At 64.8% G+C, this 57,671-nt stretch carries 49 protein-coding genes and 1 pseudogene (2 of these 50 only partly in view); 14 read left to right on the forward strand and 36 right to left on the reverse strand.

The annotated features are described in order from the left end of the window. From moaC to lexA, 3 genes are all read left to right on the forward strand, one after another. Nucleotides 1-430, forward strand: partial view of a cyclic pyranopterin monophosphate synthase MoaC gene (gene moaC / locus HGK27_RS12760; RefSeq protein ID WP_206241029.1) — the 3' portion only. The gene continues 53 nt to the left of window position 1, outside the view; 430 of the gene's 483 nt are visible here — the last part of the coding sequence; its start codon lies off the left edge, out of view; its stop codon occupies nt 428-430. Next, on the forward strand, nt 430-1,629 hold the full coding sequence (locus HGK27_RS12765; RefSeq protein WP_206241031.1) for a molybdopterin molybdotransferase MoeA: 1,200 nt from the start codon (nt 430-432) through the stop codon (nt 1,627-1,629). The genes moaC and HGK27_RS12765 overlap by 1 nt, the downstream gene beginning before the upstream one ends. A gap of 68 nt (nt 1,630-1,697) precedes the next feature. Further along, nucleotides 1,698-2,426, forward strand: a complete 729-nt coding sequence (gene lexA, locus HGK27_RS12770; RefSeq protein ID WP_206241032.1) for a transcriptional repressor LexA — start codon at nt 1,698-1,700, stop codon at nt 2,424-2,426. A gap of 336 nt (nt 2,427-2,762) precedes the next feature. Here lexA and HGK27_RS12775 read toward each other — a convergent pair whose 3' ends face one another. Further along, on the reverse strand, nt 2,763-4,871 hold the full coding sequence (locus tag HGK27_RS12775) for a ComEC/Rec2 family competence protein (protein WP_241127112.1): 2,109 nt from the start codon (nt 4,869-4,871) through the stop codon (nt 2,763-2,765). A 142-nt stretch (nt 4,872-5,013) separates the two neighbouring features. Here HGK27_RS12775 and gltX point away from each other — a divergent pair, with 142 nt between their 5' ends. The 3 genes from gltX (at nt 5,014) to HGK27_RS12790 (ending at nt 8,424) form a co-directional block, all read left to right on the forward strand. Beyond that, a complete protein-coding gene (gltX, locus tag HGK27_RS12780) occupies nt 5,014-6,507 on the forward strand; it encodes a glutamate--tRNA ligase (protein ID WP_206241036.1) in 1,494 nt (497 codons plus the stop codon). Between the two features lie 11 nt (nt 6,508-6,518). Further along, on the forward strand, nt 6,519-7,802 hold the full coding sequence (gene gltA, locus HGK27_RS12785) for a citrate synthase (protein WP_206241038.1): 1,284 nt from the start codon (nt 6,519-6,521) through the stop codon (nt 7,800-7,802). Nucleotides 7,803-8,037: 235 nt separating this feature from the next. Beyond that, complete coding sequence (locus tag HGK27_RS12790) at nt 8,038-8,424, forward strand: hypothetical protein (protein WP_206241039.1); 387 nt, start codon at nt 8,038-8,040, stop codon at nt 8,422-8,424. 99 nt (nt 8,425-8,523) lie between these two features. Here the strand turns inward: HGK27_RS12790 and HGK27_RS12795 are convergent, their stop codons facing one another. The 4 genes from HGK27_RS12795 to HGK27_RS12810 all read right to left on the reverse strand — a co-directional run bounded on the left by HGK27_RS12795 (nt 8,524) and on the right by HGK27_RS12810 (nt 12,468). Continuing rightward, on the reverse strand, nt 8,524-9,903 hold the full coding sequence (locus HGK27_RS12795) for a sensor histidine kinase (RefSeq protein ID WP_206241040.1): 1,380 nt from the start codon (nt 9,901-9,903) through the stop codon (nt 8,524-8,526). Nucleotides 9,904-9,907: 4 nt separating this feature from the next. Further along, nucleotides 9,908-10,786, reverse strand: coding sequence for a hypothetical protein (locus tag HGK27_RS12800; RefSeq protein WP_206241041.1), 879 nt, complete (start codon nt 10,784-10,786; stop codon nt 9,908-9,910). Nucleotides 10,787-10,810: 24 nt separating this feature from the next. Beyond that, nucleotides 10,811-12,031, reverse strand: a complete 1,221-nt coding sequence (locus HGK27_RS12805) for a hypothetical protein (protein WP_206241042.1) — start codon at nt 12,029-12,031, stop codon at nt 10,811-10,813. Between the two features lie 134 nt (nt 12,032-12,165). Beyond that, nucleotides 12,166-12,468: an Hpt domain-containing protein gene (locus tag HGK27_RS12810; RefSeq protein ID WP_206241043.1), complete on the reverse strand. Its 303-nt coding sequence runs from the start codon at nt 12,466-12,468 to the stop codon at nt 12,166-12,168. A gap of 120 nt (nt 12,469-12,588) precedes the next feature. On the opposite strand from HGK27_RS12810, the gene HGK27_RS12815 reads away from it, so the two are divergent. Beyond that, nucleotides 12,589-14,967, forward strand: a complete 2,379-nt coding sequence (locus tag HGK27_RS12815) for a coiled-coil domain-containing protein (protein WP_206241044.1) — start codon at nt 12,589-12,591, stop codon at nt 14,965-14,967. A 179-nt stretch (nt 14,968-15,146) separates the two neighbouring features. Here HGK27_RS12815 and HGK27_RS12820 read toward each other — a convergent pair whose 3' ends face one another. The 19 genes and pseudogenes from HGK27_RS12820 to HGK27_RS12910 form a co-directional block, all read right to left on the reverse strand. Then, nucleotides 15,147-15,437 carry a DUF1467 family protein gene (locus HGK27_RS12820; RefSeq protein WP_206241046.1) on the reverse strand — a complete coding sequence of 97 codons (291 nt, stop codon included), beginning with the start codon at nt 15,435-15,437 and terminating at the stop codon, nt 15,147-15,149. 6 nt (nt 15,438-15,443) lie between these two features. Next, nucleotides 15,444-17,093 carry a ribonuclease J gene (locus tag HGK27_RS12825; RefSeq protein ID WP_206243143.1) on the reverse strand — a complete coding sequence of 550 codons (1,650 nt, stop codon included), beginning with the start codon at nt 17,091-17,093 and terminating at the stop codon, nt 15,444-15,446. 62 nt (nt 17,094-17,155) lie between these two features. Beyond that, on the reverse strand, nt 17,156-17,935 hold the full coding sequence (locus HGK27_RS12830; protein ID WP_206241047.1) for a type III pantothenate kinase: 780 nt from the start codon (nt 17,933-17,935) through the stop codon (nt 17,156-17,158). A gap of 48 nt (nt 17,936-17,983) precedes the next feature. Beyond that, entirely contained in the window at nt 17,984-18,694 is a 711-nt protein-coding gene (locus tag HGK27_RS12835; protein ID WP_206241049.1) for a biotin--[acetyl-CoA-carboxylase] ligase, read from the reverse strand. Nucleotides 18,695-18,705: 11 nt separating this feature from the next. After that, nucleotides 18,706-20,163: an NADH-quinone oxidoreductase subunit NuoN gene (gene nuoN / locus HGK27_RS12840; protein WP_206241051.1), complete on the reverse strand. Its 1,458-nt coding sequence runs from the start codon at nt 20,161-20,163 to the stop codon at nt 18,706-18,708. Continuing rightward, nucleotides 20,163-21,698 (reverse strand): NADH-quinone oxidoreductase subunit M, encoded by a 1,536-nt coding sequence (locus HGK27_RS12845; RefSeq protein ID WP_206241053.1) that lies wholly within the window; start codon nt 21,696-21,698, stop codon nt 20,163-20,165. The genes nuoN and HGK27_RS12845 overlap by 1 nt, the downstream gene beginning before the upstream one ends. 27 nt (nt 21,699-21,725) lie before the next feature. Further along, nucleotides 21,726-23,780 carry an NADH-quinone oxidoreductase subunit L gene (nuoL, locus tag HGK27_RS12850; RefSeq protein WP_206241055.1) on the reverse strand — a complete coding sequence of 685 codons (2,055 nt, stop codon included), beginning with the start codon at nt 23,778-23,780 and terminating at the stop codon, nt 21,726-21,728. Between the two features lie 6 nt (nt 23,781-23,786). Continuing rightward, nucleotides 23,787-24,092: an NADH-quinone oxidoreductase subunit NuoK gene (gene nuoK / locus HGK27_RS12855; RefSeq protein ID WP_068089098.1), complete on the reverse strand. Its 306-nt coding sequence runs from the start codon at nt 24,090-24,092 to the stop codon at nt 23,787-23,789. 10 nt (nt 24,093-24,102) lie between these two features. Beyond that, nucleotides 24,103-24,720, reverse strand: coding sequence for an NADH-quinone oxidoreductase subunit J (locus HGK27_RS12860; protein ID WP_206241056.1), 618 nt, complete (start codon nt 24,718-24,720; stop codon nt 24,103-24,105). Nucleotides 24,721-24,731: 11 nt separating this feature from the next. Next, nucleotides 24,732-25,217, reverse strand: coding sequence for an NADH-quinone oxidoreductase subunit NuoI (nuoI, locus tag HGK27_RS12865; RefSeq protein ID WP_068089104.1), 486 nt, complete (start codon nt 25,215-25,217; stop codon nt 24,732-24,734). Beyond that, nucleotides 25,214-26,233 carry an NADH-quinone oxidoreductase subunit NuoH gene (gene nuoH, locus HGK27_RS12870; protein WP_407674638.1) on the reverse strand — a complete coding sequence of 340 codons (1,020 nt, stop codon included), beginning with the start codon at nt 26,231-26,233 and terminating at the stop codon, nt 25,214-25,216. Before nuoH ends, nuoI begins: the two co-directional genes overlap by 4 nt. A gap of 41 nt (nt 26,234-26,274) precedes the next feature. Continuing rightward, a complete protein-coding gene (gene nuoG, locus HGK27_RS12875; protein WP_206241058.1) occupies nt 26,275-28,290 on the reverse strand; it encodes an NADH-quinone oxidoreductase subunit NuoG in 2,016 nt (671 codons plus the stop codon). Beyond that, nucleotides 28,290-29,585: an NADH-quinone oxidoreductase subunit NuoF gene (gene nuoF, locus HGK27_RS12880; protein WP_206241059.1), complete on the reverse strand. Its 1,296-nt coding sequence runs from the start codon at nt 29,583-29,585 to the stop codon at nt 28,290-28,292. The genes nuoG and nuoF overlap by 1 nt, the downstream gene beginning before the upstream one ends. 3 nt (nt 29,586-29,588) lie before the next feature. Beyond that, nucleotides 29,589-30,257 (reverse strand): NADH-quinone oxidoreductase subunit NuoE, encoded by a 669-nt coding sequence (nuoE, locus tag HGK27_RS12885; protein WP_206241060.1) that lies wholly within the window; start codon nt 30,255-30,257, stop codon nt 29,589-29,591. Continuing rightward, the gene (locus HGK27_RS12890) at nt 30,257-30,607 is read right to left on the reverse strand and encodes a nuclear transport factor 2 family protein (RefSeq protein WP_068089119.1); all 351 of its coding nucleotides are present in this window, start codon (nt 30,605-30,607) and stop codon (nt 30,257-30,259) included. The genes nuoE and HGK27_RS12890 overlap by 1 nt, the downstream gene beginning before the upstream one ends. After that, on the reverse strand, nt 30,604-31,818 hold the full coding sequence (locus HGK27_RS12895) for an NADH-quinone oxidoreductase subunit D (protein ID WP_206241062.1): 1,215 nt from the start codon (nt 31,816-31,818) through the stop codon (nt 30,604-30,606). The genes HGK27_RS12890 and HGK27_RS12895 overlap by 4 nt, the downstream gene beginning before the upstream one ends. A gap of 14 nt (nt 31,819-31,832) precedes the next feature. Beyond that, nucleotides 31,833-32,444, reverse strand: a pseudogene (locus tag HGK27_RS12900) (NADH-quinone oxidoreductase subunit C); the annotation flags it as partial. A 12-nt stretch (nt 32,445-32,456) separates the two neighbouring features. Further along, entirely contained in the window at nt 32,457-33,011 is a 555-nt protein-coding gene (locus HGK27_RS12905) for a NuoB/complex I 20 kDa subunit family protein (RefSeq protein ID WP_068089213.1), read from the reverse strand. 26 nt (nt 33,012-33,037) lie between these two features. After that, a complete protein-coding gene (locus tag HGK27_RS12910; RefSeq protein WP_068089128.1) occupies nt 33,038-33,412 on the reverse strand; it encodes an NADH-quinone oxidoreductase subunit A in 375 nt (124 codons plus the stop codon). A 261-nt stretch (nt 33,413-33,673) separates the two neighbouring features. Here HGK27_RS12910 and HGK27_RS12915 point away from each other — a divergent pair, with 261 nt between their 5' ends. After that, the gene (locus HGK27_RS12915) at nt 33,674-34,861 is read left to right on the forward strand and encodes an acetyl-CoA C-acyltransferase (RefSeq protein WP_206241065.1); all 1,188 of its coding nucleotides are present in this window, start codon (nt 33,674-33,676) and stop codon (nt 34,859-34,861) included. Nucleotides 34,862-35,131: 270 nt separating this feature from the next. Here HGK27_RS12915 and HGK27_RS12920 read toward each other — a convergent pair whose 3' ends face one another. From HGK27_RS12920 to HGK27_RS12950, 7 genes are all read right to left on the reverse strand, one after another. Then, nucleotides 35,132-35,620, reverse strand: coding sequence for an SH3 domain-containing protein (locus HGK27_RS12920; protein WP_206241067.1), 489 nt, complete (start codon nt 35,618-35,620; stop codon nt 35,132-35,134). Between the two features lie 95 nt (nt 35,621-35,715). Continuing rightward, a complete protein-coding gene (locus HGK27_RS12925; RefSeq protein ID WP_206241069.1) occupies nt 35,716-37,122 on the reverse strand; it encodes an NAD(P)H-dependent flavin oxidoreductase in 1,407 nt (468 codons plus the stop codon). An 11-nt stretch (nt 37,123-37,133) separates the two neighbouring features. Beyond that, nucleotides 37,134-37,913, reverse strand: a complete 780-nt coding sequence (locus HGK27_RS12930; protein ID WP_206241070.1) for a class I SAM-dependent methyltransferase — start codon at nt 37,911-37,913, stop codon at nt 37,134-37,136. Then, complete coding sequence (gene bla / locus HGK27_RS12935) at nt 37,913-38,803, reverse strand: class A beta-lactamase (protein ID WP_206241071.1); 891 nt, start codon at nt 38,801-38,803, stop codon at nt 37,913-37,915. The genes HGK27_RS12930 and bla overlap by 1 nt, the downstream gene beginning before the upstream one ends. Beyond that, nucleotides 38,803-39,930, reverse strand: a complete 1,128-nt coding sequence (gene prfB / locus HGK27_RS12940) for a peptide chain release factor 2 (RefSeq protein ID WP_206241073.1) — start codon at nt 39,928-39,930, stop codon at nt 38,803-38,805. Before prfB ends, bla begins: the two co-directional genes overlap by 1 nt. 334 nt (nt 39,931-40,264) lie before the next feature. Then, entirely contained in the window at nt 40,265-42,856 is a 2,592-nt protein-coding gene (locus HGK27_RS12945; protein WP_407674615.1) for a penicillin-binding protein 1A, read from the reverse strand. A 98-nt stretch (nt 42,857-42,954) separates the two neighbouring features. Further along, nucleotides 42,955-43,983, reverse strand: coding sequence for an N-acetylmuramoyl-L-alanine amidase family protein (locus HGK27_RS12950; RefSeq protein WP_241127115.1), 1,029 nt, complete (start codon nt 43,981-43,983; stop codon nt 42,955-42,957). Between the two features lie 751 nt (nt 43,984-44,734). Between HGK27_RS12950 and HGK27_RS12955 the strand changes: the two genes are divergently transcribed. From HGK27_RS12955 to HGK27_RS12980, 6 genes are all read left to right on the forward strand, one after another. Next, nucleotides 44,735-47,452, forward strand: coding sequence for an Rne/Rng family ribonuclease (locus tag HGK27_RS12955; RefSeq protein WP_206241074.1), 2,718 nt, complete (start codon nt 44,735-44,737; stop codon nt 47,450-47,452). Between the two features lie 225 nt (nt 47,453-47,677). Next, a complete protein-coding gene (locus HGK27_RS12960; RefSeq protein WP_068089147.1) occupies nt 47,678-48,460 on the forward strand; it encodes a succinate dehydrogenase iron-sulfur subunit in 783 nt (260 codons plus the stop codon). Then, complete coding sequence (locus tag HGK27_RS12965) at nt 48,388-48,930, forward strand: PaaI family thioesterase (protein WP_322099033.1); 543 nt, start codon at nt 48,388-48,390, stop codon at nt 48,928-48,930. Before HGK27_RS12960 ends, HGK27_RS12965 begins: the two co-directional genes overlap by 73 nt. Before the next feature lie 8 nt (nt 48,931-48,938). Next, a complete protein-coding gene (gene zapE, locus HGK27_RS12970; protein WP_206241075.1) occupies nt 48,939-50,066 on the forward strand; it encodes a cell division protein ZapE in 1,128 nt (375 codons plus the stop codon). A gap of 300 nt (nt 50,067-50,366) precedes the next feature. After that, nucleotides 50,367-50,687 carry a heavy metal-binding domain-containing protein gene (locus HGK27_RS12975; RefSeq protein ID WP_206241076.1) on the forward strand — a complete coding sequence of 107 codons (321 nt, stop codon included), beginning with the start codon at nt 50,367-50,369 and terminating at the stop codon, nt 50,685-50,687. A 13-nt stretch (nt 50,688-50,700) separates the two neighbouring features. Continuing rightward, complete coding sequence (locus tag HGK27_RS12980) at nt 50,701-50,970, forward strand: hypothetical protein (RefSeq protein ID WP_206241077.1); 270 nt, start codon at nt 50,701-50,703, stop codon at nt 50,968-50,970. Here HGK27_RS12980 and HGK27_RS12985 read toward each other — a convergent pair. The 5 genes in view from HGK27_RS12985 to HGK27_RS13005 are tightly spaced (at most 51 nt apart) and all read right to left on the reverse strand, a layout consistent with a single transcriptional unit that may run on beyond the window. Then, nucleotides 50,967-52,862 carry an XrtA/PEP-CTERM system amidotransferase gene (locus HGK27_RS12985; protein WP_206241078.1) on the reverse strand — a complete coding sequence of 632 codons (1,896 nt, stop codon included), beginning with the start codon at nt 52,860-52,862 and terminating at the stop codon, nt 50,967-50,969. The genes HGK27_RS12980 and HGK27_RS12985 overlap by 4 nt on opposite strands. A gap of 51 nt (nt 52,863-52,913) precedes the next feature. Beyond that, entirely contained in the window at nt 52,914-54,482 is a 1,569-nt protein-coding gene (gene xrtA / locus HGK27_RS12990) for an exosortase A (RefSeq protein ID WP_206241079.1), read from the reverse strand. After that, a complete protein-coding gene (locus HGK27_RS12995) occupies nt 54,472-55,704 on the reverse strand; it encodes a TIGR03087 family PEP-CTERM/XrtA system glycosyltransferase (RefSeq protein WP_206241080.1) in 1,233 nt (410 codons plus the stop codon). Before HGK27_RS12995 ends, xrtA begins: the two co-directional genes overlap by 11 nt. Next, entirely contained in the window at nt 55,701-56,774 is a 1,074-nt protein-coding gene (locus HGK27_RS13000) for a FemAB family XrtA/PEP-CTERM system-associated protein (protein ID WP_206241082.1), read from the reverse strand. The genes HGK27_RS12995 and HGK27_RS13000 overlap by 4 nt, the downstream gene beginning before the upstream one ends. Beyond that, nucleotides 56,771-57,671: the 3' portion of an XrtA system polysaccharide deacetylase gene (locus tag HGK27_RS13005; RefSeq protein WP_241127117.1), read on the reverse strand. 17 nt of this gene lie beyond the right edge of the window; the window shows 901 of its 918 coding nt (coding positions 18-918); its start codon lies beyond the right edge, outside the window; the stop codon is at nt 56,771-56,773. The genes HGK27_RS13000 and HGK27_RS13005 overlap by 4 nt, the downstream gene beginning before the upstream one ends.

Raw genomic sequence — 57,671 nt, forward strand, 5'->3', positions numbered from 1 at the left:
GGGCGGCAAGGCCGAGACCAGACGCCTCGCCATCGCCGAGGGCCGCATCCTGATGGGCCCGCAGGCGCTGGAGGCGATCCGCGATGGCGCCATCCCCAAAGGCGATGTGCTGGCCGCCGCGCGCATCGCCGGGATCATGGCCGCCAAGAAGGTCGGCGATCTGATCCCGCTGTGCCATCCGCTGGCACTTGATTCCGTCAGCGTTGACTTCGTTCTTGAAGACAATGGGTTACGCTGCACCGCCAGCGCCAGCCTCACCGGCAAGACTGGCGTGGAGATGGAAGCGCTGACCGCCGTCTCCGTCGCGCTGCTGACGGTCTATGATATGGCCAAGGCAGTGGACAAGGCGATGGAGATCACCGGCATCCGCCTGATCGAAAAACACGGCGGCAAATCGGGCAGCTGGTACGCGCCCGGCAGGCCAGCCTGATGCCGCCGCTCCCGCTGGCAGAGGCGCAGCAGCGACTGCTCTCCACCATCACCCCGCTGCCTGTTGAAACCCTGCCCATCGAACAGGCCGCTCGGCGCTGGCTGGCGGAGCCTTTGGCAGCGCGCCGCACTCAGCCCGCCGCCGACCTCTCCGCGATGGATGGCTATGCCATGCGCGCGCAGGACTTGCCCGGCCCATGGCGCGTGGTGGGCGAGAGCGCGGCAGGCCACCCATGGCCTCACCCCGTCCAGCCCGGCGAGGCGATCCGCATCGCCACCGGCGCGCTGATGCCCGCAGGCGCCGATGCCATGGTGCTTCAGGAAGATGTCACACGCGATGGCGACCACCTGACCCTGACCGGCGATACTCCCAACCCTCCGGGCCGCCACATCCGCCGCACAGGGCTGGATTTCACGCAGGGCACGCCTTTGCTGCCCGCCGGAACCCGCCTCGGCCCGGCCCAGATCGCTCTGGCCATTTCGGGCGGCCATGGCAGCGTGAGCGTGCGCCGCCTGCCCCGCGTCACCATCATCGACAGTGGCGACGAACTGGTTTCCCCCGGCACAGATCCCCTGCCGCACCAAATCCCCGCCAGCAATGGCGCGATGCTGGCCGCGATGGTCGGCGCCGTGGGCGCGGAGGTGACGCGCATCGGCCCGGTGCTAGACGATTTATCCGCGCTGGTCGCCGCTCTGCAGGCCGCTGGCGAGGCCGATCTGATCGTCACCTCGGGCGGCGCTTCGGTGGGGGATCACGATCTGATCCGCCCGGCGCTGGAAGCATGGGGGGCGCAGCTGGCCTTCTGGCGCGTGGCGATGCGCCCCGGCAAGCCACTGATGCATGCGCGGCGAGGCGCGTGCCATATTCTTGGCCTGCCGGGCAATCCGGTCTCCGGGCTGGTGTGCGGGCAGTTTTTCCTGCTGCCGATGCTGCGTGCCATGATGGGCGCCAGCACGGTTCTGCCCCGCCGCGTCAGCGCCCGGCTGACAGCCCCTGTGCCCGCAGGCGGCAAACGCCAGGAATTTCTGCGTGGGCTTTGGGATGGCGAAACCGTCACCCCCAACCCGATGCGTGACAGCAGCGCTCTGGCAGCAATGGCGGCCAGCAATTGCCTGATCGACCGGCCCATCGATGCCGATGCCGCCGAAATGGGCGCAACCGTGGGAATTTATCTGCTGGACACGCATTCCCTTGCTTGACGGCTCCAACATTGTTGCATAAATGTTCTTTGTTCGTTCGGAAACGGAACGGCAGGAAGGACATCCGCATGCTCACCCGCAAGCAGCACGAATTGCTCCGCTTTATCCAGGTCCGGCTGGAGGAGGATGGCGTCTCCCCCTCGTTCGAGGAAATGAAGGAAGCGCTCGACCTCAAGTCGAAATCGGGTGTCCACAGGCTGATTTCGGCGCTGGAAGAACGCGGCTTTATCCGCCGCCTGCCCAACCGCGCCCGCGCCCTTGAAGTGCTGCGCCAGCCCGAGGATGTAGTCAGCAGCACGCGGACCGCGCCAGCCCCCCGCGCGCCTGCCGCTCCAGTGGCGCCCACCCGCCCTGCCGCGCTGACCTCCTCTGGTCTGACTGGCGCCCCGGTCGCCGCGCTGCGTGCGGACAATGATGTGATCGAGATTCCGCTGCATGGCCGCATCGCTGCAGGCGTGCCGATCGAGGCGCTGGAAGGCCAGTCGACCTTGCCGGTGCCCGCTGCCCTGCTCGGCTCGGGCGATCATTACGCGTTGGAAGTTTCGGGCGATTCCATGGTCGAGGCCGGCATTCTCGATGGCGATCTCGCCCTGATCCGCAGCACCGAGAGCGCCCGTGACGGCGAAATCGTGGTGGCACTGGTACGCGGCGGGGAAGCGACGCTGAAATATCTGCGCCGCGAAGGTGGCATGATCCGGCTCGATCCGGCCAATGCCACCTATCAGTCGCAATATTATCGCCCTGACGAAGTGCAGGTGCAAGGCAAGCTGGCAGGGCTGCTGCGCCGCTATCACTGATAGTTCAGGAGGGGGCAGAACGGTTCTGCTCCCTCTCTGCTTTGCGCATGGGCGTCATAGGCGCATGGCCTGGAGCATGTTCAAGCTGACTGCATAAGGTCAACGGTTCGGAACATGCGACAGCAAAGGATCAGAGCGTTTCGCTGTCGGTGAAAACGCGCTGGTGCCAGTTGAGGCAAGATCGGCCTTCGCGGCGATGTTTATGATGATTGCGGCGGATTGCGCAGTCCATCGCCAAGATGGCCTCATTTCAACACCGCGCCACCTCACCAGAGCAGTCTCCGACACCCAATCGGCATTCCTCCCGCAGGCCCGCTTTGACTGCATCTGGCAACATCAGGGTTCTGGCACCTCGCGGGGCGCATGGTGCGGGGCACGCCACCAGGGGTGGTCGCCGGCAGATTGCTCCACGGTGGTCACCCGGCGGTGTTCCAGATCCAGCGACAGGCCGCCGCTGCGCAGCAGCAAGCTACGGTCAGCCTTGAGCAATCTGGGGTGGCACGGGCCATAGAGTTTGTCCGGCGCCACCACGATATCGCTTTGAGCGCAGGCCTGCGCCAGTTCGGCAGGCTTGGGTTCGCCCTTGCCCCGCGCGATCAGCAGACGCCAGCGCCTTCCCCCCCGGTCGAGATCCAGCGCGCAAAAGCCTTCTGAACAGCGTGCACCGGGCCATGTCGTCAGCGGGGTGACCGTGCCGGTCAACCCTGCAGCCTCCAGCATGGACTCGCCCATGCGGCCTCCCTTGCCTTCGCGCAGGATCAGCAGGGCTCGGCCCTGGACGCCGGTGATGCCAATGTTCTTGCCGTCCCCGGTGATCAGCACATCGGGCGGATGCAGCCAGGCCAGTGAAACGATCGCCGCTAAAGCGAGCAACAACCCCCACAACCGCCCCCGCCCGTGCCACAAGGCCAGCCACAGCATGCCGCTTACAAACAGCAGAAACCGCCCCCCATCCATGGCGGGCATCATCGTCACCGAGGCCGGGCGCTGCGCCGTCCACCGGGCAATCGCCAGCAGCAGGTCGAGCGATTCCCCGCAAACCCACCATGCCGGGCCACCCATCCCCACCAGATCCAGCGCCAGCCCCAGCGCGATGGCAGGCATGGACACAAAGGTGGTCAGCGGAATGGCCACCAGATTGGCCATTGAGCCGTAAATCCCCGCCCGATGGAAATGGAACAGCGCAATGGGCATCAACGCCAGATCGATGACCATCCCCGACAGCAGGATCATCGCCAGATGGCGGAGCATGCGCAGCCACCAGCCTTCCTCACGCGGGGCCAGAAAGGCGCGGACCGGAGCGCAATCATGCAGCACCACCAGCGCCAGCACCGAACCGAAGCTCATCTGAAAGCTGGGCCCGATCACCGCCTCGGGCCAGAGCAGCATGGTGCAGATCGACCCCACCGCCAGCAGGCGCACCGTAAAGGGCTGCCTGCCCAGCGCCAGCCCGATCATCACCAGCAAGGCCCCCAGCACCGAGCGCACGGTCGGCACCTGGGCGCCGGTCAGCAACGTGTAGAAAATGCCTGCCGCTCCGCCACAGCCGCTCGCCAGCAGCGGCAGGCGCACCCGCAAGGCCAGCCATGGGAACAGCGCCAACAGCCGGATCGCCAGCACATAAACCCCGGCGATCACCGCGCTCACATGCAAGCCGCTGACCGACAGCAAATGCGTCAGGCCCGAGTCGCGCATCGCCTGCTCATCGGCGACGGGGATACCGCCACGATCTCCACTGGCAAACGCCGCCGCGATGCCGCCCGCCGGGCCTGACAGGCGGGATCGCACATGATCGGCCAGAGCATGGCGCGCCCGGGCCAGCCACGAATCGCCCGGCGCCGGCGTCACCACCGTCACCGGGCCGATCACCGTGCCCGTGGCCGCCACACCGTCGAACCAGGCCGAGCGTGCCGCATCATAGCCTCCGGGCAGGTCCGGAGCGGCCGGCGGCATCAGCCTTGCTCGCAACCGCACAACCGCGCCTTCGGTCAGGCCGGGACGATCGGCGCTGTCCGGCATGGAGAGTCGCGCCAGAATCGGGCAGCCGCTGCCCGGCTCGGCAAAGGCCAGTTCCAGCCGCAAACGATGGTCGGCAGGCTGGGCATAGCGGTCCATCACGCGGGCGGTGATCACCGGGGCCATCGGCTGCACAATGGCGGGCGTGCCCACCAGTGCCGATTTGGCCCAGATCAGCCCGCAACCCGCCGCCACAGCCAGCCCCATCCCCGCCAAAGCACCGCGCAGATGGCCATGGGAAACAGCGGGCAGCAACCATGCCAAAGCTGCCAACCCTATACCAAAGGCTGATAGGCCCAACCAAAGCCAGCCATTGGCAAGCGTGAACCACAGGCCTATGCCACCGCCAACCCCCACGGCCAGCCATGGCCAGCGATCCGCACCGGCATCGTTCAGAAAATGTTCTGCCCGCAAGGCAAGGCTGGACAAGATCGCGCCGCTGGTCCTATGGCCGTGTTGCAATGCAGCGGCGCCCCACAGGCGCCGTAAGCGCGGGGCGCGAAAAGTGTGCCCAGTGGTGATGCCGAAACGGCTGGCCATAGTTGGGCAGAGTGACAGGAAGGACGAGTGAATGGCAAGTGTTGACGTGAACGGTGATGGCGTGGCCAAGGATGGCGCGACTGTCACTTCTTCCGTCGAAAACCGGCCTGTCGTCACCCGTTTTGCGCCCTCGCCCACCGGTTATCTGCATATCGGCGGCGCTCGCACCGCCCTTTTCAACTGGCTCTATGCGCGTGCCAATGGGGGGAAATACCTCTTGCGCATCGAGGACACCGACCGCGCCCGCTCGACCGAGCCCGCGATCGAGGCGATCTTCGATGGTCTGAACTGGCTGGGTCTGGGCGGCGATGAGGCCCCCGTTTTCCAGTTTGCGCGTTCGGATCGCCATGCGCAGGTCGCCGCGCGGCTGCTCGATTCGGGCCATGCCTATCGCTGCTATCTCACGCAGGAAGAACTCGCCGCCCGCCGCGAGGCCGCTGCTGCCGAAAAGCGCCCGTTCCGCGTCGTCTCCGAATGGCGCGATGCCACGCCGGACCAGTGGCCCGAGGGCAAGGCCTATGTGGTGCGCGTCAAGGCCCCGCGTGAGGGCGAAGTGACCATCTCCGACCGCGTGCAGGGCGATGTCACCGTCGCCAATGCCGAGCTCGATGATTTCGTCATCCTGCGCTCGGACGGCACGCCGACCTATATGCTCGCCGTGGTGGTGGACGACCATGACATGGGCGTGACCCATGTGATCCGCGGCGACGACCATCTCAACAACGCCTTCCGCCAGCTGGTGATCATCCGCGCGATGCATGCCATCGAGGGCGGTTGGGAAGATCCGATCTACGCCCATATCCCGCTGATCCACGGTTCGGATGGCGCCAAGCTTTCCAAGCGTCACGGCGCGCTGGGCGTCGACGCCTATCGCGATGACATGGGCCTGCTGCCCGAAGCGGTGTTCAACTATCTGCTGCGTCTGGGCTGGGGCCATGGCGATGAGGAAATCATCAGCCGCGAGCAAGCGGTGGAATGGTTCGACATTGCCAATGTCAACAAGGGTGCCTCGCGCTTCGACATGAAGAAGCTGGAGAACCTCAACGGCCATTACATCCGCGAGGCGGACGATGCCCGCCTGGCCGCGCTGGTCGCCCCGCTGGTGACCGGCGACAATGTGGACATGGATCTGCTCACCCGCGCCATGCCGGTGCTCAAGGTGCGCGCCAAGGATCTGAACGAGCTGGCGCAGGGCGCCGGTTTCCTCTTCGCCCAGCGCCCCCTGCCCCTCGATGCCAAGGCCGAAAGCCTGCTGACCGAGGAGGCCCGCGCGCTGCTGGCCCAGATCCACGCGACATTCGCGGCCGAGCCCGAATGGGCCATCGAGCCGCTGGAGGCCAGCCTGAAGGCAATGGCCGCCGACCTCAATCTGGGGCTTGGCAAGCTGGCTCAGCCGCTGCGTGCGGCGCTGACGGGCCAGGGCACCTCGCCCGGGATTTTCGACGTTTTGGTTTTGCTCGATCGTGACGAGAGCCTGGCCCGCATTGCGGCACAGGCCCAACCCGCCACGGCAGGGCACAGTTAAGGAGAACTGTTGTGGCTGATCTCGCCAAAATCAATCTTGGCGGCAAGGAGGTTGAAGCTCCTGTGCTGAAGGGCTCCGTGGGGCCGGATGTGATCGACATCCGCAAGCTCTACGGCCAGACCGGCGCCTTCACCTATGACCCGGGCTTCACCTCGACCGCCAGCTGCGAAAGCGCGCTGACCTACATCGATGGTGACGAAGGCGTGCTGCTGCATCGCGGCTACCCCATTGGCCAGCTGGCGGAAAACAGCTCCTTTATGGAGACCTGCTATCTGCTGCTGAACGGCGAGCTGCCCAACAAGGATGAACTGGCCGGGTTCAACCACACGATCAGCCGCCACACCATGGTGCATGAGCAGCTGACCAGCTTCTTCAGCGGCTTCCGTCGCGACGCTCACCCGATGGCGGTGATGGTCGGCGTGATGGGCGCGCTGTCGGCCTTCTACCCCGACTCGACCGACATCGCCGATCCCGAGCAGCGCAAGATCAGCGCCCATCGACTGATCGCCAAGGTGCCCACCATCGCGGCGATGGCCTACAAGTACTCGATCGGCCAGCCCTTCGTGTACCCCGACAACAAGCTGTCCTACGCGGGCAACTTCCTGAAGATGACCTTCGGCGTCCCCGCCGAGGAGTATGAAGTCGTCCCCGCCGTCGAAAAGGCGATGGACCGCATCTTCATCCTGCACGCCGACCACGAGCAGAATGCCTCGACCTCGACCGTGCGTCTGGCCGGTTCCTCGGGCGCCAACCCGTTTGCCTGCATCGCGGCCGGCATCGCCTGCCTGTGGGGCCCGGCGCATGGCGGCGCCAATGAAGCGGCGCTCAACATGCTGCGCGAGATCGGCACGCCCGACAAGATCAACCACTACATCGAGCGCGCCAAGGACAAGAACGATCCGTTCCGTCTGATGGGCTTCGGTCACCGCGTGTACAAGAACTACGATCCGCGCGCGACCGTGATGCAGAAGACCGTGCGCGAAGTGTTCGATGCCCTGAAGGTCAACGATCCGCTGTTCGAGACCGCGCTGCGTCTGGAGGAAATCGCCCTTTCCGATCCGTATTTCGCGGAAAAGAAGCTGTTCCCCAACGTGGACTTCTACTCGGGCATCATCCTCTCGGCCATCGGCTTCCCCACCACCATGTTCACCGTGCTGTTCGCCCTGGCGCGCACCGTGGGCTGGGTGGCCCAGTGGAACGAAATGATCTCCGATCCAGGCCAGAAGATCGGCCGCCCGCGTCAGCTCTACACCGGCCCGACGCAGCGCGATTACGTGGACATCAGCAAGCGCTGATTGCTACGCATTCTGCCAAATGAAGGCGCGAGGGGGAAACCTCTCGCGCTTTTGTTTTGTGGGCCGGGGGAAGAGGCCTCTGGCGGGCAAAAGGCCCCAAGCGTGCGCTTATCGCACGCGGAAGAACAGGCTGCTCCGATTTCAGCAGCTGTCGTTGACGGCCAGGTTGATCCCATTAAACCATTGCGCCATGGGAAAAGCGCCAGATCGTGGGATACAAAGGCGTAGCCTCGTCTTGAGGGCAATCTATGCCCTTTGCCTGACCGGCGCGACCTGCAATCATTGGGCCGCGATTGTTCAACATGGTTTTCTCTGGGATTACGGCGGGCTCCCGCGAGCCAGCGCCACCTTCTGGACAATGCTGGCTGTGATCGATCCGGCTGCTGCCGTCCTTCTCTTCAAACGGCCCAATATGGGTGTTGCGGCGACCGCAACCATCATCATTGTGGATGTGATCCACAATATGTGGATCATGGCGCGCTATTTTCCACCATTGCTCCAACGGCTTGCGGAAACACCGCAGGTGATTGCGCAAATCGCCTTCATGATCTTTGTCGCGATCACGGCACCTTTTGCCTGGAGGCCAAAGGGCGACTTTCAAGGCCGCCAACCGCACAGGTAGAGAGCCTGAGCGCACGGATCGGGAGCCACTGCCGTTGCGTCGGAAGACGGTATGGGAGCGCGAGGGTGTAACACCCTCGCATTGTCCTTCTTGAACCCTTCAACTCCCCGCCGGAACATCCAGCAGGAAGCAGGCCCCCTCGCCCTTGGCGCTGACGACCGACAGTTCGCCCCCCATCGCCCGCGCCAGCCTGCGCGAGATGTACAGCCCCAGCCCCGATCCGCCGTCTCCGCTGCGGCCAAGGCGTTCGAACTTCTCGAAGATGCGCGGCTGGTCTTCAGGCGAAAGCCCCGGTCCCTGATCGGCGATGGCCACGCGAGCAAAGCCTTCATCGCGCGAGAGATCGACAATGATCGTCGATTTTTCAGGGCTGTAGCGGATGGCATTGCCAATCAGGTTGAGCAGGATCTGCAAAACCCGGCGGAATTCGGCCACCGCGGGCAGGCGCACGTCCAGCGCGGGGGCGCTGATCGTGATGCCCTTTTCGCGCGCCCGCATCGAGAGGATACCGGCAGCGCGGCGCGCGGCATCGGCCAGATCGATCGTGTCGGTGATGGTCGAGAAACCCTCGGCCTCGATCACGTCGAGATCGGCCAGATCGTCCACAAGGCCCATCAGATGCTCGCCCGCCGCGGCAATATCGGCGGCGTAGCGAGTGTAATCCTCGGACAGCGGCCCGGCGAGGCGGGTGCGGATCGTCTCGGCATTGGCGATGATGCGGGCGATGGGCTGGCGCAGCACCGGCGCCAGATCGCTGCCGATCACCGAGCGCTCGACAGGCTGAGCGACTGCGGCCACAGGCCGATGTGCCGGGGCGGGCGTGTCGGAGGTGAGGCAGAGGTCGAAACCGCCCGGTTCGGCGCCGCGCCCGGTGGCGGCGCTCAGGCCGGTGGGGATCAGCGTGGCGCGCCAGCGCCGGGTGGAGCCGGGCAGATCCACGCCGGCCCCATCCAGCAGGCGCCAGTGCAGAGGCTGGCGGTGCGTGTTGCCGGGGATGGTCACCACATCGGTCCAGGGATGGCCGGTGGCGGCGCGCAGGCGCGCGGCGGCCTCGGCCAGATCGCCGCCGTCGCAGGTGACGGCCAGCACATTCTGGCGCGCATCGAGGCGGACGGTCATTTCGGCGAGCGCACGGTCGATCTCGGCGCGGCGGCGCAGGGTGAGATCGGCGTTTTCCGCAGGCAGCGGCGAGCTTTGCCAATGGCGCAGCACGATGTCACAACCCTCGCCGGGGCGGGGCTGCACCTCGACCCAGGCGCGGATCACATCATGGCCGTCCTGAGCGGTGATGGCACGCGCCAGTTTCAGGCCGAAACGGCGCGCCTTGGCCACCACCTCGCGCAGTTCGGGGATGGCGATGGCGCCGGGCAAGCTGCCGCCGCAGCGCAGTTGCAGGCCCGCCAGAGGCTCATCAGCAGCGGTGAAATGATCATGCGCATCGCTATGCGCGCGGGCGAGAACGCTTTCGGACATATCCATGGATTTAGCCCTCCCCCGGCGATGATGTCAGCAGGGCGGCAGCGCGATCGGGCGTGATGCGGCCCAGCCCCTCGGGCAGGGTCGCGCCGGGATGCAGGGCGAGCAGCACCGCTTCGATGCCGCTGGTGTTCACCCCCCCGGCGCGCAGCCCCAGCACGAGGCGGGCCTTATGGCGCGAGAGCAGCGAGAGCAGCGCCTGAGCCCGGCTCTGCCCGCTGGCATGGGCCAGAGCGCTGGCAAACAGCGCCACGCCGGCATGCGAGAGGTCCAGCGCGGCCAGCACGCCCGGCCCCATCGCCCCGATCAGGCGGGAGAGCAGGCCAAGGCGGGTGGCAGCCTCATTGTAATCGGTGCGCAGGGCGGCGTGATGGTCCGGCGTGGTGTCAGCGGCCAGCAGCGCGCCGTGAAGCAGTTCGGCGGGCCATTCGCGCAGCGGCCATTGCATGCGGCGCTGCTGCTGGACGAAGCGCGCCTGCGAGGCCAGCACCTGCATCGCCAGCGCCGAAGTCTCGGCATCGGCGGAGGCGATCAAGGCCTGAAGCAGCGGCGAAAGCACCGGATCGATCCCCTGCACTTCCTGCAGGCGCCGCGTCACATGGGTTTCCAGCGCCAGAGCATGGGCCATGGGCACAAGGCCCGGCACCTCCACCAGAGCGGCAGTGTCATGATCCTGCGCCTCCTCTGGCGCCAGTTGCGCGGCGGCATCGGCGATCATGCCGCGCAGGGCAGCCAGCACATCATCGGCGAAGAATTCGCGGTCGTCATGGACCAGAAGGTGGCGCAGCACCGGCCCCACGCCCGAGGCAAGGCCATCGCCGCGCGCCAATTCCGCGCGCAGTCCCGCCTCGACGGGGTCTTCCTGTTCTGTCGGCGCGGGTCGCATGGGTTCCGGCCTAGCGCAACAAGGTTAAGCTGATGTTAGCTGTGACGCGCGATGCACGGCATTCAGCGCCAGCCCCAGATAGAGCAGCGCCAGCGCCATGATCGCGCTATCCAGCCATCCGACCATCGAGGCAGCCCCCAGCAGCACCGCCAGCAGCGCACGGTCGCTGACCCATGCCGCACGTTCCGGCGGCATCAGGGCGGAGGCCAGACGCAGCAGGCCCAGCAGCATCACCGGCTCGAAAGCGCGATAGGCCAGCTCCTGCCCCATGCGCGGGCTTTCGTTCCACAGCAGCAGCAGCGCCAGCGTCAGATCCAGCACGCCGCCATAGACGCGCATCGGCGCCAGTCGCGGCCGCGCCAGACGCAGCGAGCGCCGCTCGACCCGCCCGAACAGTGACGCCGAAAGAAACAGCACCCAAGCCCCTGCCGCCAGCACGCAGCCCGTGGCGGTGAAGCCAAACCACCCCGTCACCAGCGCCAGAGCACACAGCACCAGACCCGCGAGCGCCACCACCGTGCCGCCACTGCCCGCATGGAGCAGCGCCGGGCCCAGCAGCCGCACCCCGCGCCGCGCGACCCGCCCGGAAAGGCCCTGAGCCCCGCCGTCATGGGTGTGCAGGCGGAACCAGCCCTCCTCCACGGCATGGGCCTGCTCATCGTTGCGGACCAGCTGCCAATGGCCGGGCTCCAGCGCCGAAGCGGGCAGCACGCGTTGACCCACGCCCGATTGCAGCGCCACGCGCTGAAGGATCGAGAAAGGATCGGCATCGTCGGGCACGCCGGCCAGACGTTCGATCAGGCGGCCCGGCACGCGCAGCGCGCCGGCCGAGGCGTGGTTGATGTCCAGCCTTTCGAAACCGGCGGCGAGGCCGATCTCGATGGGCTGCGACAGCACGCAGGCCCCATCCTCGATCAGCGGCAGCATCAGTTCGGGCAGCACCAGCAGCCCCTCGGCAAAGGCGATCACATCGTCCGCCACCGAGACCAGACCCAGCATGCCGCGCACGCCGGGCACCGCATGAAACGAGGCCCCGGCATCCTCCGCCGCTTGGCGCAGCACGGGCATCTCGGGCTCATGGGGATGGGTGGCGCAGATGATCCGCTCGCAGCCCAGCGCCAGGGCAAGGCCCAGCTGATGCCGCGCCAGCGAAAGCCCGCCCACGCGCAGGGCGCCCACGGCCACAGGCGTGCTCTGGGTTGCTGCCGCAGCCGTGCCATGATCCGGCCCTGTCGGTTCAACCAATGATAGCAGGGCGATACGCAGCCGGGCTCTCCGCAAAAACGTCCCGGAAGGAGGGATCAGGGGTGTGTAAAGGAGGGCGGGCTGACTGCCAAGGAAGATTGGCAGCCAGATTGCCGAACGGCCCTCAAACCCGATCAGGCTTCGGCGAAATCCTGCGCGAAGGCCTGCAATTTGCGGATCACCACCGGCTCGCCCGGGGCGGCATGCAGCGCTTCCTCGGCCAGGGAGATCAGCGGCCAGGCCTGAAAGCTGGAACCAAGCCCGCGCAGACGCAGCGCGGCGATTTCCCAATTGGCATCGCAGCGGGCGCGGCGCAGCAGGTCGATCTGGCGAGTCAGACTGTCCAGAAACGCGCTGCGCAATTCCAGAAACAGCGCCTGATCGTCGCCAGCGGCAGCGGCGATGGTCGCGTCGAGTGCTCCAGCTTCATAGGCCATAAGGGGGAAACATACAGGGGTAAGATGAAGAGCAGTTTAACGGCGCCTCTTTCGTGCTATCGTCCCACAATGGCATCGAGACAGGACAACGCAGCCGCTGCGGCGGAAGGCGGGGCAGCTTTGGGGGATCAGCTCGGCACGGAGGAGAGCCCGGCGCGTGAAACCGCGCATCTCTCAGCGCTGAGCGATGATGCTTTCGATATGCCCGCCCCGGCCGCAAGCTGGCAGGATGAGGTGGAGCAGAGCGATTCGCCTGTCCCCCCTCGCCGCCCGGTGCTGCCGATTCTGGCGCTGGTGCTGCTGGCAGTCTGGACCGGTGCCTTTGTCTGGATCAACCGGGGCGAGGCCAATCTGCTGCCGGCCACCACGGTGATGCTGATCGCCCTGTGGAGCGGCCCTGCCGTGCTGCTGGCGATGCTGGCCTATGCCTTGCAGATGGGCGGCACACGCTCGGCCCTGCGCATGGGCGATGCGGCGCGGACCTTGCGCAGCGAATCCCTGGCGCTGGAAGAGCGGCTCGCCGCCATGAACCGCGAGCTGAGCCTGGCGCGCGATTTTATCGCCGCCCAGTCACGCGATCTCGATTCGCTCGGCCGCCAGACGGTGGAGCGCCTGACCCAGCATGGCGATCATCTGGCCGGTCTGGTGCGCGACAATGCCGCGGGGCTGGAGGTGATCAACACCGTCAGCGACGCCGCCATGGGCAATATGGAACGCCTGCGCGAGCATCTGCCGGTGATCAGCAATTCCACCAAGGATCTGGCAAACAACATCGCCAACACCGGGCGGGTGGCTCAGGCCCATCTGCAGGACATGATCTATGGCCTCAACCGCCTGAATGATTTCGGCGCCGCCAGCGAGCGGCAGGTGCTGAGTCTGCGCGAGGGCGTCGAGCAGACCATGGCCGAGCTGGACGGGCGCGTCAGCCAGCTTCTGGGATCGATCGACGACCAGTTCGAGGCGCTGGACAAGCGCTCGCAAGGCTTCGCCATGGATCTGGAGAAGCATGAGGAAGAGGCGCGCGACACGCTGCGCCGCCGTTCCACCGCGCTGAATGAGGAAATCGCCGCAACCCGTGTGCAATTGGACAATGAGGAGGCCGAAAGCCTGACCTCGCTGCGGGCGCGTCTGTCCGGCTTGCGCGATGAAACCTCCACGGTGGCGCGTGCCTTGCGTGAGAGCGAGGCCAGCGCCTTGACCGAATGGCAGGGCGTGATCGAGCGCATCGAGGGCCAGCTGCGCGATATGGACGGCCAGATCGAGAAGCGTACGCGCGACCAGATGACTCAGGCGCAGGCGCTGGGCGAGACCGCCCGCGTCGCCACCGCGCGCTACGAGGCGCTGGATGCCCGCCTGACAGTGATCGGCGAAGGCAGCCGCGCCTCGATGGACACGATGAGCGAGCGCATGGATGCCATGGAGCGCCGCCTTGTCGAGGCCGACAGCAGTGTCGCCGCCTTGACCGAGGCCAGCGTGCGCCTGCTGGAGCTGATCCAGGCCAGTGCGCGCTATACGTCGCAAGAACTGCCGGCCTCGCTGGGGCAGAGCGAATCGCGTCTGGCCGATTACGGGGGCCGCGTGGCCGCGCTTACCGAAAACATGGCCAAGGCCCGCGCTTCGGGCGAGGCGCTGGCCGAGCATGTCACCAGCGCCGAAGCCCGCATCGCGAATGCCACCCATGCGCTGGGCACGCTGCATGATGGGCTGGATGACCGCGTGGCCGCCCATGGCGAGGCTCTGGCCGCCTTGCGGGCCGCTCTGGTGGTGATGGACCGCGACAGCGAGAAGCTGGCCGCTCGCGCTCAGGGTGAACTGGCGACCGCCATCAAGGCCCTGGGTGAGGCTGCGCGTCAGGCCGTGACCGCCATCGAGGAGGAAGGCGCCGAGCGTGTCGCCACGCTGGCCAGCAAGCTGGGTGCTGACAGCGCCGCCTCCATCGAGCGCGCCATGCGCAACCAGAGCGCCGAAATCGCCGGTCAGCTGGAGCAATCCGCCGCCCATGCCGCAGGCCTCGCCAAGGAGGCTGCGGTGCAGCTGAAGGTGCAGATGGGTCAGGTCGATGAGCTGGCAGGCCGGCTGGAGCGCCGTGTCAGCGATGCCCGCGCCCGCGCCGAGGAGCAGGTGGACAATGATTTCGCCCGCCGCGTGGCTTCGATCACCGAGACGCTGAACTCCAGCGCCATCGATATCGCCAAGGCACTGGACACCGAAATCGGCGAGACGGCATGGGCCGCCTATCTGCGCGGCGAGCGTGGCATCTTCACCCGCCGCGCCGTGCGCCTGCTCGACAATGCCGAGGCCAAATCGGTGTTGTCGACCTATGAGAACGACCCGCATTTTGCGGTCGAGGTCAACCGCTACATCCATGATTTCGAGGGGCTGCTGCGCCAGTTGCTGTCCACGCGTGATGGTCATGCGCTGGGCGTGACGCTGCTGTCCTCGGATGTGGGCAAGCTCTATGTGGCGCTGGCTCAGGCGATCGAGCGCCTGCGGAATTAACGGCTGAGAGACTGAGGCGGCGTTCACCACGCCGCCCGGTGCTGTCGGCGAAGCACGGCGTGTAATAAGCCAAACCGGGCAAAGCGCAGGGATTGGCGCGCAACCGGATTGCTCTTCAGTGAAAAGAGGCCGCTCGAAGCATCGCTTCGGCCTGCCCTGCCTCCCCCTATATCGGAGGCTTAGTAACCAGCGCCTTTCAGCGAGGCTGGCGGATGGATCACGCTGACATCGTCAATCGTGACCCATCCATAGTGCAGATTGGCATAGAACAGGCCGAACACCACCGCCGAGAGCAGCGTGGCCCGCAGAGCCACCCGCTTGGGGCGGAAGTTGGCGGGGGCGCTGGTCGCCTGCCCCTTCACCAGCTCCTCGCCCTGTTCCTCATGCGTGCGGATGCCGAAAGGCATCACCAGAAACGCCGACATCACCCAGAACAGCAGGTAAATCGCAAGAATCGACGTCCAGCGCATGGCAGATCAACCCTCCAGCAGCATCACCTTGACCTGAGGCTTCTTGCCGCACCAGCGCAGCGCGGCACGGCGCGCGGCCAGACGGGCTGCCTCGGTGATGGCATCGCGATCTCGGGCATCGCCGCCCTTCAGCTTGCTGATGGCCTTCACCACATCGCCGATGGCTTCCTCAACGAACTGGTCGTAATCCTCGACCAGCGGCAGGCCGATGCCTTCCACGCGGACGCGCCCGCTCTTGGCGCCAATCTGCCCGGCCAGCGCCACCACCACGATGCCCGCATGCGCCAGACGGCGGCGCATCACCACCGCCTCGCCGTCAGCAGGCCCGATGATGTCACCATCCAGCACCAGACGGCCATGGCGCACTTCGTCAAATTTGCCCGGCTTGCCCGGCGCCAGACGCACCAGATCGCCGTTCACCTGATTGACGATATGCTTGATGCCCTTGGCTTTGCCGACGCGGCCCTGCTCGCGCATATGGCGCACCTCGCCATGCACGGGCACCAGAATTTCGGGGCGCAGCCAGCCATAGAGCGCTTCCAGCTCGGGGCGCCCGGGGTGGCCGGAGACATGGATCAGGCACTGGCGATCGGTGACGATGGAGATACCCTTGGCCGCCAGCTGGTTCTGGATCTTGCCGATGGGGATCTCATTGCCGGGGATCTGGCGGCTGGAGAACAGCACCACATCGCCCTTGTCCAGCTTGATCGGGTGATTGTCGTCGGCGATGCGGGCCAAGGCCGCACGCGGCTCGCCCTGACCGCCAGTGGCGACGATCAGCACCTCACCGCGCGGCAAGTCCATGGCGTGATCGGCATCGATCAGATCGGGCAGATCATTGAGGTAACCGCAGGCCTTGGCGCTGGCGATGATCCGGTCCAGCGAGCGGCCCGAGGCGCAGAGCTGGCGATTGGTGGCCTTGGCCACCTTGCCCAGTGTCTTCAAACGCGCCACGTTGGAGGCGAAGGTGGTCACCACCACACGCTTGCCCTTGTGGCGGGCCACTTCCTCCATCAGCCCGCGCGCCACCTCGCCCTCGCTGCCCGAAGGTTCGGGGTTGAAGACATTGGTGCTGTCGCAGACCACCGCCAGCACGCCCTCGTCGCCAATGGCGGTAAGCTGCTCGGGGGTGGCGGGCTGGCCGATCAGCGGCTCCTTGTCGAGCTTCCAGTCGCCGGTGTGGAAAATCTTGCCATAGGGCGTGTCGATCAGCAGGGCATTGCCCTCGGCAATCGAGTGCGCCAACGGCACATAGCGGATGCCGAAAGGCCCCAGCGCGAAACGGTCGAGGTGATCGATCACGATCAGCTCGACCGTATCGGTCAGCCCGGCCTCGTCCAGCTTGGCGGCGACCAGCTTGGCGGTGAAGGGCGTCGCATAGAGCGGCACACCCAGATCCGCGGCGAAATAGGGCACCGCGCCGATATGATCCTCATGCGCATGCGTCAGCACCACGCCGAGCAGATCCTTGCGGCGCTCCTCGATGAAATCCAGATCGGCGAAGACCAGATCGATGCCCGGATATTCATTGCCGCTGAAGGTCATCCCCAGATCGACCATCAGCCATTTGCCGTCGCACCCATAGAGGTTGACGTTCATGCCGATTTCGCCGGATCCCCCCAGCGCGCAAAATAGCAGTTCGTCACCCGGTTTCAGCGTTCTGTCCTTTCAAGCCGCGCATCATATCATGGAGGCGCCTGCCTCTGCGCGTAATATATTTAACGTGTGGCGGCTCGCTGGGCCAGAAGCGCCAGCCCGTCAAGCGTAAGGTCCGGGTCAACCGCGTCGAACAGCCCCGGATGGCCGTTGAACAACACCGCCAAACCGCCTGTCGCCACCACCTTGGCGGGGCGGCCGATCTGGTGGCGCATGCGGGTGATCAGCCCCTCCATCATCGAGACATAGCCCCAATAGATGCCGATCAGCATCTGATCCTCGGTGTTGGTGCCGATCACATTGTCCGTCGCGGGGTGAGCGATGGCGATGCGTGGCAGCTTGGCGGTGTTGCCCACCAGCGCGTCCAGCGACAGGTTGAGCCCCGGCGCGATAATCCCGCCCTTATAGGCCCCGTTGAAATCCACCGCATCAATGGTGGTGGCCGTGCCGAAATCGACGATGATCAGATCGCCGGGATATTTGGCATGCGCGCCAATGGCATTGACGGCGCGATCCGCACCCAGCGACTTGGGCTGGTCGACATCGATATCGATCCCGTAGCTGGCGGCCCCCTGCCCGGCGATCAGCGGCTCGACATTGAAATATTTGGTGCAGAGCACCTCCAGATTGTGAAGCGCGCGCGGCACCACGGTGGAGATGATGATGGTTTCCACCACGGCGCGCATATGCCCTTCGATCGAGAGCAGCTGCATCAGCCAGACGGCATATTCGTCAGCGGTGCGGCGCGGATCGGTGGCGATGCGCCAGCGCGCCTTGATCGTCAGCCCGTCGAACAGGGCGAAGACGACATTGGTGTTGCCGACATCGACGGCGAGCAGCATGGCAATCCCCTCAAGCGATTGTGTCGACTGGTTTTGTGTTACCCCAAGTCAGGCGAGGTTGATATCGCCCGCATGGATCATGCGCGTGGTGCCGTCTGCCAGCGAGAGACGCAAGGCCCCTTGCTCATCGAGCCCGGCAAAAAACCCATGCAGCGTGCTGCCCGAGGGTTCTGACACGGACAATGGCGTGCCAACAGGATGCGCCGCTGCCTGCCAGCGGCTGATCAGCGGGCCGAGGCCATAGCTGCGCCACAGCGCCACTTGCGCGGCAAAGGCGGAGGTCAGCCTTTCGGCAAAGGCATCGACATCGGGCGCGGGCACCAGATCGGCCAGAGCGCAGGTGGCGCGATCCGGCAGGCTGGGCGACTGCGCCAGATTGACGCCGATGCCGACAACCACAGCATCGCCGATCCGCTCCAGCAGGATACCGGCCAGCTTGGCGCCATCGACCAGCAGATCGTTGGGCCATTTCAGCATGGCACGATGGGGGGCCGGAACATAGGGCGCGACAGCCTCATGCACCGCCAGACCGGCAACCAGCGCCAGCGAGCCGGCATGGGCATCGGTCTGAGTCAGACGCACCACGCCCGAGCCCATGAAATTGCCCGCGCCATCGTTCCAGATGCGCCCCAAACGACCTCGCCCGGCGTTTTGGCGCCGGGCGACAAGCCAGAAACCGTCGCCCAGCGGCTCGCCCGCCGCCAACCTTGCAAGAAGGTCGGCGTTGGTCGAGCCGGTGACGGCAACGGTTTCGATCAAAAGATCGGGTCTCAGTGGATCAGGCTGGCGATGGCGGTATCAGCCAGACGGCCCAGCGGACCGGTCAGCAGATAGCCCAGCGGCGAAAGGAACACGCAGCCGATGGCGACCAGAGCGGTGTAGACCAGATCACACTTGCCACCGATCTTGCCCGAGGGCTCGTCGAAGAACATCACCTTGACGACCTTCAGATAGTAGAAGGCGCCGATGACGCTGGCAGCGATACCGATGGCGGCCAGCGGAACATAGCCCGCCTTCACCACGGCCATGAAGACCACGAACTTGCCCCAGAAGCCGAACAGCGGCGGAATGCCCGCAAGGCTGAACATCGCCATGGCCAGAGCCGCGGCCAGACCCGGCTTCACGCGCGAGAGACCGGCCAGATCGGCGATCTTCTCGATCTGGTTGCCGTCTTCATCCGTCAGCATCAGCACCGAGACGAAGCTGACCAGCGAGGTGATCACATAGATCGCCAGATAGACCAGCATGGCCGAGCCACCCTGTGCCGTGCCCGTCGCCAGACCCAGCAGCATGAAGCCGACGTTGTTGATCGACGAGTAAGCCAGCAGGCGCTTGATGTTGCCCTGCCCGATGGCGCCCAGCGCGCCGACCACGATCGAGGCGATGGCGGCGAACATGACGATTTGCTGCCATGCGTCCGACTGCGTGCCGAAAGCACCCAGAGCGACACGAATGGTCAGGGCCAGAGCGGCCGCCTTGGGGGCGGTGGCGAAGAAGGTGGTGACGGGGGTCGGGGCGCCTTCATAAACGTCGGGCGTCCACATGTGGAACGGCACGGCGCTGATCTTGAAGGCGAGGCCAGCCAGCACGAAGACGATGCCGAACAGCGCGCCGGTGGTCATGCCATGGCCCAGAGCGGCGTGAATGGCGTCGAACTGGGTCGAACCGGTGAAGCCATAGGTCAGGCTGATGCCGAAGAGCAGAATGCCCGAGGCCAGCGAGCCCAGCACGAAATACTTCAGGCCCGCTTCCGCCGAACGCTCATCGGTGCGCAGCATAGCTGCCAACACGTAGGAGGCCAGCGAGTTCATTTCCAGACCGATATACAGCGTGAGCATGTCGGTGGCCGAGACCATGATCCCCATGCCCAGCGCCGCGAACAGCACCAGGATCGGGAATTCGGCGCGGTAGGTTCCCGCCTTCTCGAAGAACTTGGGGGCCACGACCAGCGTGACGGCGGCGCTCAGATAGATCAGGATCTTGGCGTAAGAGGCAAAGCCATCCTTCGAGAACTGGCCCGAGAAGGCCGAAACCTCGGCGCCGTGGCTGCCCAGAGTCAGGGCGGGCACAGCCAGCACGCCGACAGCAGCCAGCGTGAGGATCGCGGCCAGCGAGATGGTGCGGGCGGCCTTGTCACCGCCCCATGCCGAGACGAGCAGCAGCAGCAGCCCGACGACGCTGAGGACTTCCTCGCTCAGCACGAGGCCCAGGGATGTGAGAAGATTCATTATTCAGCACTCCCCTGAGCGTGCGCTTCTTCCGCCTTGGCCTCGGGATGGCCGGCGGTGACCTGCGCGTCGCCCTTGGGCTTGGCCTGGGCGAGGCGCGCGTCGAGATGGGCGACATCGGCATGCACCGGCGCCATGAAGGTTTCGGGATAGACACCCATCCACAGCGTCAGCGCGGCGAGCGGGGCCAGCAGCAGCCACTCACGCGCGTCGATGTCGGGCATGGCGGCGGCATCAGCGTTCTTCTGCTCACCGAAAGCCACGCGGCGGTAGAGATACAGCATGTAAGCCGCACCCAGAATGATGCCGGTGGTGGAGATCAGCGCGATCCAGCTCGAAGCCTGGTAGATACCGGCCAGGGACAGGAACTCACCGACGAAGTTGGCGGTGCCGGGCAGGCCGACCGACGCCATGGTGAAGAACATGAAGAACAGCGAATACTTCGGCATGTTGATCGACAGGCCGCCGTAGCGGTTGATCTCGCGGGTGTGCAGGCGGTCATAGATGACGCCCACGCAGAGGAACAGCGCGCCCGAGACCAGACCATGCGCCAGCATGACCGCGATCGAACCTTCCAGACCCTGCTGGTTGAAGGCGAAGAGACCAACGGTCACGATGGCCATATGCGCCACCGACGAATAGGCGATCAGCTTCTTCATATCGGTCTGCACCAGAGCGACCAGCGAGGTATAGACCACCGCAACGATCGACAGGCCCCAGATCAACGGCGCGAAATAGGCCGAGGCTTCGGGGAACATGGGCAGGCTGAAGCGGATGAAACCGTAACCACCCATCTTCAGCAGCACGCCAGCCAGAATGACCGAACCGGCGGTCGGCGCCTGAACGTGGGCGTCGGGCAGCCAGGTGTGGACCGGCCACATCGGCATCTTCACCGCGAAGCTGGCGAAGAAGGCGAGCCACAGCCACTTCTGAGCAGCAACGGGGAAGTTGTAGGCCATCAGGGTGGGCACATCGGTGGTGCCGGCCTCATTCACCATCCACATCATCGCAATCAGCATCAACACAGAGCCGAGCAGCGTGTAGAGGAAGAACTTGTAGCTGGCGTAGATGCGATCCGCACCGCCCCAGATGCCGATGATGAGGTACATCGGGATCAGGCCGGCTTCGAACATGATGTAGAACAGGAAGATGTCCTGCGCGGTGAACACGCCGATCATCAACGTTTCGATCAGCAGGAAGGCGGCCATATATTCCGGCACGCGCTTTTCAATCGCGTGCCAGCTGGCGCCGATGCAGATCGGCATCAGCAGCACCGACAGGCCGATCAGAGTCAGCGCGATACCGTCAATACCCAGCGCCCATTTGAAGCCCGCGAAGAGCGGAACGCTCTCCTGGAACTGCCACTGCGCGCCGCCCACTTCGAAGTGGGTCCAGAGAATGATGCCGAGGACAAAGTCCACCAGCGTGCCCGCCAGCGCGATCCAGCGCGCGCCCTTCGCATCAGCGAAGAGACATGCGATGGCCGCGACCAGCGGAACCGCCAGCATCAGCGAAAGGATTGGAAAACCGTTCATTGTTTGCGTGCCCTGTCGCTGATGCCTTTAATGTTTCAACACCCAGGTGACCGCAGCCACAAGGCCGACCAGCATCCACAGCGCATAGCTGGTGAGGAAGCCGGACTGCACCTTGCGTGCGCCCACCGAACCCTTGGCCACGACCCAGGCCGCGCCATCGGGGCCGAGCCCGTCGATGACAGCCTTGTCGCTCTTCCAGAAGATCTTGCCCAGGGCGAAGGCCGTGCGCACGAACAGGAAGTCATAGAGTTCGTCGAAGAACCACTTGTTGTAGACGAAGGTGTGCAGCGGCTTGAACGCCTTGACGAAGGCCGCGGGGATGCTGGGAACCTTGAGATAGCAGACCCATGCGGTAATCGCGCCGATCAGCATCACGATGAAGGGAGCCAGCTTGATCGAGGCGGGCAGATGCTCTGCCGCTTCAGCCAGTTCCGTGTTGAACACCAGCGCACCGCGCCAGAATTCGGGGGCTCCTTCGATGCCGGTGAAGGCATGGTGGAAGATGGCGCCCGCGAAGACCGCACCGAAGCTGAGGATCGCCAGCGGGATCATCATGACCAGCGGGCTTTCATGCGGGTGATAACCGGCGGTGCCGTCATCATCATGCTTGTGGCCGTGAGCATAGTCGTGGTGATCGTGGCCATGCGCGTGATCGTCGTGACCATGCCCATGAGCATCGTGAACAGCGTGCTGGATATGCTCCGACTGGTTCCAGCGCGGCTTGCCGAAGAAGGTGAGGAACACCAGACGCCACGAGTAGAAGCTGGTCAGCAGGGCCGCGATGATGCCCATCCAGGCCGCGAAGTGACCAAGACCAGTGCCCTTGGCATAGGCGGCCTCGATGATCGCGTCCTTCGAGTAGAAGCCGGCGAAACCGCCGATTTCCTCAAGGCCGACGCCGGTGATGGCCAGCGTGCCCGCCATCATTGCCGCGAAGGTCCAGGGGATCTTCTTCCACAGGCCACCATAGTAACGCATGTCCTGCTCGTGATGCATGGCATGGATCACCGAACCGGCGCCCAGGAACAGCAGAGCCTTGAAGAAGGCGTGCGTGAAGAGGTGGAACATGGCCGGGCCAAAAGCGCCCACGCCAGCGGCGAAGAACATGTAACCCAGCTGCGAGCAGGTCGAGTAGGCGATGACGCGCTTGATATCCCACTGCGTCGTGCCGATGGTGGCAGCGAAGAAGCAGGTGGCAGCGCCCACGAAGGTGACGACATGCAGCGCGGTCTCGCTCTCGACGAAGAGCGGCGAGAGGCGGCACACCATGAACACGCCGGCGGTCACCATGGTGGCCGCGTGGATCAGCGCCGACACAGGGGTCGGGCCTTCCATGGCGTCGGGAAGCCAGGTGTGCAGGCCGAGCTGGGCCGACTTGCCCATCGCGCCGATGAACAGCAGCAGGCAGAGCACGGTCAGCGTGTCGACACGGTAGCCGAGGAAACCGATGGTCGAACCGGCATAGTCATGCGCATGAGCCAGGATTTCGGGGATCGACACCGTCTTGAAGACGAGGAAGACGCCGAAGATGCCCATCATGAAGCCAAGGTCGCCCACGCGGTTGACCACGAAAGCCTTGATGGCGGCAGCGCCGGCCGAAGGCTTGCGGAACCAGAAGCCGATCAGCAGATACGAGGCCAGACCCACGCCTTCCCAGCCGAAGAACATCTGGACCAGATTGTTGGCCGTGACGAGCATCAGCATCGCGAAGGTGAACAGCGAGAGATAGGCGAAGAAGCGCGGCTGATCCGGCTCTTCATCCATGTAACCCCAGCTGTAGAGGTGGACCAGGCTCGACACGCTGGTGATGACCACCAGCATGACGGCGGTCAGCGTATCGACGCGCAGTTCCCAGTTGAACTGCAGACCGCCCGACTGAACCCAGTTCAGGACCGGAGTCACCGAGGGTTCAGCATGGCCGCCCAAAAAGGAAAGAAAGATCGGCCAGGACAGGAAGCAGGACAGGAACAGACCGCCGGTCGTGATGACCTTGGCCGGGATCTTGCCCAGCGCCTTGTTGCCAAGGCCCGCGATCGCCGCCGCCAGAAGCGGGACGAAAACGATGAAGAGGATAGGATGCACGAAGATTTACCCCTTCATCCGGTTGACGTCGTCCACGGCGATGGTGCCGCGGCCACGGAAGTAGATCACGAGGATCGCAAGACCGATCGCCGCCTCGCCCGCCGCAACGGTGAGCACGAACATCGCGAAGATCTGGCCCACGAGATCGTGGAGGAAGGCGCTGAAGGCCACCAGATTGATGTTCACCGACAGAAGGATCAGTTCGATCGCCATCAGGATGATGATGATGTTCTTGCGGTTGAGGAAGATCCCCAGCACGCCCAGCACGAAAAGCACCGAGCTGACGAAGACGTAATGTCCGATCGTAATCACAGTCGTCTCCTTACAGCTCGACGCCCTGCCCGCTCGCGGGCTTGAGGTTGACAGTCGCGTCCTCGGGACGGCGGGCGACCTGCTTCGAGATGTTCTGGGTGCGCACGTCACCACGCTTGCGGTGAGTCAGCACAATCGCGCCGATCATGGAGACCAGCAGGATCACGCCCGAAGCTTCGAACAGGAAGATGTAGCGCGAATAGAGCAGCGCACCGATGGCGGCGGTGTTCGACAGACCGGCGGGGGTGGCCCCCTGCCCGTCAGCCACGCCCAGCACCAGAGCGCCGGACTTGACCGCGCCCGTGCCGATCAGCAGCTCGGCGACCAGCGCCAGAGCGATCAGCAGGCCGAGCGGCGCATTCTGCACGAAACCGGCCCGCAGCGTGGCGAAGTCGATGTCGAGCATCATGACCACGAAGAGGAACAGCACCGCGACGGCGCCCACGTAAACGATAACCAGCAGCATGGCGATGAATTCAGCGCCGACCAGAACCATCAGGCCCGCGGCGTTGAAGAAAGCCAGGATCAGCCACAGCACCGAATGGACCGGGTTGCGCGCGAGGATCGTCGCGAGGCCCGAGACGATCACCAGCGTGGCAAACAGATAAAAAGCAAGAAGTTGGATCATGGCGCGGCCCCTTAACGATAGGGCGCATCGGCTTCAAGGTTCGCGGCAATCGCCCGCTCCCACTTGTCGCCGTTGGCCAGAAGTTTCGCCTTGTCATAGAGCAGTTCTTCGCGCGATTCCGTCGCGTACTCGAAGTTCGGCCCCTCGACCACGGCATCGACCGGGCAGGCTTCCTGACAGAAGCCGCAGAAGATGCACTTGGTCATGTCAATATCGTAGCGCGTGGTACGGCGGCTGCCGTCATCGCGCGGCTGCGATTCAATGGTGATCGCCTGAGCGGGGCACACGGCCTCGCACAGCTTGCACGCGATGCAGCGCTCTTCCCCGTTGGGGTAGCGGCGCAGCGCATGCTCACCACGGAAACGCGGCGAAAGCGGGTTCTTCTCGAAAGGATAGTTGATGGTCGCCTTGGGCTTGAAGAAATACTTCAAGGTCAAGGTGTGAGCCTTCACGAACTCCCAGAGGGTGAAGCTCTTGACGAGCTGAGCGACTGTCATGCGAAGTGCCCCGTTGCCATCAGCCAACCGCTGACGAGGAAGACGAAGAAAAGCGAAACCGGCAGGAAGACCTTCCAGCCCAGACGCATCAGCTGGTCATAGCGATAGCGCGGGACGGTGGCCTTGACCCAGCTGAACACGAAGAAGCCGAAAGCGATCTTGAGCAGCAGCCAGATGATGCCGGGCACGGCGTAAAGCAGGGGAATTTCCAGCGGCGGCAGGTAACCGCCCCAGAACAGCGTGGCGTTCAGCGCGCACATCAGCAGCACGTTGCCATATTCGCCGAGCCAGAACAGCGCGAAGGCCATCGAGGAATATTCGGTCTGGTAACCGGCGACGAGTTCCGATTCCGCTTCGGCCAGATCGAAAGGCGCGCGCTGGGTTTCGGCCATGCCCGAAATCAGGAACATCACCCACATCGGGAACAGCAGCGGGTTGAACGCGAAGCCGTTGAAGAAGCCGAAGACATGGCCCTTCTGCGCCTGAACGATGGCGTCCATATTGAAGGACCCCGCCCACAGCACCACGCAGATCAGGATGAAGCCGATCGAGACTTCATAGGAGATCATCTGGGCCGAAGCGCGCATCGCCGAGAAGAAGGGATACTTCGAGTTCGACGCCCAACCGGCCATGATCGTGCCGTAAACACCCAGCGAGGAAATCGCGAGGATGTAGAGCAGGCCGACATTGATGTTGGCCAGAATGGCGTTGGAATTGAAGGGGATAACGGCCCAGGCCAGCAGCGCCACCGTGAAGGTGACGATCGGGCCGATCAGGAACAGGCCCTTGTTGGCCGCCGAAGGAATGATGGTTTCCTGCAGGAACACCTTCAGACCGTCCGCGAAGGACTGCAGCAGGCCGAGCGGGCCGACCACGTTGGGACCACGGCGCAGCGCCATGGCGGCCCAGATCTTGCGGTCGACGTAAATCACCATGGCGACCGAGAGCATCACCGGCAGACAGATGGCCAGAATGCAGACGACGGTGGCGATCAGGAAGGCCAGATCATGGCCCATCCCCCAGCTTTCGAAAAGCTGGGTCGGGGGTCGGAAAAAGCTCATTCTGCGGCCTCCGCCTGGATCTCGCCGTGCAGCAGTTCAGCCGAGCAACGCTGAAGCGTCTCGCTGGCCCGCGCGATCGGGTTGGTCAGATAGAAATCGGCGATCGGATAGGCGATCTCGCCGGCAGCTTCACCGCCACCAGCAGGCAGAGCGCCGTAATCGACCAGACCTTCTTCACCGAAAGCGGCATATTCGGCAACCAGCGTCGAGCGCAGCTCGGCAAAGCTGTCGAAGCCCACATTCACGCCGAAAGCGTCAGCCAGAGCGCGCAGGATCGTCCAATCCTCACGGGCCTGACCCGGAGCGAAGACGGCGCGCTCGCCATACTGCACCCGGCCCTCGGTGTTGACATAGGTGCCGTCCTTCTCGGTGAAGGCGGCGCCGGGCAGGATGATGTCGGCGGCGTGAGCGCCCTTGTCACCGTGATGGCCGATGTAGACGACCATGCTGTTGGCAAACTTGCTGTAATCCACCTCATCGGCGCCCAGCGAGAAGACCAGCTTCGGCGCGGCGGCGACCAGATCGGCGATACCGCCCTTCTGAGCGTAACCCAGCATCAGGCCGGCCATGCGGCTGGCGGCCATATGCAGAACGTTGAAGCCGTTCCACACCGAACCGTCTTCCAGCGTGCGCACCAGATTGAACTTGGCGACCAGCGACAGAGCCGCGCCCAGCGCGTTCTTGGCCAGAGCCGCCCCGCCCAGGATCACAGCCGGACGCTGGGCAGCACCCAGTGCATCGGCCACATGCTGAGGCAGATTGTTCAGGATCGCGGCATCGGCGCCCAGGAATTCGGCCGGATAGGTCGTTTCCCATGCGGGGCCGATGATGAAGACCTTCGCGCCCTTCTTCACCGCCTTGCGCAGGCGGACGTTGAGCAGCGGAGCCTCGTTGCGGATCTGGCTGCCGACGATCAGGATCGCGTCAGCGCTCTCGATGCCGGTGAAGGTGGTGTTGAAGTTCACCGCCGCCAGATTGGAGCAATCATAGGCGAGCCCCGTCTGTCGGCCTTCCAGCAGATGCGAACCCAGCGCGTTCACCAGCTTCTTGGCGGCGAACATGGTCTCGGCATCGAGCAGGTCACCAGCAATCGCGGCCACCGAATGACCGGGATTGATGCTGGCAACAGCGTGCAGCGCCTCTTCCCAGCTCGCCACGGTCAGCTTGCCGTCGCGGCGGATCCAGGGGCGATCGAGGCGGCGCTTGGTCAGGCCTTCAACCTGATAGCGGCCCTTGTCGCTCAGCCATTCCTCGTTCACGTCGTCATTGTTGCGCGGCAGAACGCGCAGCACTTCGCGACCGCGCGCATCGATGCGGATGTTGGCGCCGGTGGCGTCCGACACGTCGATGCCCAGCGTCTTCTTCAGTTCCCAGGGACGGGCTTCGAAGGCGTAGGGGCGCGAGGTGAGCGCGCCAACCGGGCACAGATCGATGACATTGGCCGAAAGCTCATGCGTCGCGGCCTTTTCCAGATAGGTCGTGATCTGCATGTTTTCGCCGCGATAGAGCGCGCCGATCTCATCCACACCAGCGATTTCCTCGCTGAAACGGACGCAGCGCGTGCACTGGATGCAGCGCGTCATCACCGTCTTGATCAGCGGGCCCATATACTTCTCGGTCACCGCGCGCTTGTGCTCGTGGTAACGCGAGTGGCCGCGGCCATAGGCTACGGATTGGTCCTGAAGGTCGCATTCGCCGCCCTGATCGCAGATCGGGCAGTCGAGCGGGTGGTTGATGAGGAGGAACTCCATCACCCCTTCCCGCGCCTTCTTGACCATCTCGCTGTCGGTGCGGATCACCTGACCTTCTGCGGCGGGCAGCGCGCAGCTGGCCTGCGGCTTGGGCGGTCCGGGCTTCACTTCCACCAGGCACATGCGGCAGTTGCCGGCGATGCTCAGGCGCTCGTGATAGCAGAAGCGGGGGATTTCCTTGCCGGCCAGCTCGCAGGCCTGCAGGACGGTGGCGCCCGCAGGAACTTCGAGTTCGACGCCGTCGACTGTGACCTTGGGCATTACTCGGCTGCCTCTTGCAGCGCACCGCCCTTGGCGGCGATGCGACGTTCCATCTCGGGGCGGAAGTGCTTGATCAGGCCCTGGATCGGCCATGCGGCCGCGTCACCCAGAGCGCAGATGGTGTGGCCTTCGACCTGCTTGGTCACGTTGAACAGCATGTCGATTTCCTCGACCGCCGCGTCACCCGTGCGCATGCGCTCCATCACGCGCCACATCCAGCCCGTGCCTTCGCGGCAGGGAGTGCACTGGCCGCAGCTCTCATGCTTGTAGAAGTAGCTGATGCGGCTGATGGCGCGCACGATGTCGGTGGACTTGTCCATCACGATCACGGCAGCGGTGCCCAGACCCGAACCGACAGCCTTGAGGCCATCGAAGTCCATCGGGCAGTCCATGATCTCGGCAGCCGGCACCAGCGGCACCGACGAACCGCCGGGGATCACCGCCAGCAGATTGTCCCAACCGCCGCGAATGCCGCCGCAGTGCTTTTCGATCAGCTCGCGGAAGGAGATGCTCATCTCTTCCTCGACCACGCAAGGACGGTCGACGTGCCCGCTGATCTGGAAGAGCTTGGTGCCCTTGTTGTTTTCGCGACCGAAGCTGGCGAACCAACCGGCGCCACGGCGCAGGATGGTGGGCGCCACGGCGATCGATTCCACATTGTTCACCGTGGTCGGGCAGCCATAGAGGCCGGCACCGGCAGGGAACGGGGGCTTCAGACGGGGCTGGCCCTTCTTGCCCTCGATGCTCTCGATCATCGCGGTTTCTTCGCCGCAGATGTAGGCGCCCGCGCCGCGATGGACGAAGACGTCGTAATCATAGCCCGAACCGCAGGCGTTCTTGCCGATCAGGCCCGCGTCATAGGCTTCGGCCACGGCGGCGAACATGGTTTCGGCTTCGCGGATGTATTCGCCGCGAATGTAGATGTAGGCCGCGCGGGCCCCCATCGCGAAACCGGCGACCAGCGCGCCTTCGATCAGCTTGTGCGGATCGTGGCGCAGGATCTCGCGATCCTTGCACGAGCCGGGCTCGGATTCGTCGGCGTTGATGACCAGGAAGCTGGGACGACCGTCGCGGCTTTCCTTGGGCATGAAGCTCCACTTCATGCCGGTGGGGAAGCCGGCGCCACCGCGCCCGCGCAGCCCCGAATCCTTCATCTCCTGGATGATGCCGTCACGGCCCTTTTCCAGCAGCGCCTTGGTGTTGTCCCAGTCGCCACGCTTGCGGGCAGCGTCCAGATTCCACGGCTGATAGCCGTAGAGGTTGGTGAAAATGCGATCCTTGTCCTGAAGGGCCATGACTTACCACTCCCCTCGGTAATCGTGGTTGTCGCCAACCATCGCGGTCAGGTTCGAAAGCGCGTTCGCGGGCTCCACCGTGTGGCGGCCCGGCTCCTGCGTGCCGGCCTTGGGCGTTTCGCCGCGTGCCAGCGCGTCGAGCACCTTGTCCAGACGCTCGGTGGTCAGATCCTCGTAATTGTCGTCGTTGATCTGAACCATCGGTGCCGATGCGCAATTGCCCATGCATTCCACCTCGGTGAAGCTCCAGAGACCGTCATCGCTGACATGCCCGGCCTTCATGCCACGCTTGTGACAGGCGGTGATCAGATCGTCCGAGCCGCGCAGCATGCAGGGCGTCGTACCGCAGACCTGCACGTGATAGCGGCCCACGGGGACCAGATTGTACATGGTGTAGAAGGTGGCAACCTCGACCACGCGGATGATCGGCATGTCGAGATAGCTCGCGACATATTCCATCACCGGGATCGGCAGCCAGCCCTGCGTGTTGGTGTCGGCGCCGACCTGACGCTGGGCCAGATCGAGCAGCGGCATCACCGCCGAGCGCTGGCGCCCTTCGGGATAGCGCGACACAACAACCTTGGCCTGAGCGGCATTCGCTTCAGTCCAGGCGAAATTCCCCCAGCGCGCGCGCAGCTCGGGGGTATCGGGTTCAAGATGACGATCAGCCATTAGCGGATGAACTCCACGCGAGAGCACTTGTCGCCCTCGAACGAATAGACGGCGATGACCTCGAAAGGCTCGACCAGCGGCGAACCGTCGCTGGCAGGCCCACGCGTCACATATTCGCGCATCAGCACATAATTGCCGATGTCCTGCTTGTGGCGGACTTCGGCGCGGTTTTCCGGCCATTTCACGAAAGCGGCGGCGAGCCCCGTGCGGGTGCCTTCCTTGCCTTCGCGCACCACATCACCGCGATAGCCAGCCTCGCTGGCGTCCTCGGTCATGTAGCTGACATAGAGGTCGGCATCCTGCGCGTTGTACGCGGCAAGCATTGCCTCGGCGGTTGCAAGGTTGCTCAACGGTCGCACTCCCCGAACACGATGTCCATCGCGCCCAGAATGGCGGTGATGTCGGGCAGCATGTGGCCCTTGGTCAGGAAGTCCATCGCCTGCAGGTGGCTGAAGGCCGTCGGGCGGATCTTGCAGCGATAGGGCTTGTTGCCGCCGTCGCTGACCAGATAGACGCCGAACTCGCCCTTGGGGCTTTCCGTCGCCACATAGACCTCACCGGCGGGCACATGGAAACCTTCGGTGTAAAGCTTGAAGTGGTGGATCAGGCTTTCCATCGACTGCTTCATCTCACCGCGCTTGGGCGGCGAGACCTTGCGGTCCTCGCTCTGGATCGGGCCTTCGGGCATTTCAGCCAGGCACTGCTTCATGATGCGCGCCGACTGACGCACTTCCTCGACGCGCACCATCATGCGGTCATAGCAGTCGCCGCTGGTGCCGACGGGAATGTCGAAGTCCATGCGGTCATAGACATCATAGGGCTGCGACTTGCGGATATCCCAGGGGATGCCCGAACCGCGCAGCATGGGGCCCGAGAAGCCCCACTTCAGCGCGTCTTCCTTGCTCACCACGCCGATGTCGACGTTGCGCTGCTTGAAGATACGGTTGTCCACGAAGAGCGAGCAGGCATCGTCGAACAGCTCGACGAAGCGCTTGTCCAGCCACTCGCCGATGTCGACCAGCAGCTTGAGGGGCACATCCTGATGCACGCCGCCCGGACGGAAATAGGCCGAGTGCATGCGGGCGCCCGAAGCGCGCTCGAAGAAGTTGAGGCAATCCTCGCGGATTTCGAACATCCACAGCATGGGCGTCATCGCGCCCACGTCCATCACCTGCGAACCAATGTTCATCATGTGATTGCAGATGCGGGTCAGCTCCGCGAAGAGCACGCGCAGATACTGGGCGCGCAGCGGCACTTCCACGTTCAGCAGCTTTTCCACCGCCAGAACATAGCTGTGCTCCATGCCGAGCGGCGAACAATAGTCCAGCCGGTCGAAATAGGGCAGCGCCTGCAGATAGGTCTTGTGCTCGATCAGCTTTTCGGTGCCGCGATGCAGCAGGCCGATATGGGGATCGATACGCTCGACGATTTCGCCATCCAGCTCGGTGACCATGCGCAGCACGCCGTGAGCGGCGGGATGCTGGGGGCCGAAGTTGATGGTGTAATTGGTGATGATCTCATCGCCGGTGGTCGGCGATTCTTCCAGGACAAGGCCGTTCACTTGGCGTCTCCCTGAGCTTTTTCATCGCCGGGCAGCACGTATTCCGCGCCTTCCCAGGGGCTCATGAAATCGAACTGGCGCAGATCCTGGGCCAGCTTGACCGGCTCATAGACCACGCGCTGCTCTTCCTGCGAGTAACGCAGTTCCTGATAGCCCGTCAGCGGGAAGTCCTTGCGGAACGGATGCCCCTCGAAGCCGTAGTCCGTCAGGATGCGGCGCAGATCGTGGTTGCCCGCGAAGATCACGCCATACATGTCGAAGACTTCGCGCTCCAGCCAGCCGGCGACCGGCCACAGGCCCGTCACGGTCGGCACGGGCGTATGCTCGGCGGCCGAAACCTTGACCAGCAGGCGGTGGTTCGCGGTCAGCGAGAGCAGCATGTAGACCACCTCGAAGCGCTCGGCGCGATCGGGATAGTCCACACCAGCCATCTCCATCAGCTGCTGGTAAGCATGCTGATCGCGCAGGATGGTCAGCGCCTCGACGATCTTGTCGCGCGCGATGGTCAGCACGATCTCGCCATGCTCCTCGCGCGCGGCGATCAGCAGACCAGCCAGCGAGTCGCTCAGCTTGGCCAGCACGCCCTCATTCGAGGACCATTTGGGTGCGGCATGCACAACAGCCATAGTCTTAGCCCCTTAACGCTCGATCGTGCCGGTACGGCGGATCTTGCGCTGCAACTGCATGATTCCATACAGCAGCGCCTCCGCGGTCGGCGGGCAACCGGGCACATAGATGTCCACGGGGACGATACGGTCGCAACCGCGCACCACGCTGTAGCTGTAGTGGTAGTAACCACCGCCATTGGCGCAGCTGCCCATCGAGATCACCCATTTGGGGTTCGACATCTGGTCATAGACCTTGCGCAGCGCCGGGGCCATCTTGTTGCACAGCGTGCCGGCCACGATCATCACGTCGGACTGACGCGGGGAAGCGCGCGGCGCGGCGCCGAAGCGCTCCATGTCATAGCGCGGCATGTTGACGTGGATCATTTCCACGGCGCAGCATGCCAGGCCAAAGGTCATCCACCACAAAGAGCCCGTGCGGGCCCAATGGAAGAGATCTTCGGTGCTGGTGACCAGAAAACCCTTGTCTGACACTTCCTGCGACAGGTCCTTGAAGAAGGCCTGGTCGGGCGGCGTCACGGCGGGCGCCAGCGTCTGGGGGTTCATCAGGCGGCCATTGGCCCCCATGATGGGCTCAAGAGGATTGATGTTGCTCATTCCCAGTCCAGAGCTCCCTTCTTCCACGCATAGATGAAGCCGATCACCAGTTCGGCCAGGAACACCATCATGGTGGCCCAACCGGCCCAGCCGGTCTGCTTGAGGCTGACCGCCCAGGGAAACAGGAAGGCTGCTTCCAGGTCGAAGATGATGAAAAGAATGGCCACCAGATAGAATCGCACGTCGAACTGACTGCGCGGGTCTTCAAAAGTGGGGAAACCGCACTCATATTCCGAAAGCTTGTCAGCTTCCGGCTTATAGGAGCCGGTCAGACGGCCTACCAGCTGGGGCAGGAAAACGAATGCCGATGAGAGTCCCAGCGCGATGACCAGGAAAATCAGAATGGGCAGGTAGTGCGACAGGTCGACCAAGGAGCTGACTCGCATTTGTTTGTGGGTTGAGCGGGCCCTAGTACCGCTTGGCGCCATGCGCAAGTGGCGGAACCACCGCTAGCTGAACGAATATGCAACTTTGCCTCTTGTCCTTTCGTCCACCCTGTCCGACCTAGGGGGAGGAATAGGTATGAATCGCGGAAGCGGCTTTCTGTGGGCTTTGTCACATAATTGCCGCAGTGCATCATTTATGCCTCTCTCCTCTAGGACGTCATACAATCCTGAAAGGCACTGCCCCTCATGGCTGAGAATTCAGATCCCGTCGTCATCCTGTCCTTCGCCCGCACGCCGATCGGCGGGCTCCAGGGGGCGCTGGCCGATGTTCCTGCAACCCAGCTGGGCGCGACCGCCGTCAAGGCCGCTGTCGAGCGTTCGGGCGTGAACCCCGAAGAGATCGACCGTCTCTATATGGGCTGCGTGCTGCCCGCAGGTCTGGGTCAGGCCCCTGCCCGTCAGGCCGGCATTCTGGGCGGCCTGCCCAAGTCGGTTCAGGCCACCACCGTCAACAAGGTCTGCGGCTCGGGCATGCAGACGGTGATCATGGGCTCCGAAGCGCTGGCTGCGGGCAGCGTCGATCTGGTCGTCGCGGGCGGCATGGAAAGCATGACCAACGCGCCTTACCTGCTGAAAAAGCACCGTTCGGGCGCGCGTTTCGGCCATGACACCATCTATGACCATATGGCGCTCGACGGTCTGGAAGACGCCTATGAGAACGCCGCCATGGGCGCTTTCGCCCAGGACACGGCGAACGAATACAAGCTGACCCGCGAGGGCATGGACGATTACACCATCGAATCGCTGCGCCGCGCCAAGGCCGCGATCGAGAGCGGCGCCTTCGCCGAGGAAATCGTGCCTGTCACCATCAAGACCCGCGCCGGCGAAGTGGTGGTCGACACCGACGAGCAGCCCGGCAAGGGCCGCCCCGACAAGATCCCCACCCTGCGCGCCGCTTTCGCCAAGGATGGCACGATCACGGCGGCCTCTTCGTCGTCGATCTCGGACGGCGCCGCCGCCGTGGTTCTGGCCCGCGCCAGCACCGCTGAAGCCAAGGGCCTGAAGCCGGTTGCGCGTCTGGTGGCCACCGCCGCCCACGCGCAGGAGCCGCGCGAATTCACCATCGCCCCCGTCGGCGCGGTGAAGAAGGTGCTCGACAAGGCCGGCTGGAGCATCGACGACGTCGATCTCTTCGAGGTCAACGAAGCCTTCGCCTGCGTCGCCATGTTCGCGATGATCGATCTGGGCATCCCCCACGAGAAGATCAACGTCAACGGTGGCGCCACGGCGCTGGGCCATCCCATCGGCGCTTCGGGCGCGCGCATCATCACCACGCTGCTGGGCGCTCTGCGCAAGCGCGGGCTGAAGAAGGGCGTTGCCGCCCTGTGCATCGGTGGCGGCGAGGCCACAGCTGTTGCTGTTGAATTGATTTAAGAAAAGTAGAACGCAGGGGGCGTTACGCCCCCTGCACCCCCGTTACGTCTTCCGACGAAACGGCAGTGGCGCCGAATTGCAGCGCCCGAACGCTCCACCTGCGCAGCGCCAGGCGCCGCAGGCCTTCAATCATGATCGAAGAGTTGCGCTGGCAAAATCTGCCTGCGGCGCTGCGTGCTTTGCGCATGACCGAACCCATGGCGCAACATAGACATTCATGGGAGCGCGAGGGTGTAACACCCTCGCATTTCCCCCTTTTACCTTAAATCTTTACGGCTGCCCGACACCCCAAAGCCGATCCTGCCGCACGAATCCCACATGCCGGTCGATATCGAGCTTGCACCAGCCATTCCCGCAATCGCCCAGCTTGCCCACGGCGCCCGGGGCGATCTTCCACAGTAGCCCCGCCGAATCGCTGCCGCCCGAGCGCATCTCCGCAGGCGCGCGCCCACGCACGGAGGCCGTGCGCTCATTGCCGAGGAAGTTGATCACCATCCAGCCCCGCACGCCGTCCGGGTCTTCCACGAAGCGCCAGTTTTCCTTGATGCGCAGCACTTTCACCGGAAGGTGGCGGCGGTGGTAGACGAAGCGGATGCCATAATCCTCGCCCGGGCCAACGCGCATGTTCACTTCATCGGCGCGCAGGGACTGCCAATAGGGCGGCTTGCGGTCCGGCGCGGAGGAGAGCGGGGCGGAGCAAAGGGCGCCAATTGCCAGCGAAAGGACGGCAGCGGCGGAGACGAAACGGCGGAATGACATAAGTCGCTTTCTACGCTCAACTGCGCGCAGGCAGCAAGCCCCGACCTAAAGAGCATCCCGCCCCGGCGTAAAGACCGGGGCGGGCGCTGTATCGTTCAGTCGCCGGTCAGGATGCGATCGACGAGCTGCTTCACCGTGGGGGTGAAGTTGTTGGAATAGAACGGGTCCTGCTTGAAGCGATAGGCCGCGTGGCCCGCAAACATCAGGTTCTGTTCCACGTCGCCGCCATGGGCGATGTCCTGAAGCGTCTTCTGGATGCAGAAGCTGCGCGGATCGGCCAGGCGACCGGTCGACCAGTCGTCATGGTCCTTCCACGCAGAGAAACCGCAGTGCGAGAGGCAGCCCATGCAATCGGCCTGATCCTTGCGGATCACGGTGCGCGTGTCGGGGGTCACGAAAACCACCGTATCGTCGGGGGTGCGCAGCGCTTCGGTGTAACCCTGGCCAACCCAGCCCCGCGCGCGTTCGCGGTCGGTGGGCGTCACCCAGAAGTTCTTGCCCTTCACGCCCACGTCGAGCTGCACCGTATGATCGCCCGCTTCCACCTTGGAATAGGGGATCTGGCGCTGGCTGCGAGCCTCAAGGTCCAGCAGGAAGGGGTTCTTCACCGCCGAGGAGTAGAAACCGGTGGGGCTGAACTTGTGAAGCAGCACATCGCCCGGCTCCAGCGTGCGGAGGTGATCCTTCCACGCCTGAGGGATCGGGCTTTCCTCGGTCAGCAGCGGGCGCGTGCCATACTGGAAGACGATGGCGCCCAACTCGGGGTTGTCGATCCAGTTTTCCCACTCGCGCAGATACCAGACGCCGCCGGCCATCACGATGGGCACCGAATCGGGCACGCCCTCGGCGCGCATGGTCTCGCGCAGCTGCTTGACGCGGGGATAGGGGTCCTGCGGCTTGGTGGGGTCTTCGGCGTTGGAAAGGCCGTTGTGACCACCGGCCAGCCAGGGGTCCTCATAGACCACCGCCGCCATCAGATCGGCGACCTTGTGATAGGCGCGCTTCCACAGCGCGCGGAAAGCGCGGCCCGAGGAGACGATCGGCAGGTAATGCACGTTGAAGCGCGCCGCGATCTCGGAAAGCTTGTAGGGCATGCCCGCGCCGCAGGTGACGCCCGTCACCAGCCCGCGCGTCTTTTCCAGCACGCCTTCCAGCACCTGCTGGGCGCCGCCCATTTCCCAGAGCACGTTGATGTTGATCGCGCCCTTGCCGCTGGCAATGTCATAGGCGCGGCGAACCTGCTCCACGGCACCATCGATGGCATAGCGGATCAGTTCGGCATGGCGGCCCTGACGGGTCAGCGCATGATAGATCTGCGGGATGAAATCGCCATTGTCGTCATAGCTGTCGGCATTGACGGCCGAGACCGTTCCGATGCCGCCTGCGGCCGCCCATGCGCCCGAACTCGCGTGGTTGGTGGCGGCAACCCCCTTGCCTCCCTCAACCAGCGGCCAGACCTCCCTACCCCCGTAGAGAATCGGCTGCAAACCCTTGAAACCCATTTGACTTTCTTTCACCCCTTGCCTGTGACAGTGCGCTGGGCCGGAGCTATCCCCATCCGGCAGGCCTGCATCGAGGACGGAGCCGGTAAAGCACCGGCAGCTTCGAATTCCGCGTAATACCCGGAAATCTCCGGCTTGCGAAGGAATTCCGTCAATCGATATCCGACGGCGGAAAATTCGCAGAACAGGCGACCCGGGGCGATACCATGCCCAGCGTGGGGACCGCTGGTGACGACATCGCTGTCCACCACCACAATCCGCCCCCCGGCGCGCAGCGCAGGCCGCAGATACCAGAGGAAGGCATAGGGCTCGGACACTTCGTGGTACATATGGACCATGAAAATGCGGTCAAAACTGTCACGGGGCAAATGCGGATCAGCCTCGGCCCCGTGCTGAATCGAGACATTGTCGAGATTTTCGCGCGCCACGCGATCGCCCAGCGCGGAGAGGCTGGCCGGATCGATGTCCTCGGCCAGCACGCGCCCCTTCTTGCCGACACGCGCGGCGAGGCGCACGGTGTAATAGCCCTCACCCGCGCCGATATCGGCCACGGTCATGCCCGGCGTGATCCGCGCCAGATCCATCACCGAATGGGCTTCGTCCCGGCGATCACGATCGGCTTCGGGGGCGTTTTCGGTGGAGAGCTGTGCGGTCTGATGCTCGGCGCGGGGGAAGCCGCGCGCCTCGGGCGGGCGCCCGGCATCGGGGTCAGCCGGTGCCTGATGGCAGGCTGTCAGCAGAGCCGCTGGCAGCAGCGCCAGCGGCAGCAAGGCAGCGGTGCGCAGGCGCATCAGCGGTGGCCCTGCCCCATCCAGCGTTGCAGCGCCGCGCGGGCAGCCTGAGCGATGCGCGCCTCCGCCGCAGGCGTGATCTCGGCATGAGGGCCATCGACGCGCAGAAAGGCCGTGGCGATCAGCGGCGCATGGCCCGGCGGGCGCAGATAGGCCAGATCGACGCAATAGGCCGGGGCATCGTCATAGGAGGCGGTGCCGGTCTTGTCGCCCGCCCACCAGCCCTGCGGCACGCCCGCGCGGATGCGCTTGAGGCCGGTGGCGCTCTCATGCATCCAGTCGAGCAGCAGGGTGCGGTGGGGCGCGGTCAGCAAAGGGCCCGTCAGCAGCGCGGCGACGGTGTGAGCCATGGCGCGCGGGGTGCTGGTGTTGCGCTCCTCGCCCAGAGGCACGCGGTTGAGGCTAGGCTCATTGGCGTCGAGGCGGGTAACCTTGTCGCCCTGCGCGCGCCAGAAGGCGGTCAGCGCCTCAGGCCCGCCCGTGCGCTCAAGCAGCAGGTTGGCGGCGGCATTGTCGCTGTTGACCACGCTGGCGCGGGCCAGATCCAGCACGCTCATGCCGGTGGAGAGATGCGCCTTTGTGTCCGGCGTATGGCCCAGAGCGGCCACGAAAGCCTCGCCATAGGTCACCATCTGCGTGAGATCGATCCGGCCCTGCTGCGCCAGATGCAGCACATGGGCGGCAAGGCTCAGCTTGAAGGAGGAGCACATGGCGAAACGCTCATCCATGCGCTCTCCAAAGCCCTGCCCCGTGGCCGTATCGAGCAGATAGAAACCCAGCGTGCCCACATCGGCAAGGGCTTCGGCATCCGCCAGCGCAAGGCGCGGGAAAGCCGCCCCGGCGCCCAGCGCCGCGACAACTCCGGCGCCGAACTGCCGGCGGTGCATCATCAATCCACGTCCTCGACGTCGACCTTGTCGCCCGTCACGCGCTGCGACAGGGCCGCGGCCATGAAGGGATCGAGCGCGCCATCCAGCACATCGTCAGGCGAGGTGCTGGTGACGCCGGTGCGCAGATCCTTCACCAGCTGATAGGGCTGGAGAACATAGGAACGGATCTGGTGACCCCAACCGATCTCGGTCTTGGCGTTGTATTCGCTGTTGGTGGCCGCTTCACGCTTGGCCAGCTCGGTCTCGTACAGACGCGCCTTCAGCATGTTCATCGCAGTGGCGCGGTTCTTGTGCTGGCTGCGGTCATTCTGCGAGGCGACGATGATGCCCGAGGGAACGTGAGTGATACGCACCGCCGAATCGGTGGTGTTCACGTGCTGACCACCCGCGCCCGAAGCGCGATAGGTGTCGATCTTCAGATCCGCCGGATTGATGTCGATCTCGATGTTGTCATCGACCACGGGATAGACCCAGATCGACGAAAACGAGGTGTGGCGACGCGCCGAGCTATCATAAGGGCTGATGCGGACCAGACGGTGCACACCGCTCTCGGTCTTGGCATAGCCGTAGGCGTTCTCGCCCTTGATCAGCAGCGTGGCGCTCTTGATCCCGGCCTGTTCGCCCGCGTGGTAATCCACCAGCTCGACCTTGTAGCCATGGCGCTCGGCCCAGCGGGTGTACATGCGCTGCAGCATCTCGGCCCAGTCCTGGCTCTCGGTGCCGCCCGCGCCCGCGTGGACTTCGATGTAGGTGTCGCTGGCATCGGCCTCACCAGCCAGCAGCGCCTGCACCTTGTCGTTATCGGCACGCTCGGCCAGCGCGGCCAGCGTGGAAAGCCCCTCGCCGATGGTGGCTTCGTCGCCCTCCATCTCGCCCAGCTCGATGAACTCGACAGCGTCGGCCATTTCCTGACCGATGTGATTGACGGCGCCGATGCTGGCCTCCAAACGGCGACGCTCACGCATCACCGCCTCGGCTTCCTTGGGATTGTCCCAGAGCTTGGGATCTTCCACGCGCGCGTTCAGCTCGTCAAAGCGGCGCAGCGCACGGTCCCAGTCCAGGAACTTGCGGACGAGCGCCAAAGCAGCCTCAATCCGGTCAATATGGGCCTGGCCCTCGGCACGCATCGTCACTCACTCCACCAGAGTTCAAGCTGTGGCGCGTTAGACTTATTGGCCGCAAAGTAAAGGGGTGGGAGGCAGGAAGGGGGTAAAGCGAGGGGGTTACCCCCTCGCGCTCCCATAACGTCTCCCGACGAGATGGCAGTGGTTCCCGAAGGATGTGCCCCGCCTCTCCACCTGCCCGACCTAAGGCGCCGCAGGCTCAAAAATCGCTGACGCTGTGCCATCGCTCCTGCCTGCGGCGCAGCGACGTTAGCTCCAACGCCGAACCCGAAGCGCCACGCAGACATTAAAGGGAGCGCGAGGGTTATGACCCTCGCATCTTCCCTTCCAAACCCCTTTAATAAACCCCGCCCTGCTCACCTGCAAAATTGCCGGAGGAATCATCATCCTTCTTCCCGGCATTCGCATTGAACCCACGCCGGATCGCATCCAGCAGCTCGGCCCGCTTGGCGGCGATCTGCTCCTGACGCGTTACGCGCGTCGGCTCGGTTTCGGGCTTGAAGGCTTCCCAGATGGTCGCGGCCTTGGCTTCGTCACTGGGATCGCCACCGAAGACGCGCTGGCCCGAGACGCGGTCGATTTTCACCATGCGCACGCCGGGCGGCATCAGGAAGGGCGTGTGATCCCAGCGATCGCGCGTGGCCATCACGAACTGGCGGAAGATCGGCGCCGCGAAGGTGCCGCCCTGCGCGTAGCCGCCCAGCGACTTGGGCTGGTCATAGCCGAGGTAGACGCCGCCCACGATGCTGGGCGATCCGCCCATGAACCACACGTTGGTCGGGCCGCTGGTGGTGCCGGTCTTGCCGAAGAGCGGCAGACCAAGGTCACGCAGCGCCACGCCGGTGCCGCGGGTGATCACGCCCTCCAGCATATGGACCACCTGATAGGCGGTGCGGGCGTCCAGCACCTGACGGCCGCGCTGGCTCAGGCGGGGCATGGGCTTGCCATCCCATTCCGCCATCGAGCAGCCGTTGCAGGCGCGTTCGTCGGCACGCCAGATGACCTTGCCGTTGCGGTCCTGAATGAAGTCGATCAGCGACTGGTCGTGCTGCAGGCCATTGTCGGCAAGCGCCGAATAGGCGTTGACCATCTGTGCCACCGTGGTCTCCCCCGCGCCCAGCGAGAAGGAGAGATAGGGCTGATAGTTGCCGATACCGACGCGCTTGATGGTGCTGACCACCTTGCTCATGCCGGTGTCATTGGCGATGTGGACGGTCATCAGATTGCGCGACTGCTCAAGGCCCCAGCGCATGGTATGGATGCCGCCGCCGCCTTCATTGCCGAAGTTCTTGAAGCATTTGGTGCCAAGGCCGGCGCCCTGATCGACGCAGAAGCTCTGGTCGGGAACCATGGTGGCCGGGGTCATGCCATTGTCCAGCGCGGCGGCGTAAACGAAGGGCTTGATGGTGGAGCCCACCTGACGCTCGGCCTGCGTGGCGCGGTTGAAGCTGTCGAGACCGAAGTCGAAGCCGCCAGCTATGGCCATCACGCGGCCGGTGCCGGGCTGCTCGACCATCATGCCGCCCGAAACGCCGGGGATGATACGCAGCGCATAGGTGCCGTTGCCCGAAGGGGCACTGGCGACCACATCGCCGACATGCACCTGCGAAAGCTCACCGATCAGCGCTGCAGTGCTGCCATCGGTGAAGCCGATCTGGCCATTGCCGCCACCGCGCTTCAGCACCAGGCCGACGCGCCAGTCCTGATAGGCGATGCTTTTGTTGAGGCCGATCAGCTGGCCCTGCCAATGCTCGGGATCGATCTCGATATGGGCGATGGGGCCGTGCCAGCCCTTGCCCGACCAATAGCGCAGAAGACCGCCACGCAAAGCATCCTGCGCCGACTTCTGCAGCTCACTGTCGAGCGAGGTGCGGACCCAGAGGCCACCGGCATAGACGCTGTTGGGGCTGTCCTCGGCGCTTTCGCCATACTGGTCCATCAGGCGGCGGCGGACTTCTTCCACGAAATAGCCGACCGAGGGGTCATAGGTGTCGCGCTTGGGCTGGGCGATGATGCCCAGAGGCTGGGCCTTGGCGGCCTCGGCCTCGGCGGCGGGCACGAAGCCGTTCTTGACCATCTGGTCCAGCACCCAGTTGCGGCGGGCGATGGCCTTGTCGGCGAATTTGGCGCGGCCATAGGTTTCGGGCGCCTTGGGCAGGATGGCGAGGAAAGCGGCCTCATGCAGCTGCAGATCGCCGACATCCTTGCCGAAATAGGCGCGCGAGGCGGCCTGCACGCCGAAAGCCTGACGGCCCAGCGGGATCTCGTTGAGATAGAGTTCGAGGATCTGCTCCTTGCTCAGCACGCTTTCGATGCGGCGGGCCAGCAGCATTTCCTTCAGCTTGCGGCTGACGGAATATTCATTGCCGATCAGGATGTTCTTGGCGACCTGCTGGGTGATGGTCGAACCACCGCGCGCACGCTCGCCCGAGCCGAATTTGGAGGCGTAATCCACCACCGCCTGCCCGAGGCCGATAAAATCGACGCCGCCATGGCTGAAGAAGTTCTTGTCCTCGGCCGACAGGAAGGCGTTGATCATCGGCTTGGGGAAATCGACGAAACGCAGCTGCACGCGGCGTTCGCGGGCATAGGAATAGATGATGCCGCCATCGGCACCGCGCACCATGGTGGGCAGCGGAGGCTGATAGGTCAGCAGGCTGTCGGCGGAGGGCAGGTTGCGGATCACCGTCACCCAGACCAGCGCATAGAGCAGCACCAGAACGCCCAGACCATAGCCGCCAAGGCGCACCAGCCGGCTGCGACCCCATGCGCTGCGCAATCCGCCCATGCCCGGCAGATGCCCAAGGGCACGCCCTGTGCCGCTCAGAGCGCCGCGCAGACGGCCCATAAAGCCCCCGGCCTTGCGGCGGATACGCAGGTGGTGGTCTTCGTCGCGCTCTGGATCGGGCGTGTTGGGCAGGTCAGGCATGATGGCTTTCGAAACTCTGGCCAGAAACTGGCCTCTTACCACAAGCAGGCTTACCGCTGCCCCCTAGCATGGGCAGCGAGCCCAACGCCAGCCCGGCCTTATTGAACTGCCGCAACGCCGCTCTCCCGCGCGAAATAGACGCGGATCGCCTGAGCGGTGGCATCGGCAAAGGCCTCCCGCCCCTCGGGCGAGGCAAGGCGGGCGCTGTCCTTGTCGTTGGAAATATAGCCCGCCTCGAACAGCACGGAGGGGACATCGGGCGATTTCAGCACCACGAAGGCCGCTGACTGCAAAGGTCTGGCGCGGAAGTCGAATCGGCCCTTCCCCTCGCGCAGGGCCAGTTCGGCAAAGCGCGTGGACTGGGCCCCGGCATGGCGCTGCGACAGGTCCACCAGAATGGCGCTGACCGCCGTGCTGGTCCCCGCCAGAGGCACGCCGCTGACCGTATCGGCGCGGTTTTCCCGCGCGGCGATGCGGCTGGCTTCCTGACTGCTGCCCCGGTCCGACAGGGTGTAGAGCGTCGCCCCGCTGGCGTCAGCGGCTTCGGAGCTGTCGGCATGGATCGAGACGAAAAGATCCGCCTTCAACTGCCGCGCGATGCCGGAGCGTTCCTCCAGCATCAGATAGCGGTCGGTGTCGCGGGTCAGTGCCACGCGCACGCCGCCACCGGCCAGCAATTTGTCGCGCAGGGCCAGAGCGAGGGCCAGCGTGATGTCCTTTTCACGCAGGGGATGGCCCTTGTCATCGACGCCCGGCGCGCCGGGATCGTGCCCGCCATGTCCGGGATCGATCACCACCAGCGGACGGCTGGCATCAAGCGGCCCCTGCACCGGCGGCAAGCCCAGCGTGCCCCCGGCAGGCGGCAGCGCGATATGCAGCACATAGGCATGGCCGGCATCGGGCGGGGGCGCGAGAAAACGCGCCGCGCCAAAAGCACCAAGCAACAGGGCGACAGGCGCCAGCAGCACGGCGGCCACCACAAACAGCACGCGCTGCCGCGATGACGGCGGCAAGGGCGCTTCAACCGGATCGCCGGCCTGCTCCCCGATCGGCTCGGCTGCGGGCTCCGGCGGCGCCTCCGCAACCTCTGGGGCGGGAACCGCCTGTTCTTCCTCGCTGGATGTCACCTGAAGCGTTCCGCACCACAACCCGTTTCGGGTCGCAACCCCTTTTTCCTGAACACAGATTAGGCAAGTGCGAGCATCAGCGCAATGGCCCGTGCAACCGCTTGCCCTCCCCCGCTCCGCTCCGCGCCGGGCGCTTGCGAATCGGCGACGTATCGCGCTTGCCCGGAAAGAAAACCAATGCTAGGCATCAAAAAGTCGAAACAGGCTTGCCTGAGGCCGATCCCTTTTACCCACGCCCAACAGGTCCGGGGTAGCTGCGTTGAAAGCCCGCTTGCCGTTTCGCATGGCCCGGAATCCTGTTTTCCCCGGGCCCGACAGGTTGATGCAGGTATGATGAGCCGTTCGATGTCCCGTTCCTCACTGCCCCTTGGGGCGGTGATGGCGTGGGCGTCTGATGGATCGGCAGCAACAGGGTCGCATATCAACACATTCCGGAACGTTATCGTCTTTCAAGACAGCGTCCACGGGATGGTCCTGCCAGAATTTCTTCTGGGTGCCTTTGCGCAGGCCATGAAGCCGCGCCTTTTCTGCCTTGCAGACACGAAAAATGCCGTTGTGCCCGGGCTTTCCGGGTCGCGTCACGGCCTCACCGCCCTTGGCCATGACCAGGTTCACCATGAACCCATTCAGCGCCTCGGGCTTTCCCACTTCGCCGCAGGAAACAGGAGCGCGCCGCGCTCCGCCACAAGCGGCATGTCCATCAATCGCCGCGCCGGAGCCCGACTTGGCCCGCGCGGCTGGAGAGTTTATAATGACAACGCGCATGCTGATCGATGCGCGCCACGCGGAAGAGACCCGGGTGGCGGTCCTCAAGGGCAACCGTATTGAGGAATTCGACTTTGATTCTGCCGATCACAAGCAGATCAAGGGCAACATCTATCTGGCCAAGGTAACGCGGGTTGAACCCTCGTTGCAGGCCGCTTTCGTCGATTTCGGCGGCAACCGTCACGGTTTCCTCGCCTTTTCCGAAATCCACCCCGACTATTACCAGATCCCCAAGGAGGACCGCGAGGCCCTGCTGGCGGAAGAAGCCGCCCATGCCGAGGAAGAGGCTGCCCTGCGCGCCAATTCCGAAGGCGATGAGGACGAAGGCGAGGATTACGCGGACGAAGGCGCCGATGACGCCGGTTCGGTGATCGAGGTCGACACCTCCGAGAAGGACGCCGTCGCCACCATCGAGGCCGGTCACGTTGAAGATGGCTTCGACGACGATCACGCCGCCGAGGAAGATGCCGAGACCGACGGCAACCCGCGTGGCCGCCGTCGCCGTCAGGGCGGCCAGCAGGGCCACCGCGCCAAGCAGGCCGACGAACTGCGCGCCAAGCGCATGGCGCTGCGCCGCCGCTACAAGATTCAGGACGTGATCCACCGCCGTCAGGTGCTGCTGGTGCAGGTCGTGAAGGAAGAGCGCGGCAACAAGGGCGCCGCCCTCACCACATATCTCTCGCTGGCTGGCCGCTACTGCGTGCTGATGCCCAACAGCAGCCATGGCGGCGGCATCTCGCGCAAGATTTCCAGCGTGGCTGACCGTAAGCGTCTGAAGTCGATCATCGCCGAGATGGATCTGCCCAAGACCATGGGCTGCATCGTGCGCACCGCCGGCCTGCAGCGCACCAAGACCGAGATCAAGCGCGACTTCGACTATCTCGCCCGCCTGTGGGACGAGATTCGCGAAGGCACGATGAAGGCCTCGGCCCCGGCACTGATCCATTCGGACAGCGACCTCATCAAGCGCGCCATCCGCGACATCTACAACCGCGAGATCGAGGAAGTGGTGGTCGAGGGCGATCATGGCTTCCATGACGCGCGCGACTTCATGAAGCTGCTGATGCCCAGCCATGCGCGCCGGGTGAAGCACTATGCCGACCCCGTGCCGCTGTTCCAGCGCTATGGCGCCGAGGATCAGCTGACCGCGATGTACGATCCGGTGGTGCAGCTCAAGTCGGGCGGTTACATCGTGATCAACCCGACCGAGGCGCTGGTCTCGATCGACATCAACTCGGGCCGCTCCACCAAGGAGCATGGCATCGAGCAGACGGCGGTCGCCACCAACCTCGAAGCCGCGCGCGAAATCGCCCGCCAGTTGCGCCTGCGCGACATGGCCGGTCTGGTCGTGATCGACTTCATCGACATGGAATATGGCTCGAACGTCCGCAAGGTCGAGAAGGCCATGAAGGAAGCGCTCAAGAACGATCGCGCCCGCATCCAGGTCGGCCGCATCAGCTCCTTCGGCCTGATGGAAATGAGCCGCCAGCGCCTGCGCACCGGCGTGCTCGAAGCCACCACCCGCGCCTGCCCGCATTGCGATGGCACCGGTCTGGTGCGTACCGCCGGTTCGGCGGGCCTGTCGGCGCTGCGTCTGATCGAGGAAGAGGCCGCCAAGGGCAAGGGCACCACGATCACCCTGTTCGCCAGCCAGGAAGCGGCGATCTATGTGCTGAACGGCAAGCGCGCCGATCTGCACGAGATCGAGGCCCGCTACCGCGTCGAGGTGGAAGTGATCCCCGAGGGCGAGAACGAAGGCGCCAAGATGCGCGTCATCTCCAGCGGCCCGCGCAACGATTACGTGCCCACCTTCAGCCCGATCACCTTCGAGGAAGATCTTGAGGATCTGCCCGAGGAGGAGTTCGACGAGGAAGAAGAGGCCATCGAGGCCGCCGAGGACGAGGGTGAAGGCCAGAACGGCCGCAACCGCAAGCGTCGCAAGCGCCGCCGTGGCCGTGGCCGTGACCGCCGCGAGGATGGCACCGAAGCCGCCGCCGAGGAGACCGAGGACGAAAGCGCCGAGGCCGGTGAAGAGGCTGAAGACGCCGGTGGAGACGAGGGCGAGGAAACCACTGCCGTCGAAGCCGGTGATGACCAGGGTGGCCAGCGCAAGCGCCGCCGTCGCGGTCGCCGCCGTCGTGGTGGCCGTGGCCGTGAGGAAGGCGCCGACGTGCAGGCTGGCGAGGACACCGGTGAAGGCGAAGCCGATGTGAGCGAAGAGGCTCCGGTGGAAGCGCCGGTCGCCGCTGAGCCCGCCCCGGTTGAGGCCGAGCCCGCTCCGGTCGAGGCTGAGAAGCCCAAGCCCAAGCGCGCGCCGCGCAAGAAGAAGGTCGTGGAAGCCGCTCCGGTCGTGGAAGCCGCTCCGGTGGTGGAAGAGGCCCCGGCGCCGGTCGAAGCCGAGCCCGCTGCGGTCGAGGCCGAAGCCGAGGTGAAGCCCAAGCCCAAGCGTGCCCCGCGCAAGAAGAAGGTCACCGAGGAGGCTCCCGCCGTGGAAGCCGCTCCCGAAGCGACTGCTGAAGCCCCCGCTGCAAAGGAAGCGAAGCCCAAGCCCAAGCGCGCCCCGCGCAAGAAGAAGGTCGCCGAGGAGGCTCCTGCCGCTGAAGCGGTCGTGGAAGTCGATGCCGCCGTGACCCCGGCCGAGGATGGCAGCGCCGAGGGCGCCGACACCCCGCGTCGCGGCTGGTGGCAGCGCACCTTCGGCTGAGCCGAGGCGTAACTGACAGGAAGGGGCCGGGCCGCCGCAAGGTTGCCCGGCCCTTTTCACGTCCGGCCTTCCCGATGCCTCGGGCAAATGCCCCCGACTTTCGTGGAAGCTTTCGCGGCAGCGCAACAAAGGCGCTTGCCCCCGCCCCATAAGACGGTAGACAAAATGTGCATCAGGGGCCTATGCGGCACCTGACTCGTGTTCGATGGACAGTGGAAGCGACCTATGGCTACCTTTACCCTCCCCGCCAACAGCAAGATCAATGGCAAAGGCCATGTGCACAAGGCGGAGGGCGCGACCCATGTGAAGAAATTCACCGTCTATCGCTATGACCCCGACAGCGGCGAAAACCCCCGCTATGACACCTTCGAGATCGATCTCGACAGCTGCGGCCCCATGGTGCTGGACGCGCTGCTCAAGATCAAGAACGAGGTGGACTCGACCCTGACGCTGCGCCGTTCGTGCCGTGAAGGCATCTGCGGCTCCTGCGCGATGAACATCAACGGTCGCAACGGTCTGGCCTGCACCACCGCCATCGAGGATCTGAAGGGCGATGTCCGCATCACCCCGCTGCCGCATATGGAAGTGATCAAGGACCTCGTCCCCGATTTCACGCATTTCTATGCGCAATACGCCAGCATCCGCCCCTGGCTGCAGACCGTCTCGACCACGCCCTCGGGCAAGGAGCGCCTGCAGAGCCCCGAACAGCGCGAGAAGCTGGATGGCCTGTATGAGTGCATCCTGTGCGCCTGCTGCTCGACCAGCTGCCCCTCCTACTGGTGGAACTCTGACAAGTTCCTGGGCCCGGCAATCCTGCTTCAGGCCTATCGCTGGCTGGCCGACAGCCGCGACGAGATGACCGGTGAGCGTCTGGACGCGCTGGAAGACCCCTTCCGCCTGTACCGCTGCCACACCATCATGAACTGCGCCAACGTGTGCCCCAAGGGCCTTTCGCCCGCACGCGCCATCGCGGAAATCAAGAAGATGCAGGCCGAGCGCCAGATCTGATCACGGCCCGGACGATTTCCACACGGCCAACCTTTGTCAGCGAACCCGATCCGGACAATCCGGGCTGGGTTCGCTGGAATCTTTCAGATCCCACCCGCTATAATGGCGTCACGCTGGGCGATCTGATCCTGAGGCAGGAAGGCGACAAGGTCCGCCTGCGCCTCACCCCTGCCCATCGCCACACCAATCTGCTCGACAGCATTCATGGCGGCGTGCTGCTGGGGCTGGCCGATGTCAGCCTTTTCGCCACCGCGCGCACCCTGCTGGGCGAGCATCTGGCGGGCGGCGTCACGCTGGACCTCTCCTGCCAGTTTATCGGCGCCGGGCGCCTTGGCGCGCCGCTCGATGCCGTGGGCGAGGTGCTGCGCGAAACCGGGCGGATTGTCTTCATGCGCGGGCTGATCGAGCAGGAGGGCGCCACCATCGCCGCCTTCAACGCCGGCTTGCGCAAACCCTCGCAGCGAGTCTAACGAGCGCCATGGCTGGCCTGATCGCACAATATCAATCGCTGATTTCCGCAGAAGAGCTGCGCCCCGATGCCGAGCAGGCCGCTGCCGCCCAGCGCCTCGCCCATCTGCAGGACGAGCTGGAGGCCGCCCCCTCCGGCGGCTTTTTCGGGCGCCTGCTGGGCCGCAAGGCGGCGCCGCCGCGCGGGCTCTACATGTGGGGCGGCGTGGGGCGCGGCAAGTCCATGCTGATGGACCTGTTCCACGACACGCTCGCCATCCCCGAAAAGCGCCGCGTCCACTTCCACGCTTTTATGCTGGAGGTCCACGAGGTGATGCGCGATGTCCGCAAGGGCGAGACCGGCGATCCCATCCCGCAGGTCGCGGCGCGCATCGCCAAGGGCCTGCGCGTGCTGGCCTTCGACGAGATGGTCGTCAACAACTCCGCCGATGCCATGATCATGAGCCGCCTGTTCACGGCCCTGATCCGCGACCATGGGCTGGTGATCGTGACCACCAGCAACCGCGCGCCGAAAGACCTCTACAAAGATGGCCTCAACCGTGAGCATTTCCTGCCCTTCATCGCCCTGATCGAGAGCGATCTGGATGTGCTGACGCTCAACGGCCCGGTCGATTACCGCCTCGAACGCCTCACCGGCATCGCCACCTGGCACATGCCGCTGGGCGAAGCCGCCACCCACCGCGTGCGCGAGGCCTTCTTCCGCCTCACCGACTATCCGCCCGAGGATGCCGCCAATGTGCCCTCGGTCGATCTGGATGTGGGCGGCGGGCGCCTGCTGCATGTGCCCAAGAGCCTGAAGGGCGTGGCCGTTTTCAGCTTCAAGAAGCTGTGCGGCGAGGCGCGCGGGGCCTCGGATTATCTCGCCATTGCGCGGCATTACCACACGGTGATCCTCGTCGGCGTAAAGCGCATGGGGCCGGAAAACCGCAACGAGGCTGCGCGTTTCGTGACGCTGATCGACTCGCTTTACGAGCATAAGGTGAAACTGTTCGTCACGGCGGAGACCTCGCCGGAAGATCTTTATGAGGCAGGCGATGGCCGCTTCGAATTCGACCGCACCATCAGCCGTCTGATGGAAATGCAGAGCCGCGATTATCTGGCGGCCGGGCATGGTGTGGATCACGAGTTGCAGGACTGAAAGGGATTGAAACAGGGGGCGTTACGCCCCCTGCACCCCCGTTACGTCTTCCGACGAAACGGCAGTGGCACCCGATCCTTGCGCCCGACCTCTCCACCTGCACGACATAAAGCGCCGCAGGCCTTTAACCCATAGGCTGTGCCCGGAATTCCTGCCTGCGGCGCAGCAAACTTGCGCCTTGGCCGAACCCGATGCGCCCACGCTGACACATCATGGGAGCGCGAGGGTGTAACACCCTCGCATTTCTCTTTTTCTTCCCTTCTGCTACCTTCCGGCGAAACAGGGAAAGGACGCGAACACATGATCGTCACCACCACCGAAAACATTGCCGGATATCGCACCACGCAATCGCTGGGACAGGTTTTCGGCGTGGTCGTTCGCAGCCGGGGTCTCGCGGGTAATTTCGTGGCGGCTTTGCGCACGATCATCGGCGGTGAGATCAAGGAATATTCCGCTCTGGTGGAGGACACCCGCCGCCATGCTCTGGACCGGCTGGTCAACAATGCGCGGGCGATGGGTGCGGATGCGGTGGTGATGATGCGCTTCGATTCCGGGCAGATCGGGCAGGCGATGAATGAGGTCGTCGCTTATGGCACGGCGGTGAAGATCGAGCCCCTGTGATGAGGCTGGTGTAATGCGCCCGGTCGCGGGCCTTCTGGCGCTGTCTCTGGCGGGATTGCTGATCGCGGCGGCGCTGGGCTGCTGGCAGGTCTGGCCGCTGGGGGTGATGGGCACTTTGCTGGCGCTCTCGGTGCTGGTGGAGCGGCGCTATCGGCGGCGGCCAGAGCTGCCGGAGACCGGTTGGGAACCGACCTCCGAGAAATTCCTTGATGAGGACACCGGGCAGGTCATGCAGGTCTGGTATCACCCCGGCACCGGCCAGCGCGACTATCGGCCCGGCTAAACCAGCCCGAGGTGGGTCAGCGAGCGATCCAGTTGCAGCAACTGCCAAAGCAGGCGCGAGTGGTCACTGGTGCCCGCGATATGGGCCTGAGCCGCACGATCGATGGCCGCACTGTCGAACCAGCCTGTACGGGACAGGGCGCCGCCTTGGGCGATACCCCTCGCCGCGCCCGCCAGAGGCCCCCGGAACCATTGCGCGATGGGCGTGACGAAGCCCTGCTTGGGGCGGAAGAGGATGTCCTCGGGCAGTTGGGGCTTCATCGCCTGCTTCATCAGCCATTTGCCCTGCGTGCCGCAAATGCGCATACCCTCGGGCAGACCTGCGGCAAATTCGATCAGGCGGTGGTCCAGCAGAGGCTCGCGCGCTTCCAGCGAAACCGCCATGGAAGCTCGGTCCACCTTGGTCAGAATATCGCCCGGCAACCAGAATTTGAGATCGGCATATTGCGCGGCATCCAGCCCGGAGCGCGCCGGGCCCTGTTCCATCAAGTCGATAAAGGGTTGCTCGGCGCGGTAATCCCCCCGCTGGCGGCGATAATCATCGCTGTAGAGCCTGTTCCGCAGTCCCGGTCCCGTCACCGAGATGGCGCTGGCGTAAGCCTCCGCCGAAGAGCCCGCCAGCGACAGCAGCGTCGTCTTGGCGCGCAGCGGGCGCGGGGCCCAGTCGGCCTTGGGGTAAAGCCGCCCGGCCAACCCAAACAGCGGCGCGCGTAGGGCAGAAGGCACCAGCCCCCTCACCCTATCCTCACCATGCTGGAAGCGGTGGCGCCGGTAACCGGCGAAGGCCTCATCCGCACCATCGCCCGACAGGGCCACCGTCACGCTTTCGCGTGCGAGCTGGCAGACGCGCCATGTCGGCAGGGCGCTGGCATCGGCGAAGGGTTCGTCGAACATGGCCGCCAGATGATCCACTGCCTCGAAATCATCGGGGCTGACGATGCGGCTGACGTGGTCGGTGTTGTAACGCTTCGCCACCTGCTCGGCATAGCCGGTTTCATCCAGCGCCTTCACATCGAAGCCGATCGAGCAGGTCCGCACCGGATGGCCGCTTTCCTCGGCCATCAGCGCAACCACGCTGGAGCTGTCCACCCCGCCCGAGAGGAACGCCCCCAGAGGCACATCCGCAACCATCCGGCTTTTCACCGCAGAGCGCAGCAGATCGGCCAGTTCGGCGGTCAGATCGGCTTCGCTGCCCTTGTGGCGCTCGGCAAAACTCACATCCCAATAGGCTTGGGGCGCGGGCACCGGAGCGTCATGGCTGAGCAGCAGCACATGGGCGGCGGGCAGCTTGCGCACCCCGGCCAGAATGCAGCGATGATCGGGCACATAGCCCCAAGCCAGATAATCCTCGACGGCCAGCGGATCGATCCGCCGCTCCAGCGCGGGGTGGGCGATCAGCGCCTTCAGTTCCGAGGCAAAAATCGTGCTGCCATCGGCCAGCTCAGCCAGATAGAGCGGCTTCACCCCCAGCCGGTCGCGCGCCAGCAGCAGCTGCCGCCGGTCCAGATCATAGAGCGCAAAGGCGAACATGCCCGAAAAGCGGCTGACGCAATCCACACCCCAGCGCTGATACGCGGCCAGAATGACCTCACTGTCGCCGTCGGTGTGAAAGTGCGCGCCCTGCTCGGCCAATTCGGCGCGCAGCTCACGGTAATTGTAGATCTCGCCGTTGAAGACCAGCATGGCCCGGCCATCGGTGGACGCCATGGGCTGGGGCGAACCGGCAATATCGATGATCGAGAGCCGCCGATGGCCCAGCGCCACCGCGCCGCCCTCCCACACGCCATAGCCGTCTGGCCCGCGATGGGCGATGGCATCGCACATGGCGCGCAGCACATCGGCATCGGCCCTGCCCCGCGCTTCCTTGTGAAAAATGCCTGCTATACCGCACATAAGAAACCTCTTTTCGCGGCATAGCCTAGGGGCTCAGTCCTTGCCATCACCCTAATCGGCATCATCATTGCCATCGGGCGTGCCCAGCGCAATATGATCCATAAAGCTGCCCACCGGCCCGATGGCGCGGCGGAAATCATGCAGCGTATCCACCGCCGGATCGCCCATCGGCGCCTGAGCCTGCGTCGCCTCCTCCTCCACCGAGAGGATCAGCATCATCGTGGGCACCCGGCGCAGCATCAGCCGGTCTTCCAGATTGGCGAGGCGCAGCTTCACCGTGGAGGCGGTGCTGGTGTCGCCGGTGTGCCATGTCGTCTGGGCCAGACGGGCGATGCGCCCCTGAGCCAGCAGCCGGTCGCCCCGGGCGGCCAGAGCCCCTGCCCCCGGTCCCTGCCATTGCCATGCCGAGCCGGGCGGCAAAGCGCCCTCGCCAAAGCCGGTCGCCTTGCGGCCCGGCCCTTGCGCGGCATACAGCGCGAAGAACATGTCGACGATGCGGCCCTTGTCATCGGCATAGCGCAGCTGGATGCGGTGATCGGCCCCGGCAGCACGCGGTGTCCAGTCCACCATCAACGGCGTGCCGACGCGGTGCCAGCCGGGCACCTGAGGCACAGCGATACGGGTGGGCATCGGCGCCTCCAGCCGGGCCGCCGCCGTGGACCACACCAGACACGCCAGCACGATGGCAAAAGCCCCGCCGCCGGCCAGGGCACGCGGGCAACGCCAGCGATCCAGCTTCGCCAGCACCCGGTTTTGCGCGAGGGCGGCGCCGTCGATCATGGGATCGTGCACCTTGCGGTCGAAAAAGGGCCAGCTGATCGCAAGGATGGCGGCGATCACGGCGGCGAAGAAGAACCAGCCATAGATGATATGGTCGACCCCGCCCGCATAGGCCGCGCCCTTGATCTGCGCCACATAGACCGTGCCCCAGGCCCGAACGCCGTTGGCCAGCACCGGCACCACCACGCAGAGCGCCATAAAAGCGACGCGCCGCGTCCACGAGCGAAAGCAGACATTAGCCGCCAGCACCCCGAAGGCCAGCATCGCCACGAGGAATTTCACGCCCGAACAGGCCTCGGCAATTTCGAAGAGGCCTGCGGGGGTGGCGATCATCACGCCGTCGACATGGGCGGGGATATGGGTCATCACCACCAGCCAGATCGTCAGGCGGGCGGTGATGGTCTGCAGGGGCGGAATGATCTCGTCGCCGAAGGGCACCAGAAAGACCATATAGGCCAGCGGGAAGAGGAAAGCCGCCGTCACCCGCGTGCCCAGCATCAGCGGCACGGCGGCCATCAACATGCCGACGGCGCCGAACTGCGCCAGCTCGGCCAGATTGGCGAGGCGCCCCATGACCCAGATCAGCGCGGCCAGCAGCAACAGGAACAGCCCCGGCCACCAGCAGGCGGGGCGCAACTGTTTGGCCTCGGCCCAGCGATGCCAGACCTGCCAGCCAAGGATCAGCGGGATCAGCAGCACATGGGTGTAGGTGGAGATGTTCCACCACTGATCGGCCATGGCCCGCCATTCCTGACTGGCCGCGCCGATCATGATGCCCCAGATCAGGGCCAACAAGGTCAGCCCCTTGCCCCAGTCCGGCGAGAATTGCTCACGCGCCATGGAGGGTGGCTCCGATCAGACCGGCGAGCGGTGCCAGAGCAGCCTGCCAGCTGGCATGGGCCAGCACATGGACGCGGGCAGCTTGGCCCATGGCTTTGGCGTGGTCAGGATTGTCCAGCAAGGCCAGCGTGGTTGCGATCAGGGCCTGATCGCTGTCGGCAATGGCGTAATCCGTGCCATCGCGCGCCTCGATCCCTGTCGCGGCGCCGGGGGAGAGGACGCAGGGCAGTGCCATGGCCATGGCCTCCAGCACCTTGTTCTGCACCCCCCGCGCGATCTCCAGCGGCACCAGAGCCATATCCGCAGCGGCGAGGTAGGGCCGCATATCCGGCACCGCACCATGGACCTGCGTGCCGTTCACCCCATGCAGCGCCTGCACGGCAGGCGTGGGGGCGCGGCCCACGATATGGAAGCTGGCTTGCGGGTGATGCTTGAGGATCGCGGGCATCAACTGCTGTGCTGCGCGGGTGACAGCAGCGATGTTGGGGGCGTAATCCATCTGGCCGGTGAAGATCAGCTTCGGGCCGGGTTGTGCGGCCAGAGCGGCATCGGGCGCCACTTCGGGCGAGAAAAAGCTGCAGTCGATACCATTGCTCAGCACCCCCACATGTGCGGGGCTGTTGGCGGGCAGGCGCCTTTTCAGCAGAGCAGCCTCGGCCTTGCTGATCAGCAGTGTGTGGTCGGCACGGGCGGCCAGGCGGCCCTCTTCCACCGCCAGAAGGCGGCCTTCGCGGGCATGGACCCAGCGCATCGGGCCTTTGCCCTCTCGCCCATAGGCATCGAATTTGGCCGAATCGACATCCACCAGATCGAGGATAACCCTGCCTGTGAAGTCAGCAGGCACATACTGCCCCATCTGACCGGAAAAGACGAAAATCGTGCCGATCCGCCCGCTCGCCAGCGTGGAACGCACATAATCCGCCAGATGCCTGTCATGAAAGGCGGTGAGGCTGATCGGTTGCCCCTTGGCCAGCGCCTCCAGCCCGGCCAGCGGCAGCGGCTTCTTGCGGGCACGCAGGCAATAGGTGGCAGCACAAGCCGCCAGTTCGCCCTCATGCGCCCAGTCTCCCGCATCATCGGCGAAACAGGCGACATGCACTGGCGCCAGCGCCGTCAGAGCCTTCAGCACATGATGCGAATGGATCTTGTCGCCCCGGTCGGGCGGGAACGGCAGGCGATGGGCCAGAAACAGGATCTCTTTGCCGGAAGCGGATGCGCTCACCCCAGCCCCCGGGCAATCCACGGGCCGATCAGATTGGCCACGGGCAGAGGCAGCTTCTTCCACAGCTCGATCCGGCGCGAATGGGTGGCGCTGGTGGGATCGGCATCGCGTGCCTTGGCCCCCGGCGCGGTATAGACGCCATAGGAGAGCGGCGCGGGCTCAAACCCCCAGTTGCGCTTGAAATCAAAGGCGCCGCTGCCCGTCTTGGAGCGCCCGAAATCAAAATGGGTGCAGCCGCGCTGGCGCGCATGGCGCATCAGCTCGTAATACATGCGATCGTTGGCGCGCAGGCTCCGCGCTTCCCACGTGCCACCGCCCCAATAGGGCATTACCGCGCCGCGATGATAGAGCGACAGCACGCTGGCGACCGCCTTGCCCTGATGGCGCACGGTCAGGATATCGGCATCCTGCCCAAAACGCTCCAGCACAGCGCGGAACAGGGCGCGCGGGAAAACCGGCGTGCCCAGATTGCGCACGCTGGTGGCGTAGATGTGGTAATGCTCGGCGGAAAGGTCTTTGCCGCCCGTCACCACCTCGAAGTCATTGGCCAGACCCTTGCGGACCTCGGCGCGCTGCTTGCGGGGGATCGCGGTGAGTTCGGCCTCGTCACTGGCGGCCAGCGGGCGCACAAAACCGGCATGTGACTGGTTCTTCACCGCCCAACCTTCGCGGTCTTCCGGCAGCAGACCGCCGCGCAATTCCGCCGAGGGCGCTTTATGCTTTTGGGCCAGATCCTCCAGCGCGGCGAACAGCGGCGCGGGGTCGGTGTCCTCTGCCACCAGCACGCCACCGCCCACGGCAAAGCCTGTGGAAGCCAGCACGCGCCCGAAGATCGGAGAGGTCACCAAAGTCAGCGGCAGATAACCGATCAGCGCACCGCCCTGCTCCAGCACCAGCGCCAGCGGCTTGTTGCCCGTGCCCTGCGCCACAGCCAGCAGCCATGCGGGGCGATGGAACGGTGTGGCGTCCGGATGATCGGCCAGAAAGCCCTCGATCCGCCGCTCATCCTGAGGGTCACGCAGATCGGCGAGGCGCACCGCCCCCACAGCCATCCGAAGCGGCGCGTTCATGCCGCTTGCCCGGCCCCCGTTTCCGTCTTCAACTCTGCCCCCGGCATGATGAAAGGCAGCGCCCTGGGCGCCTCGGCCTTGGCCAGCATATCCATACGACCCCATTGAAAATCTCGCACCAACCGTTCGAGCTTAGGGGCCATAACGTCAAGATTCGTATAATGCCGCAGGCGCGACTTCGCCGAAGCCTGCGCCACGCGCGGCTGGCCGGGGTCGATCTCCCATGGGTGGAAATAGGTGACGCCGGGGCGCTGGTCGTGGCTGTTCACCCGCCGCAGCGCCCATTGGCTGAACCAGTAGGGGAACAGGCGGAAGAAACCGCCGCCGCCCGCCGCCTGACGCCGGCCCGCCACCTCAACCGTGGTGACAGGAATTTCGATCAAGCTGCTGTCCACCAAGGGGCGGAAGGCGAAACGCGGCGCCTCGCGCCAGCCATAATGGTCATGCGCGATGGGGGCGACGCTGGAGGAATAGTCATAGCCCTGCTCGGCCAGAATGAGGTGAGCCCATGGCGTGCGCGTGTCGATGGAAAAGCTGGGCGCGCGATAGCCTTTGATCGCCACGCCCCCGGCATCCTCCAGAATCTTGCGCGATTCGGTCAGATCCTCGGCAAAACGCCGAGCGCCCAGCGTGAAGACGCGGGCATGGTCCAGCCCGTGGCTGGCCAGCTCATGCCCTTCGGCCACGATGCGCTGCATCAAGGCGGGATGCCGTTTGGCCACCCAGCCCAAAGTGAAGAAGGTCGCCTTCACATCTGCGGCTGCGAACAGGTCCAGCACAGCGCTGGTGTTGGCCTCCACGCGGTGTTCCAGCGCATCCCAATCCGCGCGGTCGATCACCTTTTCGAAGGCGCCGACCTGAAACCAGTCCTCAACATCGACGGACAAACCATTGACG

This window comes from Novosphingobium terrae, assembly GCF_017163935.1.
GTDB lineage: Bacteria > Pseudomonadota > Alphaproteobacteria > Sphingomonadales > Sphingomonadaceae > Novosphingobium > Novosphingobium terrae.

Coding starts and splice junctions, on each gene's coding strand:
- HGK27_RS12765 (WP_206241031.1), top strand. CDS start 430: ATGCCGCCGCTCCCGCTGGCAGAGGCGCAGCAGCGACTGCTCTCCACC.
- lexA (WP_206241032.1), top strand. CDS start 1,698: ATGCTCACCCGCAAGCAGCACGAATTGCTCCGCTTTATCCAGGTCCGG.
- gltX (WP_206241036.1), top strand. CDS start 5,014: ATGGCAAGTGTTGACGTGAACGGTGATGGCGTGGCCAAGGATGGCGCG.
- HGK27_RS12795 (WP_206241040.1), bottom strand. CDS start 9,903: ATGGATATGTCCGAAAGCGTTCTCGCCCGCGCGCATAGCGATGCGCAT.
- HGK27_RS12800 (WP_206241041.1), bottom strand. CDS start 10,786: ATGCGACCCGCGCCGACAGAACAGGAAGACCCCGTCGAGGCGGGACTG.
- HGK27_RS12810 (WP_206241043.1), bottom strand. CDS start 12,468: ATGGCCTATGAAGCTGGAGCACTCGACGCGACCATCGCCGCTGCCGCT.
- HGK27_RS12820 (WP_206241046.1), bottom strand. CDS start 15,437: ATGCGCTGGACGTCGATTCTTGCGATTTACCTGCTGTTCTGGGTGATG.
- HGK27_RS12830 (WP_206241047.1), bottom strand. CDS start 17,935: ATGCTGCTCGCCGTCGATGTCGGCAACACCAATGTCGTCTTCGCCCTG.
- nuoN (WP_206241051.1), bottom strand. CDS start 20,163: ATGAATCTTCTCACATCCCTGGGCCTCGTGCTGAGCGAGGAAGTCCTC.
- HGK27_RS12845 (WP_206241053.1), bottom strand. CDS start 21,698: ATGAACGGTTTTCCAATCCTTTCGCTGATGCTGGCGGTTCCGCTGGTC.
- HGK27_RS12860 (WP_206241056.1), bottom strand. CDS start 24,720: ATGATCCAACTTCTTGCTTTTTATCTGTTTGCCACGCTGGTGATCGTC.
- nuoI (WP_068089104.1), bottom strand. CDS start 25,217: ATGACAGTCGCTCAGCTCGTCAAGAGCTTCACCCTCTGGGAGTTCGTG.
- nuoH (WP_407674638.1), bottom strand. CDS start 26,233: ATGGGCCATGATCTGGCCTTCCTGATCGCCACCGTCGTCTGCATTCTG.
- nuoG (WP_206241058.1), bottom strand. CDS start 28,290: ATGCCCAAGGTCACAGTCGACGGCGTCGAACTCGAAGTTCCTGCGGGC.
- nuoF (WP_206241059.1), bottom strand. CDS start 29,585: ATGGCCCTTCAGGACAAGGATCGCATTTTCACCAACCTCTACGGCTAT.
- nuoE (WP_206241060.1), bottom strand. CDS start 30,257: ATGGCTGATCGTCATCTTGAACCCGATACCCCCGAGCTGCGCGCGCGC.
- HGK27_RS12905 (WP_068089213.1), bottom strand. CDS start 33,011: ATGGGGGCCAATGGCCGCCTGATGAACCCCCAGACGCTGGCGCCCGCC.
- HGK27_RS12915 (WP_206241065.1), top strand. CDS start 33,674: ATGGCTGAGAATTCAGATCCCGTCGTCATCCTGTCCTTCGCCCGCACG.
- HGK27_RS12920 (WP_206241067.1), bottom strand. CDS start 35,620: ATGTCATTCCGCCGTTTCGTCTCCGCCGCTGCCGTCCTTTCGCTGGCA.
- HGK27_RS12925 (WP_206241069.1), bottom strand. CDS start 37,122: ATGGGTTTCAAGGGTTTGCAGCCGATTCTCTACGGGGGTAGGGAGGTC.
- HGK27_RS12930 (WP_206241070.1), bottom strand. CDS start 37,913: ATGCGCCTGCGCACCGCTGCCTTGCTGCCGCTGGCGCTGCTGCCAGCG.
- bla (WP_206241071.1), bottom strand. CDS start 38,803: ATGATGCACCGCCGGCAGTTCGGCGCCGGAGTTGTCGCGGCGCTGGGC.
- prfB (WP_206241073.1), bottom strand. CDS start 39,930: ATGCGTGCCGAGGGCCAGGCCCATATTGACCGGATTGAGGCTGCTTTG.
- HGK27_RS12945 (WP_407674615.1), bottom strand. CDS start 42,856: ATGCCTGACCTGCCCAACACGCCCGATCCAGAGCGCGACGAAGACCAC.
- HGK27_RS12955 (WP_206241074.1), top strand. CDS start 44,735: ATGACAACGCGCATGCTGATCGATGCGCGCCACGCGGAAGAGACCCGG.
- HGK27_RS12960 (WP_068089147.1), top strand. CDS start 47,678: ATGGCTACCTTTACCCTCCCCGCCAACAGCAAGATCAATGGCAAAGGC.
- zapE (WP_206241075.1), top strand. CDS start 48,939: ATGGCTGGCCTGATCGCACAATATCAATCGCTGATTTCCGCAGAAGAG.
- HGK27_RS12975 (WP_206241076.1), top strand. CDS start 50,367: ATGATCGTCACCACCACCGAAAACATTGCCGGATATCGCACCACGCAA.
- HGK27_RS12980 (WP_206241077.1), top strand. CDS start 50,701: ATGCGCCCGGTCGCGGGCCTTCTGGCGCTGTCTCTGGCGGGATTGCTG.
- HGK27_RS12985 (WP_206241078.1), bottom strand. CDS start 52,862: ATGTGCGGTATAGCAGGCATTTTTCACAAGGAAGCGCGGGGCAGGGCC.
- xrtA (WP_206241079.1), bottom strand. CDS start 54,482: ATGGCGCGTGAGCAATTCTCGCCGGACTGGGGCAAGGGGCTGACCTTG.
- HGK27_RS13000 (WP_206241082.1), bottom strand. CDS start 56,774: ATGAACGCGCCGCTTCGGATGGCTGTGGGGGCGGTGCGCCTCGCCGAT.